Here is a 47,233-nt window from a genome sequence, read left to right as displayed (position 1 = left end):
CAGTAATAGCTCGCAGCTTTTATGGGTGTGATCTTTCCGATAGCCCTTCCGCTATTTAAGAGAAGAACAAGCTGTATTAAAACACCTAACAGAACGTGTGAGGCGTGAACACCTGTAAGCGAATAAAAACCCGTACCATACATATTGGAACTGAAAGTAAAACCTTTCTCCCATAAATGTCTCCACTCTAAAGCGTGGAGAATAAGAAAGGCTGATCCGAGTATCATAGTAGCTATCAGCCACGCTCTGTAACCGCCCAGATAGTTGTGTTCTAAAGACCTTTCAGCCTTGAGTATGGTGAAGCTTGATGCCCAGAGAATCAGGGTCAAAAGAGCTACCAAAAAGGTATCCATTTGGGCCACTCAGAAGCGTGCGTAGCTCTCGCAGTCCAGAAAGCTGTAAAGAGGCTACCGAAGATGATGATTTCTGCAAAAACGAACCAGATGATACCCTGAAAAGCGTTGCCCTCATCCTTTCCCTTAGAAAAGTATTCGTTAGCCCATCCACCTATACCAACAGCTAAAAGAGCCAGACCCAGACCACCGCTCAAAACAGCGAGAAAAGGAAGATGCCAAACGAAGAAAGATATAAAGGCGAGCGAAAAGAAAAAAACTGAGAGACCAGCCGGTAAAGACCACACGCTGGTCTCGTGATGTACTGCTATGTGTGTTCCCTCGTGCGCCATCTCACCAACCTCCTTGGTATTTATGACCTATATGAATGATTTATATCACTTTATTAACCATTTGTCAAGAGTTATCATCTAATAATATTTCTTCATTATCAGGTTTGAAGATTTATAAATCTTAAATACTAAAGTGGAGATCACCTATTTCCTTCGCGGAAGATAACGAATTCAAAGTAATCAAGGAAGGCTCTGTTAAAGTAAATAGAGCCATCTTGGTAGAGTAACAAAACACCTACGTCATTATGCCTTTCAAGAAAGCTACGTCTCTGTTCGTCACTCATAGCGAATACAGCTGTAGCAAAGGCATCCGTTAAGGTACAGTCTGTATAAGCTATCGTTACCTGAATAAGGTGATTGGGTTTTCCTATTATGTGTGATCTGAAATAGTTTCCAGATGTAGAAAGGCACAGATCCTTTCTGTTCACACCTTCCATTAGAACACCTTTTTTGATCGGATCGTAAACGCCTAAGAGCCTTTTTTGTCCCCATACCTTCATATCTCCAGCTATGGATATAAAGCCCTTTGGTGTTTTTAATTTTTCGTAAGCCTTCTGTACAGCGTATCCCTTTCCAATACCACCGAGGTCTATCGCCATACCCTTCTCCATTAAAAAGACTTTGTTCCCTTCTATCTCCACTTTTTTATAATCCACAAGCCTTTTTGCATCTTCTTCTGATAGTTCTTTGTATCGCCTTGCTCTTATAGTAATCGCTCCAACTGTAATGTCAAAAGCACCTTTAGTTAATTGGGAAACGTAGAGAGCCTTCTTTATGACTTCTAACGTTTCAGGAGATACCTCTACGGCTTCTATACCGGCTTTTGTGTTTATCTGCGATACTTCAGAGTTTTCTATATAATCCGAAAGCTTTTCCTCTAAGCTTCTCATATATCTGTATGCTTCGTAATTCTTACCTTCTGGCAGATCAATAAAGGCGTAAGTTCCCATAAGGTAAAACACCTCTTCCTTTGAAAAGGACAGAGAGAGAAAAAGGAGTATTAATATAAGTAGCATGAGGGTAGATTTTAATGTGGGCGTTCTTTTAATGCAAGCCTTTATACTTTTTCTAAATACGTCCTATGCGTTGCAAATTAGCTATATAAACTACCAAGCTTATACCAAAATCCCTTACATGGCGAAGATTGAGGACTTCCCTGAAATACTTCAAGGTCAAGTGGTAAAAACGTGGATACTTGAAGGCACTCTCCCGGTGGAAGATCTTGTGGAAAATACAAATATCAATGCCATTCCTTTGGAAGTCAAACCATCCTTTGGTTGGACACTCAAAAGGACAAACATGAAGATGTATCCAACAGATGAAACTATCCACGGTAGCAACAAAGACATAGACCTGAACCAGTACACCCTTCTTGAACCCTTTACCTTTTTAGCTATCCTTCACATATCAAAAGACAAAAAGTGGCTCTATGTTCAATCCCCATTTATGAGAGGATGGGTAAAAAAGGAAGATGTTTTGATAAAAGAAAGAGATGAACTGTTAAAGATTATGTCCCTTCCTTTTTTGGTGGTAATAAAACCCAAACTCTACATAAAGAGAATTGAGTTTGGACTTGGCTCAAAAATACCTTATGTGGAAAAGGAGGGGAACAATTACGAGGTTTTGCTTCCTGACGGTTCTCATGAGCTTGTCACCTTATCGGAAGGTTTCAGCGATGGTTACCTGTCTTATTCACAAGAGGTGATAAAAAATGTTCTGGAAGGTTTAATTGGAGAACCTTACGATTGGGGAGGAAAATACGGTTATTGGGATTGCTCGGCACTTGTGAAGGATGTTTTTTCCCTTTTCGGTTTGGATCTTCCAAGAAACTCCCAACAGCAAATGCAAGTAGGAATAAAGGTAAAGGGGAGGGTCAGAAGCTACACAGAGTTAAAAGACCTACTTAGAGAGCTTCCTCCCTTTAGAACTCTCATCTTTCTTAAAGGTCATGTGATGATATACGGTGGGATGCAGAACAACGATCCCGTAATTTACCACTCCCTTTATGGTATCGTAAGAGATGACGGAACTTTTTATTTAGCAAAAAGGGTTGAAAAAAACAGGCTGGAAGGGGATATGCTAACAAATATATATAAAAGGGTGATTAGCATAAATGTACTACCTTAAAATATTGTCATGTTCTGTGTGAGTGTTCCGGCAAGTACGAGCAATCTTGGTTGTGGATTTGACACTTTCGGACTTGCTCTGAAGTTGCACAATGATTTTTTCGTGGAAAGGTGGAAGAGTTTTTCAGTACAGATAGAAGGCGAAGGGGATCATCTCCCCAAAGATGAAAACAACCTTTTTATAAGGGCGTATGTGAATGCCTGTAGGTTCTTTGGAAGTTATCCCGAACCTATCAGGGTAGTTCAGAAAAACCATGTACCTACAGCGAGAGGTCTTGGCTCCTCTGCTACAGCTATAATAGGTGGCGTAACAGCCTACGAGGTACTTTTTGGGAGAAAAATCAGTCATGAAGATAAACTGAAAATAGCTCTAAGCTTAGAGCCTCATCCTGATAACCTTACACCGGCGTTGGTGGGGGGATTTGTCATTTCACTTTGGGACGGTGAAAGGATCATATATACTAAGATTGACTTTCCCGATGATATTAAAGTGGTCGTAGCTGTACCGGAGTTTGAACTTTCTACAAGAGAGGCAAGAAAGGTCATAAAAAGGGAAGTGAGTCTATCCGATGCGGTTAACAACATACAAAGAGCGAGTCTTATGGTAGCAGGTTTGTGCAAAGGAAGGTACGATCTCCTAAGAGAAGCCGTCAAAGACAGATTACACCAGCCGTATAGGGCAAGCCTCATACCTGGGTTTTATCACATAATAGAAAGAGCTTACGAAAATGGTGCTTTGGCTGTATTTCTGAGTGGTGCGGGACCATCTATAGCCAGCTTTTCGGTGAATAATTTTGACGCTGTAGGGAAAGCTATGGTGGAGGCTTTCAAGGAAGAAGGTGTAAAAGCGATGTATCTGGTACTTGATGTTGATAAGGAAGGAACTAAGATCCATGAAAGTTCTTACCCTTGATGTAGGAAATACAAGTATAGATGCTTGCCTTTTTGATGGCAAGGATATCACCTTTCTCGGTAAGTTTTCTCATTGGCAGGTAGAAGATTTGAAGAACTCTTACGATGAGATTTATATAGCATCCGTAAAACCTTCTATGAATAGGTTCCTAATGGAAACTTTCAAGAATGCTTGCTTTATACTGAACGAACACATACCTCTGAAAGCAACCTTTGACACTAAGAATGTAGGGATAGACAGACTTTTAAACCTTTACGGCGCTTTAAATTTTTACTCGGAAGATGCCCTTGTCGTAAGCTGTGGTACAGCCTTAGTACTTGACGTACTTGTTAGAGGTGCGTTTGAAGGTGGGTTTATAACTCTGGGTCTTTTGGGAAAGCTTAAATGTCTATCTGAAAAGGCTGAACTTATACCATCGTTGGATCTGAAAAAGGTAGATGTTTTCGTTGGAAGGGACACCCAAAGTGCCATTCTTGGAGGCATACTCAGAGAAGCCAAAAGCTTTATAGTTGTCCTCCTTGATGAACTCAAAAAAACATACTTTAGAGAATTTTCACTAATAATCACGGGAGGTGACGGATGGCTTCTGAGGGATATGGGTGTGTATGATCCACTTCTGATCCACAAGGCTATACTTCGTATCCGTAAGTTTCTCTAAACTGTTTTTCAAAAGCTTTACTATCGCTACACACCACAAAAACCTCCTGTGTGGACGTACCGTTTTTGTAAAGGAGCTTAAACCCTGACGGTGTTGCGTACTTTAAAAATAGACCCTTTGATCCTCTTCCTCCGTTCTGTCTTGCTATCCTTCCCGGTATTATACTTTTGACGCTATCAAAACTTGATATAACTTTAAGATGTTCCTCAAGACCCTCAAGTAGACTGTGTTCAATCTTTATCTTGTTTTTCCTGCGTTTGCTCATATATTTAATTTAAGATGATTTTTCCTGATAGAGTATCAGCGGGAAAAATACTGGGGGAGTATATAAAAGATAAGATAGACAGAAAATTAAATCCTATAGTTCTGGGTATACCGAGGGGTGGTGTAATTGTTGCGAAAGAAGTAGCGAAAGTTCTTGATCTGCCTATGAGTTTGTTGATAGTGAGAAAACTCGGCGTTCCTCAGAATCCCGAACTCGCTTTCGGAGCGATAGATCCAGACGGTGAACTATACATTGATAAAAGAACTGTGGAGTACTTTAAGATCTCACAAGAGGATATAAGGAAGGTCGCTTCTGAAGAGCTTAGCAAAATAAGAGAGAGGCAGAAGCTTTTTCTAAAAGGGGGTGCACCTGACGTAACAGACAGGGAGGTCATAGTAGTTGATGATGGCATAGCAACGGGCTATACGGTAATAGCAGGTGTTAGTTTTGTCAAAAGGAAGGGTGCTGTAAAGGTTATAGTCGCCTCTCCAGTATGTCCCGCTGACACTTTGGGGAAAATAAGGGAATATGCGGACGAAGTTTATTGCTACCACATATCTGAAGAACCAGGTTTTGCGGTGGGTATGTTTTATAAGGATTTTCGTCAGGTAGAGGATAAAGAAGTTGTGGAGCTTTTAAACAATGGAGTTCTTTGAAGTTATAGAAAGAAGGCACTCTGTAAGAAGTTACAGAAAAGATCCAGTTGAAGAAGAAAAAATACATCTAATACTCAAGGCTACGGGTAAAGCACCTTCTGCTGGCGATTTACAGGCTTTTGAAGTAGTGCTTATCAGGGACGAGAGAAAGAAGGCGCAGATAGCGAGATTCGCTCTGAATCAGTGGTTCATAGCTGAGGCTCCCGCAGTTTTTGTATTCTTCGCAAATCCAGATAGAAATGCATGGAAGTATGGTAGAAGGGGTATAGAGCTTTACAGTCTACAGGATGCTACTATAGCCTGTGTCTATGCACAGCTTGCAGCTACTGCATTAGGTTTGGGGACCTGTTGGGTTGGAGCTTTTGACGAAAAAGGGTTAAAACAGCTTCTTGATGTACCAGCTTCATGGAAACCAGTTTCCATACTCACCTTAGGATACCCAGCGGAAGAACCCCTTCCTGCGCCAAAAAGATCGGTTGAAGACTTTCTCCATATTAGATGACCCTACTGTCATTGCCAAAGGGTTTAAGAAATCTATATTATAAAAATTTATGAAGGAGGTAAGGCATGCTGAGTAAGGAAAACATAAAAAAGCTCATGGAGCTTGGCGAAAAAGGATACGTGACTTATGACGAGATCAATGAAACCTTAGGAGAAGAGGTTGTTGATTCGGAAGCCTATGAGGAGATTATGGACTTCCTTCAGGAAAGGGGCGTAAGGATCGTAGAGAATGAGGAGTTGACAGAAGAGTTAGAGCATAGCGACGAATTTACTGTATCAACAGACAACCTCCTTCTTACTGCAAGGGACGGTGATCCAGTGAAACTTTATCTTAGGGAAATGGGAAGGATCCCCCTCCTCAAGAGAGAGGAGGAGATCATGTATGCAAAACAGATAGAGATGGGAAGAAAGATCATGAGGCGGGGACTTTTGAGAACCTCCTTTCTAATTGACAGGGTTCTAAAAGAGTGGGGTAATGTGTGCAACGGAAAGATAAAGGCTACGGATCTTATGGATACTATGGATGAGAGTAAAACTGTGGAAGAATACGAAGAGAGCCATGAACATCTTGAGAGATACTTTATTGATAAAGGACTTGAACTCGCTAAAGCGTACAAAGAAGCTCTCAGTTGGAGGGAACTTTACCTAAGATATGGAACACCCGAATACAAGAGAGAGTATCTTATAAGACACGCAAAGATGAATAGGGTATTAAAAGATATGAAGTTAAAATACTCCAAGTTTGAAAAGATAGCCGACGAACTATTGGCACTTTACAAAAAGTACACAAAGAGACTAAAGGAGTATGAAGCGAGGAAGAAGAGATTGGAAAGTATATATCCAAACGTAGAAGAGCTTATAAAGTTATACGACTACAGGCAAGATCTGCAACTTAGAGCTGAAAGGGCTGGTTATGGATTTGCCAAATTTCAAGTTCTCAGAAGCGAGTATCTGACACTTGAAAAGGAAGTAAAAGAGCTAAGAAAGGAGCTTGGAGTACTCCCAGAAGAACTTGATAGGGTAATGCACATCATAAAAGAGGGAAGAACCAAGGTAACCAAGGCGAAGCAGGTTATGGTCAAGTGTAACCTGAGGCTCGTAGTGTCCATAGCCAAAAAGTATGTCAATAGGGGTCTGCATTTTTTAGATCTCATACAGGAAGGTAACATAGGTCTTATGAAAGCTGTAGACAAGTATGATTACAGGAAAGGATACAAATTCTCTACTTACGCAACGTGGTGGATAAGGCAGGCTATAACTAGGGCTATAGCAGATCAGGCAAGAACCATAAGAATACCTGTTCACATGATAGAAACCATAAACGATATAACAAAAGCACATAAAAAGCTCTTTCAAGAGTTGGGACGTGAGCCATTCCCAGAAGAGATAGCCAAGTACCTGGGCATATCTGTAGATAAAGCGAGGAAAGTCATGAGGACTTCTCAGGAACCCATATCCCTTGAGACACCTATAGGAGATGATGAAGAGACCCACCTTAAAGATTTCATAGAGGACAAAAGCGTCTTATCACCTGAGGAGCAGGTCTCAAGAAAACTCCTCAGAGAACAGCTTATAAAAGTCCTTAGCACGTTAGGGGAAAAGGAAAAGGAGATTCTAATGTACAGGTACGGACTGGTTGACGGTACAGAATACACATTGGAACAGATAGGGAAAATGTTTAACGTAACAAGGGAGAGAATAAGACAGATAGAGACTAAAGCTATAAGAAAACTTAGACACCCGGCGAGAGCCAAATATCTGAAAGATTTTGAGATATGAGATTGAAAAAAGGGGTTATAGGTGTAGAGTTTACCCAAAGTGGAATTTATGTATGTTCGCGTGATGGGAACATCAAACTTGAGAATCTTCAGGAATTAAAAGAGTTCTCCTCAGGTAAAGATTTGGGTATAGCTGTAGGCAGGGACGTACTTCTGGTCAGGAAGTACACCTTTCCAATTGAGGCATTGGACGATATCAAAGAAGCGGTGATGTTGAATATAGAGGAGATCTTTCCATTAAAAGTTCCGCTGAAAGTAACTGTCCTTCCTATAAATACCTCAGGTAAAGAGGTTGAGTGTTTCATATTCGCCATACCTCAGTCCCTGTATGACGAAATCTTGAGCTTTCCCAATCTTAAGTTCCTCGTTCCATCGCCTATCCTCTACAAAAGTTTAGGAGAAGGATCCTTTTACAGAAAGTTGAGTGAAGGACTTTACGAAAAAGTGGTCATAAGAGATGGTAAACTTACGGACAGTATATTATCGGAAGAAGTAAAGGAGAAGGAACTGCGCATCCTTGACGGCGAATACAGTGTTGCGTGTTTGACCTTAGATGTGCTTTTGAAACACGAACCTTTAGAACTTGCTTTTTACGATAAGCGTAAGCTATTTCGTGTAAAGTTGGGAAGGAGATATCTTTACCCTGTAAGCACGGTAGTTGTAATAGTTCTTTTGAGCTTAAGCCTTATGGCTTATGACTATTATCATCTCAAGAGAAGATTGGATAGAGTAAACGAAGAGATAGCGAGACTGCAACCTTTGGCTGACAGATACAGCATAAAGCTTAAAGAGGTTGACACAAAAAGGACGCTGATAAAGCTTCTCAAAGAAAGAAGCTTTATAAAAACCTTCGCTGATTTTGTTCAGCTTCTACCTCCGAAGACTAAGATACTTAGCTTACAATATGATGCTCAAAGCATAACTGCGGAGGGGTACACACTTTCTCTTCCTACACTTACACAAAGCCTTCAGGGTAAATACAGAAATGTTCAGGTGCAAGCGTCTAACTTCCAACCTCCTTACGGTCAGCCTTTTAAAGTAAGAATAGGATTTTAATTACACTTGCTTTCTTACCGTCTTTCTCAGTGGAGAAATTAACTTGACACTTCAGCTTTTAAGCATTATAATTTCTTCCTAAAGATGTTGAGGAATGTTAATGATCTAAATCACTTGACAATTCAATATTTAATAATAATAGTTATTAATAACAAATACTTGTAAAAGGAGGTGATAGCCATGAGGAGAGAGTGGCGCAAGCCCACCCTCAAGAAGGTAAGCGTTGGATCCGAGTACAGCGCTTACTCTATGGTCAAAGTATAACTGAAATCTCCTTTTGCCTGCATACCCTCTTATGGGTATGCGGGTTTATTAAGCAGGCAGGAGGTGTGCTGTGTCTTCAGTTGATGCTTTTGAGGAATTTGTAAACACGCTGAAGGTTGAGGGGGCTAAGAGGTATCACACCAATCATCCTTTTCACAAGCTTATGATAGAAGGGAAGCTAACACCCGGTCAGATAAGAGCTTGGGTGATAAACAGGTTTTACTACCAGAGGATACTTCCTATGAAGGATGCCGCGATCATCTCCAACTGCCCCTTCATTGAGGTAAGACGAGTGTGGATAAAAAGAATAATCAATCATGATGGTGAAAATGGGGGGCTTGAAAAATGGCTGCGTTTGGGTGAAGCTGTAGGTCTAACACGTGAAGACCTTTTTGCTGGAAATGTATTACCCGGTGTAAAACTCGCCTGCGATGCTTATCTGGAGTTTTGTAAAAACAGCTCTTGGCTTGAAGGTGTAGCTTCTTCCCTTACAACTCTTGTTGCACCTGACGCGCACAGAGATAGGCTTGAGTATATGAAAAGGTATTATCCTTGGATAAAACCAGAGGGTTTTGAGTACTTTCAATGGAGGCTGATAGAAGGACCTGAGGATAGCCGTATGGCTCTTAATATACTCAGGGATTATATAAAGACGGATGAAGATAGGGAAAGATGTTTGAAAGCCCTCATTTTTAAAACAACCGTACTTTGGAACATACTTGATGCGCTTTATATGGAATATATAGTGAGGGGGAGGAAAGATTATGAATGAGGTAAAAGAACCTGAGGTACTTGTAGCTGAACTTACATACAGATGTAATATGCATTGCTGGTACTGTTATAATCCACAGGACCTTAGCGAGTATCCTATCCAAAAAGAACTCACCACGGACGAATGGAGAAAGGTCATCAGAAAAGCATCTGATCTGGGTGTAATTCATATTCATATAACCGGTGGGGAGCCTACAATAAGACCGGATTTACCGGACATAGTGGAGGAGGCAAAGAAATGTGGGACTTACGTCAACCTAATAACGAATATTACCCTTTATGACAGAGAATATTGGGAAAAGCTTATAGAAAAAGGGGTGGATCACATACAGGTAAGCTTCCAAGCTCATACAAAAGAACTAAATGACCTCATAGGAGAGTCACATACGTATGAAAAGAAGCTAAAGGTATTATCCTGGCTTAAGGAAACTGGTGTATTCTTGACTATGAATATAGTTCTTCACAAATGGAATATTGACCACATAGAGAATATTATCCAATTCGTTTATGATTTAGGAGTGCCAAGATTTGAGATAGCTATGTTACAATTCGGAGGATGGGATTGGAAAAACAGACTTTCATTAATACCAAATAAGGAAAGTGTTGAGAGAGCTTATAAAGTTGCTCAAGAGTATAAAGAAAAACTCAAGGGACAAATGAGTATAACCATGGTTGCCCTTGATATATACGAAGGAAGACCAAGACCCTGCACTTACGGATGGGGAAACAAATATATAGTTGTGAATCCTATCGGAGAAGTACTCCCATGTCATGGTGCAAAGGTTATAAAAACTTTGACCTTTGAAAATGTGAAGGAAAAAGATCTACGGGATATATGGTATAACTCGGAATCTTTTAACGCCTTTAGGGGGTTTGAGTGGATGAAAGAACCTTGCAAAACGTGTCCAAATAAAGAGAAGGATTTTGGTGGGTGCAGGTGTTTTGCTTACCTATTAACGAATGTGGCTGATGCCACTGATCCGAGCTGCGAACTTTCACCTTACAGATATCTGGTAGATAGGCTTATAGAGGACGCAAAAAAGTATGATGTGTCACCGCTAAGGAGAGGTACGGTCAAATGGTTGAGTTAGAGGTACCTTTTGAGGAATTTGTAAACACTTTAAGGGAGTTAGGTAAAGATAAGTATCACACCAATCATCCTTTTCACAAGCTTATGATAGAAGGGAAGCTAACACCCGGTCAGATAAGAGCTTGGGTGATAAACAGGTTTTACTACCAGAGAATACTTCCTATGAAGGATGCCGCGATCATCTCCAACTGCCCCTTCATTGAGGTAAGACGAGTGTGGATAAAAAGAATAATCAATCATGACAGTTGGGGTATTGAAATGTGGATAAGGCTCGGAGAGGCAATGGGTTTGGAAAGGGAGCAGATCACGCAAGGGTATGTCCTACCCTCCGTGAAGTTCGCTGTAGATACTTATCTTAACTTATGCAAAAGTAGGAGCTGGATATTTGGCGTTGCGACTACACTTACCGAACTTTTTGCCCCTCAGGCTATAGAGGAAAGGATAGTGGCTCTTAAAGACAAATATCCTTGGATAAGATCCGAAGGTTTTGAGTATTTTGAGTGGAGATTGTCGGAAAAGGGAATTAGGGAGGACCTTTCTGGCACATTGGACATACTGAGAAAGTATGCCAATACATTGGAAGCTCGAAGAGAATGCATAAAGGCACTATCTTTTAAGCTTGATCTTTTGTGGTCTTTACTTGATGCCATTTATTATGAGTATGTTTTAAAAAATGATGGTAAAACACCGTATGACTAAAATTTCTTGGGGGAAACATGAGGATTTTGTTCTTAGGCACTGCAGGTGGTGGCGGACTTCCCCAATGGAACTGCAATTGCCCATACTGTAATAAAGCAAGAAGGGAAAGTATTCCAAGAAGGGAAGAATCTTGTATAGCCATATCAGTAGATAGTGATAGTTGGATACTCGTAGATGCACCCCCTGTTATAGGTTCACTGATCGCAAAGTACGGCGTGTTTAGTCCGAGTAATGTGAGAGGGACTTCCCTGAGATCCCTCATACTTACCCATACGGATATAAATCACATGCTGGGTATGTTCACTTTCAGAGGACCTACCACCCATATGGATGCTTATCTTACACTTTATTCAACGAAAACCACGCAGACACTTATAAATGACTACTTCAAAGCAAACAGCATAATAAAGGTAAAATGGTACACTTTGGAACTGAACGTTTGGAATCGTTTAAAGGATATGCAAGGGAAAGAATTAGGTTTAGAAGTGTTTCCCCTTTCCGTACCGGGCAAGCCTCCTACATACCACTGGCAAGAAGAAGAAGGTACAACGGTGGCACTTCTCATAAAGTCTAATGAAGGGAAAAGCGTGCTTTACGCTCCGGTTGTGAGAATCATAACTGAAGAACTTAAAAGGTTTATGGATAAAAGCGATTGTGTTATATTTGACGGAACTTTTTGGGAGGAAGAAGAACTCCTAAAATACGATCCCAAAGGGAAAAGAGCCAAAGAGATAGGGCATATAACGGTAGTGGATAGTCTTGATATCTTGAAAGAATGCAAAGCGAGATACAAGATATACACGCATATAAACAATACGAATCCACTCAACGATCCTGCCTCTCGAGAGTACATGCGAGTTTTGAGTTCAGGTGTAATTGTAGCTTACGACGGTATGGAGCTTTTCATCTAATATGCATAGGGCTGTTACGCTTTTTTTTATAAGCCTATCCTTATATCAAACGAGTAACTGGTTACAGAATACAGCCCTCAACTTTTACGTATACTCAAAAGCTGAATCCACTCTGAAGGTAGGCGTGGTACAGTTTTTACAATACGCACCCCTTATATTCTTACCCTTTTTGGGTGGCACACTCATAGACAGGCTTGATAAATACAGGATGCTCATATTCACACAATTTACGTTGATGATTTTATCTCTTGTTCTTTACCTTATCACGAAAGATGATACAGAAAGTGTACTGTTCAATATACTTTGCGTGGTAATACCTATGGGAATAATGAAGATGCTTGATATCCCGCTGAGGCAAACCATTATGGCGCACCTTGTAAACGATAAGGATAAGCTTAAGAATGCCATATCCTTTTACTCAACTATAGTTAATTTCTCAAGATTTCTTGGTCCTTTTCTGTTTGGTGCAGTGGTAACCTTTTCCAGTGTAGAATTAGGTTTTTTACTGTCAGCAATACTTTTAATTGTGAACGTATTCCTTCTGAGTTTTTTAAAAAAATACGTGCTTAGAAGTAATACTCCCTCCACATACAGCGCTCTCTACACAGCAATTTTCCTTATACAAAACGGGGATCTGAGGAACATTTTTGCACTCGCACTGATAGTAGGTTTATTTGGATGGTTTTTTTACGTACTGCTACCTGAGTACACATATAAAATTTTGAATCTACCACCACACACTTATGGTTACTTAACTTCTCTGGCAGGTGTTGGCTCCGTACTCGGTTCTTTATCACTACTGGTTCTGAAAGATCTGAAAATTTATACCCTCATAAGATTGGGGATACTTTTATACGCTTTTGGAATTTCTCTATGGTTTGCATCCACTCACTTTTACCCTTTACTTGGTTTAGCCACTTTCCTAAATGGTTTTGGCTTGTCCATGTTTTACACATGTGCAAATGCTCAGGTACAAGTATCTTCTCCAATGCAGATGAAAGGAAAGATATTGAGTCTTTACACATCTATCTTCATAGGTTCTCAACCTTTAAGTTTTATGCTTGGAGCGTTGCTGGATAAGTACCTTAATGTGTGGGTAGCACTCCTTTGTGTACTTCTCGTATTTATAATTCTCGCGCTTTTTATCAAGGAATAAAGTCCAGAAGACGATCGTTCTTAAGCTCCATAAGGAGCTGTATAGTATCTTCCTCAATACTCTTAGGATCGCCTACGTAAGAATTTTTTAGCTCTTCAAGAATATCGCCTAACTTTTTAACCCCATCACATCTTCTAAGTATATCCCAAGATACATCATCCAGTTCTATATATCCTTCAGGTATAAGAAGGAGCTTCCTATTTGCAACCTCCTTCAAAATTACACCTTTTTTAAGAACAGGTATTTTCTCGTACTCTGTCATTCCTTTAAAAGTCCTCTAACTTTGTCTTCCCAACCGCTACCTACAAGGGTGGGCTTTCTCAATCTTCTCTTTCTATCCTTTGCCTTCTTAGTATTGTAGTGAGAACCACCTGCACGCCATCTCTTTATCTTGCCCTTAGCGGTTATTTTAAACCTCTTCTTTGCTGATCTGTTACTTTTCATCTTTACCTTAGCCATTATAACTTACCTCCTTATGTCTACTTATTACATTAAAATTATATCACATGATACTCCTCCTTCTTTGGGTAAGTTTGGTTTTCTCTTTGGAGTTCTGTATAAAACCCGTTGAAAACCCTTATAAAGAACCATACTTGAGCTATGCGCTGCGTAGAAATATAGAAAATGCAATTTTAGAAAGTGGGCATAAGGTAGGTTGTGGAAAGGATGCAATCGCCATCGTTCCCATGGTGAAGGATCTTAAGGAGATACCTATAGCTTATACGCCTTATCAGAGGGTGAGCGCTTATAACATCACGCTGACAGTAGCTCTCAAAGATATCAAGGGGGAAAAAGATTTTTCCTTTACAGTACCTTACAGTCTACCGACGGGAGGTCTAGGTGATCTTCCAAGAAGGCAAGCTATAGATAACGCGCTTGGTATAATATATATAGAGCTTATCCAATACTTTAGAAGGGGGTATTGAAATGCTTATAAATGTGGAAAGTACAAAGAGCGTGGAAGATCTCAGAAAAGGGATTGAAGAAACCGCCAAAGCTAAAAATTTCGGCGTGATGGCTGTTCATGAAGTTACAAAGACACTGGAAAGTAAGGGTGTCCCTATAAACTATGAATGTCTGATCATTGAAATTTGCTCACCTAAGCACGCAAGTATAATGCTTCAAAAGAATCCTTATGTTTCAACAGCCATGCCATGTAGGATAGCTATAATTGATCAAGGGCATAAAAGGATTATGAGTACCATCGCTCCCACCACTTTGCTTGAGATGTTTAACATGCCAGAGGCAAAGAACATTGCGGAGGAAGTGGAAAGGCTTATGATGGAAATAATGGAAGAGGTAAAGTGATCTCAGCTTTCTAAGTCTCTTATAAGCTCTTTCTTTACATTTTCCGGAATGTCCGCCATAGCTTTATAATTGGGATGGTTTATCTCCAGTTTTAGAGGTAATGTTTTAAGATCATCCACCTGCTCTTTTGTTAGGTTGAACTTTAAAAAATGTACAACCGCTGCTTTTCCATATTCGTAATCTTCTTTACTTCTCTCATCAGCCACTGCTCTAACTGTGTGTTTGTTACCTATGTGGAGGTACAGATGGTCATGTATACCAACCAGATTAGGCAAGAGCTTTTTTCTCTCCTCTTCATCTGGTATCTCAACAAACATGGTGACCGAAAGCTGGTTCTCTTCAGGTATAAGTTCGTTATAAACTTCTATCTCCTGCATTATGTCTTCATCTTTGACCATCCTCTCAGCCCTGATCATCTCCTGTATTTGAAACCACACCGTTTCTCTGTTTTCAAAAACGAGATGGATGAGATCACCCAAAAAAACCCTTCTGTTCTTTTTCAGCTCTATAATTTCTCTCTTCTTGTCTTCTCTTACCTTCTCATATTCGTAAATGTTGAGTATCTCATCAAAGCTTATCTTCTTCACCTTTCCACCCCCAAAAGAGATAAAACCCGGCAGAGCCGGGCTATTAGGATCAGGCTTTTAGGCTTTCAAGTGCCTTTTGGAATCTACCTGCATGAGACTTCTCTGCCCTTGCGAGAGTCTCAAACCACTCAGCAATATCTTCAAATCCTTCTTCTCTTGCAGTCTTAGCAAATCCCGGATACATCTCCGTATACTCGTATGTCTCTCCAGCTATTGCAGCCTCAAGGTTCTGTTCCATACTCCCTATGGGTTTGCCGGTAGCGGGATCTCCACCTCCATACTTTTCAAGGAACTCAATATGTCCAAAGGCGTGTCCCGTCTCACCTTCTGCTGTTTCCCTAAAGATGTTGGCTATGTCCGGATATCCTTCTATATCCGCTTTTCTGGCAAAGTAAAGGTATCTCCTGTTTGCCTGAGACTCACCAGCAAAGGCATGCTTGAGACACTCAAGCGTTTTTGTACCTGCTAAACTCTTCATGGCTAAACCTCCTTAAAAAGTTTTACTACTATTTATTATATGCAAAGTTTTTGCAACTGTCAAGGGGTAATGCTGGCACAGTTCTTGCATAAAGTATGTAATAATCTTTGGAGGTGTAGAAAAATGATAAAGCAGTATGATGCGATAGTTGTAGGAAGCGGTCCCGGTGGTTTTACATGCGCTCTCGAACTTGCCATGAACGGGCTTAAAGTTGCTCTTGTTGAAGGTGAAAAACTTGGTGGCATGTGTCTCAACAGAGGGTGTATACCTGAGGAAGGACTTTACAGGACAGCAAAGGAAACTCTCTCCCTGAAAAGAAGGTTCTCATAGAAGGTTCAGGGGCGAGTGCCTGTGAGCTTGCTTTCATACTTTCAGTCTTTGGCTGTGAACTACTCCACCTTATATAGCTTCCTGCTTCAACGGAGCTTTTAGCTCCTCCACAGGCTTGAGTTCGGACAGTTCCTGCCTTACTGCTCGTGAGGTGAGCAAGCCCATCTTTTCATAGCGATAATAATTTACACCGAAACTTATTGTTCGTTGAGTTGTGGTAAATTTGTCAAGAAAAAGCAGAACCAGTCTCTAATACATAGAGGCAATGGGGCGCGTCAGGAACGTGGAGAGGGAATAGTTTATTCCTTATTGTAGTTCATCTTTTTACAACTGGTCTTTGCTCAAGAGATAAAGGTGGGCTTTACCGCAGTCTTGTTGTATATGACCCTATACTGAGTGCCAAAGTCAATGTCTGCATCCCTTAGTTTGATGGCAATAGCTTGGTACAGCAAAGATTGCGGACAGTAAAATCATTCCCATTACTTTCCTCATGCTTCACCTCCAAGATTTTCTTTCCTTCTGATGATGCAAGAAGCTTGCCACATTATGCTTTGTTTTAAAAACGAGTTCTGACAGATATTAGTTGAGTTTAAATTTTGAGCATCCTCATTTAGAAAGATTTTGAGTTATATTTTTTTAACATGGTTGATAAAAAACCGGTTCTTGAGTTTTCAGCATCGGTTGTGAAGATATTAACGGAGACTCCAACAACCAAGACCCTCGTCTTTGACATAAGCGGTATAAACTTTGATTTTTATCCCGGGCAGTATGTAATGTTGGAAGTTCCCTACCCTCAAACTGGTGAAGTACTAAAGAGGGCATATTCTATAGCCAACTCGCCACTAAGGAAGAATTACCTTGAGCTTACCATTAAAAGAACACCTAACGGTAAAGCATCTGTGATACTTACAGATCGTGTCAAAGTTGGTGATACCTTCAGAATAAAGGGTCCTTATGGGAAGTTCATCTGGCTTCCCGAGATGTCTGAGAAAGTGGTATTCATAGGGGCTGGTAGCGGTATAGTACCACTCATGTGTATGCTCAGATACATAGTGGATGCTGGGCTTCACCATGTGAAGGCTACACTGCTTTACTCAAACACATCTTACGAGGAGATCATATACAGAGAAGAGCTTGAAAGAATGGAGAGATACTCCAACATAAAAATAGTGCATACACTTACGCGCTCAATACCGGAAGGTTGGAGGGGATACACAGGCAGAATAAATCCAGATATGATCCTTAAAGAGGTTGACGATATGCCTGTGAATCTCTATTACCTCTGTGGTCCACCCAAGTTTGTTGACGATGTTACATCTATGCTTACCGATATGGGGATAGATAAAGAGCGCATAAAAAAGGAAAAGTATGAGTGATTTAAAGTATAAGCATACCATCGCCATAACTGTAAAATCTGTATCTTTCCCTTACAGCAACAGAGTATGCCTCAAGTGTAAACTCCCTACCTGCAAAAGCTGAAACAAGCAGTAACAAAGAAGAGCGTGGCAGATGGAAATTGGTGATCATAGCATCAACCACTTTAAAAGTGTATCCCGGGTATATATAAAGGTCTGTCTTGCCACAGAAGGCTGAGAAAGGTTTAGTTTCTAAGGCTCTCACGACAGTTGTCCCTACGGCGATCACCCTTTTACCTTCCTCCTTTACCATCTTTATAAGATCTACGGTCTCTTGAGGTACTTCCATGTACTCTTCGTCTACCTTATGGGCTTTTATATCGTTTACCTTTATAGGCTTGAAAGTGCCGTAAGAAACATGCAAGGTAATAAAAGCTCTCCTTATTCCGTAATTTTCAAGTTTTTCAAGGAGCTGATCTGAGAAATGCAAAGATGCGGTAGGTGCAGCTACAGATCCCTCCCTTTTTGCAAATACTGTCTGGTAATAAATTCTGTCTATTTCTTCCTCTTGTCTTTCTAAATAAGGTGGTATAGGTATATGTCCGTACATATAAAGAGCTTCAATGGGATTTTTGGCAACAAGCTCCACGAGAAATTTTCCTTCACTTATGTGTTTGAGTATCTTGATGTGGAAGTCTTCCGCTACACTCACAGAAAGTCCTTCTTTTATATTCTTCCCACCTACAAGGGCATGCCACAGGTTTTGACTTATATAGTCCGTCAAAAGCACCTCCACCTTTCCACCTGTAGGCTTCTTACCGTAAAGTCTCGCAGGCAGAACCTTGGTATCATTGAAAACGAGGAGATCACCTTCATTCAGGTAAAGGGGTAAGTTCCAGAAAATATCGTGTTTTATAGTCTTGTCCTTTCTGTTTAGGATCATCAATCTCGCCATATGGCGCTCAGGAAGGGGGTATTTAGCTATGAGTTCTTGAGGAAGATCAAAATCAAAATCTTCTAATCTCATGCCAAATTTATATATTTTATATCCATGCGAGAAGTTTTCTTTGAAAAGGGTATAAAACACACAGCACACGGTCTTAACTTTTACCTGTCTTACTTTGATGACATAGCGAAAGTTCTGCCAAGAGATGAGTTTTGTTTCATTGTAGGCGGATGGATAAGGGATAGGATGATAGGGGAGCCTGTAGGCTACCATATTGATGTTGATCTACTTCTTACTTGTGATCCTGCCAAAGTGGCTAAGGATTTTGCCGAGCTTATAGGTGGTACATATTTTGAATTTGAAAAGAGAGGGTTTTTTATAAAGAGACCCACCGTTGCAACTGTTATACTCAGGCTTGATCCTTATAAATACAGGTTTGATTTTGCACAGATAAAGGGTAGAGATGTTGAGAAAGCTCTTGTTCAAGATCTACTCTCAAGGGATTTTACCGCAAACGCCATGGCTGTGAGTTTGGATGATGTGCTTAGCATTGGATCAAAACAAACTATAATATACGATCCCTCTCATGGTGTAGAAGACTTAGAAAGGGGACTTTTAAGACCCGTATCGCTCAAGAACTTGGAGGAAGATCCTGTTAGAATTCTCAGAGGTTTCAGGTTAGCCGTGGAAAAAAAACTCGATCTTTCTGAAGACTTTTACGATTTTGTGAAGAAAAAAGGAAGTATCATAAAGAAAGCACCAGCAGAGAGGATAACCCTTGAGCTTTTTAAAATACTGAGAAATAACCATAGTGGAAGGGTCATAAGGGATCTTTATGAACATGGACTTTTAGAAATGATTTTTCCAGAAATTGAAAAACTCAGACAAGTAAAAGATCAGGGTGAGCATCACGTGTATCCTCTTGATGAGCATACGCTCAAAGTTGTGGAAAGCATAGATAAAGTTATAGATGAGAGGGAGAGGTATCTTGACGTGGAGCTCCTAAAAAATTTTGGGAGCATGCATGTACACGGTGAGTTTTCGGATGTAGAACTTTTAAAGCTCGCTGCACTCTTTCACGACATTGCCAAACCCCACACCTTTGAGGTAAAAAATGGTAAAGTGACCTTTTACAACCACGATAAACTTGGAAGCGATATAGTAAAGGATATAGGGAAAAGGCTCAAGTGGGGTATTGAAGCAACGAACTTTGTGTCTAAGCTTGTGCAGTATCACCTCAGACCCTTTTACCTTAAGGAAGCTATGAAAAAAGGACAACTCACCGACAAAGGTAAAGCCAAATTCTGGAGGGAGTGTGAGAGCTTCGCACCTCACCTCTTTCTTCACGCTATAGCTGACTCCATAGGTAGCGGAGACAGCGATGAAGAGTTAGATTTCCTTCTTAAAACCCTAAACGAGTTAGAAAGGTACAGAAAAGAAAAGTACAAAAAAATACCCACAAAACCCCTTCTCAATGGAAGAGAAATAATGGATATTTTATGTTTGCCACCAGGACCATTAATAGGCGAGATAAAGAAAGCCTTAGAAGAAGCACAACTTGATGGTACTGTAAAGACAAAAGGGGATGCTGTAGAGTTTATCAAAAACTTCATCTCTCAAGTTCAAAATTGATGGGCATACCGTCATGGTCCCTCACCTCAAAGGTTATACCACACATATCTGTGCCTTTCCCCACCTTACCAAGAACTTGCCACTTTCTTACCCTTTCACCCTTCCTCACAAAGAGTCTTTGAGCTTTCCCATAGACAGCTATGTACCGTCCGGTGTCAACTATAACGAGCCAACCGTAACTTTTTAGTTCATCCCCAGCATAAAGTACCCTTCCTTCCTCTGTAGCTCTGAAAAACTCATCACAGGAAGTTTTGATAAAGTACCCTCTCTTTGTCTTTATAGGCGTTCCTCTCACCGGCATCTTTACAAAGATGCGTGAGGCAGTTGGACTTTCCTTTTCTTCCTCCTTCCGTTTGGGTATCTCTTTGGGTTGATGTGGTATCTCCTTAGGGGTAGATATATCCCTCAATTCTATATGTATGAGTCCGCAGGAGCTAAGGAAGGTAAGGAATAACAGGAAAATAATCTTCATTTTCTATCTGATTATAAGCCTCGGGGATTTCTTCAACAAGGTCAAGTGCCTTTACACTTTCCGTATGCCTTTTCTTTTCAGCTATTTCGCCGGCAAGCCCATGTAAGAATACACCGAGCTTTAGAGCATCCTTGATAGGAATAGCTTTCCCAATAAGCGATGTGAGTATGCCAGAAAGAACGTCTCCGGTTCCTCCCTTTGCCATGGCGGGTGTGCCCCTGAGCGATACAAAGGCTTCACCTTGTGGTGTTGTTACTACCGTTCTTGAGGATTTTAGCACCAAAAAGCAGTTCCACTTTTGGGAAAACTCTTGAGCTGTATCTATGAAATTGTAAATTATGTGTTCCTTTTCCAACTTGCTCAGTCTCTCAAACTCCCCAACATGAGGTGTAAGCACTGCGGGAAGTTCCCTATCTTTCAGAATGCTTAGATCCCCAAGATCCGCAAGGTTATTTATAGCATCGGCATCCAAAAGTAAAGGTTTCCTTATGCCAGCAATGAGCTTTTCTACAAAGGATCTTCCTTCTTCATATCTTCCCATGCCCATTCCTACACCTATTGCGGAAAAGTTTTCCTGCATATTGATTATTGTGTCAGCACTCTTTTCACTGAGTCTTTCTTCACCTTCAAGGGGTATGCTCATTTCCTCGGTTAAAGAAATTTCAAAAATCCAGTTTAAACCCTTAGGCACGCCAACGCTTACAAGCCCTGAACCTGTTCTGGTTGCAGCTTTTGCTGACATAATGAGTGCCCCTGTCTTTCCTACACTTGAGCCTATCAGAAGTATATGCCCCATCTTACCCTTATGCACGTCAGGTTCTCTCTTTTTGAAAGTTACCTTCTCTAAAACTTCCCTTTTTATATCCTTTGCAAGAAACTCCGGCATTCCTATATTGGCTACGTAAACTTTTCCACACCTCTTTGCTGAAGGATAAAGAAGGTGACATACCTTAGGAAACTGAAAAGTTACGGTAATACTCGCCTTCACGCTTGGCTCATATTCCATAGCGCTGTCCGCTGATAGCCCTGATGGTATATCCACGGACAGGACAGGAATGCCCGAAGAGTTCATGAAGTTTATCCATCTGACCACACCATCCCTAACAGGTGGTTTAAAACCGGTACCGAAGATAGCATCTACTATGAGATCGTAATCCTTAGCAGGTTCTCCTTTCAAGGGAAAAAGTCCGAGGCGCTTGAGGATCTCTAAATTTACCGCCGGATCTCCCTTAAGGTCCTCTCCAAGCGTCAAAAGATAATCAACTTTGTATCCCATAAGGTGAAGGTGTCTTACAGCTACGAGACCATCCCCTCCGTTATTTCCCTTACCTATAAAGAAAAGTATCCTTTTTACCCCAGGAAACACTTCCCTTATAACCTGAGCTACCCTAAGTCCGGCATTTTCCATAAGCAGGAGTGATGGAATGCCTATATCCTTTGTGGCTGTACGATCGCACTCGGACATCTCGTGAGCTTTTAGTATTTTCATAGTTATAATTTTAGTTCGTTACCGCACTTTTCCTGTAAGATAGTATTTATGATAGAAAGATACACAAGAGAAGAGATGGGAAAGGTCTGGTCTGAGGTAAATAAGTTTAAAAAGTGGCTTGATGTAGAACTTGCCGTCTGCAACGCCTGGACAAAACTTGGCAAGATTCCACAGGAAGCATTCGGGGAGATAAAAGGCAAAACCCATATTGATGATAAAGTAGTTGAGAAGATCAAAGAGTACGAAAGGATTTATAAACACGACGTTCTTGCCTTTATCTCAGCTATATCTGAGCAGATACCTTCTTACTCTCACTACTTTCATATGGGATTGACATCTTCGGATATCGTGGATACAGCTCTTGCTCTGCAGATGAGAGAAGCTCTTACTATACTGCTTGAAGATATAGATAAAGTACTTGAAGAACTAAAAAGGTTATCCTTCGAATATAAAAACACGATCATGATGGGAAGGACTCACGGTGTACATGCTGAACCAACAACCTTAGGTATAAAGTTCGCTGTGTGGTATGACGAAATGAGGAGAAACAGGGAAAGGCTACTGAGAGCGTATGAAAGCGTATCTTTCGGTAAGCTTTCCGGTGCTGTAGGAACGTACTCTAACCTTGATCCAGCTGTTGAAGAACTTGCTCTCGGAGAATTGGGGCTTAAGGCTGAACCCGCAAGCACTCAGGTAGTTCACCGAGACAGGCATGCGGATGTTATGTATGCGCTTGCCTGCTGTGCCACATCCCTTGAGAAGTTCGCCACTGAAATAAGACACCTGCAAAGGACGGAAGTTCTGGAACTCCAGGAACCCTTTACGGAAGGACAGCGTGGATCTTCAGCTATGCCACACAAGAAAAATCCCATACATTCGGAACGTATATGTGGTCTTGCAAGGGTTGTGAGGGCAAACCTTTTTGTAGCTATTGAAAACATGGTTTTGTGGCACGAAAGGGACATATCCCACTCATCTGCCGAAAGGATCATATTCCCAGATGCTACCATAGCTCTTGATTACATGCTGAACCTTTTCCTGGAGATCCTGAAGGGTCTTGTAGTAAATACGGATAGAATGCTAAAAAATATGGAGCTGTCTCACAAGCTCTACGCTTCTTCCAAAATCCTCGTGAAGCTTATGGACAAAGGACTTGCAAGGGATAAAGCTTACGATATAGTCCAAAGGTGTGCTATGAAAAGCTGGAAAGAGGGGGTATCCTTTGAAGAGGTACTTCTCAAAGATGAAGAGGTAATAAAACTTCTTGATGATAGCCAAATACGTGAAGCCACAGATCCCAAGAGTTTTTTGAAAAACATAGATTACATATACAGAAAAGTGTTCGGTGAGACAGATCCCTAAACCCTTCCTTAAATGGGCCGGTGGAAAATCAAGGTGGGTGCATGAGCTTTGCAAGTTCTTTCCAAGAAGGTTTGAAAGCTACCACGAACCTTTCTTGGGAAGCGGTGCGGTATTCTTCCACCTATTTAAAGAAGGTAAAATAAAGAAGGCATTTCTGTCCGATGCAAACTGTGAACTTATAGACACTTACATAGCGGTAAGGGATCACGTAAAGGAAGTGATAAGCTTGCTCTCAGATATGCCATACAGTAAAGAACTTTTTTACGAGCTGAGAGAAAAGGATGGAAAAAAACTATCGCTCCCGGAAAGGGCATCCAGATTTATATACCTCAACAGGACTTGTTACAACGGTCTTTACAGGGTTAACGCCAAGGGTAAATTTAATGTACCCTTCGGCAGATACAAAAACCCCAAAATCTTTGATGCGGAAAATCTTTTAGCAGTCAGCAAAGCCCTGCAGATTGCTGAAATAAAGTGTGAAGACTTTAGGAGAGTGGTTAAAAGGGTGGAAGGTGAGGATTTGGTTTACTTTGATCCGCCCTACTATCCACTTTCAAAGACTTCCTCGTTCACATCCTATTATACGGGAGGTTTTTCCGAAAAAGATCACACTGATCTGAGAGACATTTGCCTTGAACTTTCTCGCATGGGTGTTTTTACAGTAGTTTCCAACTCTTGTACGGATTTTATCATAAAGCTATACTCCCTATTTTATATAAGAGAAGTTTATGTGAGCAGACCTATAAACTGTATGGGTGATAAGAGAGGCAAGGTGAAAGAGCTCGTCATAACTAACTTTTGATTATAATATAAGGATAGATGCTAATAGCCAAAAGTTTACCGTCGGCTAAGGATGCCCGCATATACATGTCCGTTGAGAGGACTTACCTTGGCTACATAAGGTTCTCCTTATATACGTTGTCTTTTGCAGTTTTCTTAAGGAAGTTAGAGGTATTTGCGGACATAACGCAGAAGATACATGTATCCGTACTTTTGGAACATGTAGCTATTGTTTTGTCCATAGTTGGTACGTTCTTGATCGTTGCAGGTATACTCACCTTTTACTTTGACATAAAATACATAGAAGGAGGTATAGAAGTGTCTTCAAAGGAGGTTACTGATCCGAGAATTTATATGGCTGCAGAAAGAACCTTTTTAGCTTGGATAAGGACTTCCATAGCTCTTATAGTCTTTGGCTTTGTCATTGAGAAATTTGAGTTCTTTTTGGAACAGCTTGAGAGAGTTTTTAACATACACCTGAGAGGTGATCACCGTACCCTTGTAGGTATCGGCGTATTTATAATACTCGTAGGACTATTTACACTCATAATAGGTACAATAAACTTTTACAGGACTATAAGACAGGTGGACGCAGGTTATTACAGAACACACACGTGGCTCTATAAAACCTACGGAGCTATCATATTTTTAGCTTGTCTCGTTCTCACCTTTTATGTGCTGAAGATCATCTGATACCTTCTATCAGGTAGGTTAAAATTATTGCTATCATGAAAGCTTACGATGTGGTAATTGTTGGTGCAGGTGGTGCAGGGCTTCGCACAGCCATAGAGTGTGCGAGGGATACAAACATAAAGGTCGCAGTAGTTTCAAAGGTTTACCCTACACGCTCCCACACAGGTGCTGCACAAGGAGGGGTCAACGCGGCGCTCGGGAATGTTATAAAGGATGATAGTCCACAGATGCACGCTTATGATACCATAAAAGGTTCGGATTTTCTTGCTGATCAGGATGCTGTTTTCTTTATGTGCGAAAATGCTCCGGATGTTATATATGAGCTTGACAGGTGGGGTGTACCTTTTTCAAGGCTTCCCGATGGCAGGATAGCTCAAAGACCATTTGGAGGGGCTTCTTTTCCCAGAACGGTGTATTCTGCGGATAGGACAGGTCACGTCCTGCTACACACCCTTTTTGAACAGGCTCTTTCCAAGGAAAACATAGACTTTTATAATGAATTCTTCCTAATTGATATTTTACACAACGGTCAAAGGGTAAAGGGTGTAAGCCTTTATGATATAAAAAACGGTGAGGTACTAACGCTGGGGGCTAAAGCGGTTGTTATAGCGACGGGAGGTTTTGCGAGGATATACTGGCAGAGAAGCACAAATGCGGTAGGTAATACAGGTGACGGAGTGGCGGTCGCTCTGCGCAACGGAGTACCTCTTAAGGATATAGAGTTCATCCAGTTTCATCCTACCGGGCTTGCCAAAACAGGCATACTTCTATCAGAAGCCTGTAGAGGTGAAGGTGGATACCTTCTGAATAAGCTCGGTGAACGCTTTATGCAACGCTATGCGCCGGAGAAGATGGAGCTTGCACCCAGAGATATGGTCTCAAGAGCTATAGAATACGAAATAAGAGAAGGTAGAGGTGTAGGGGAAGGGACATCCGCGTACGTTTATCTTGACTTGAGACATCTCGGAGAAGAGAAAATAAAAGAGAAACTTCCTCAGGTACGTCAGCTTGCGATAGATTTTGAAGGTGTAGATCCTGTTAGTGACCTTGTTCCTATAAGACCGAGCGCTCACTACTGTATGGGAGGTATACATGTAGAGAACTACATAACATCCTCCACACCTCTTGAAGGACTTTATGCGGTAGGTGAGTCCGCGTGCGTATCTGTACACGGAGCTAACAGACTTGGTGGAAATTCCCTCATAGAACTTTTGGTTTTCGGTAAGTTCTGCGGTATAGCGGTTAGGGAATACGCCAGATATACGGATTACTTACCAGTAACCAAAGGTGAGGAAAAGGCAGGTACAGAATACATACAAAAGCTTATGAAAAGGGAAGGTACTGAAAAGCTTGCTCACATAAGAAGGAGAATGGGAGAGATAACGTGGGAAAAGATGGGTATATTCAGAGATGAAAGATCGCTCCTCTCAGCCTATGAAGAACTTTCCGAACTTATAGAAAGATGGAAAAGGGTGCCTGTGATAGACAAATCAAAGATATTTAACACAAATCTCGTGGAACTCATGGAACTTAGGAACATGTTAGAGATTGCGAGAGCTGTAGCCTATGCTGGGCTTCACAGAAGGGAATCAAGAGGAGGACATTACAGGGAAGACTATCCTGAAAGGGATGATGAGAACTTCCTAAAGCACACCTTGATAAGGCAGGAGGGAGAAAAGCTTACATTAGAGTACATTCCTGTGAAAATCCTCAAATATCAGCCAGCTGAGAGGAAGTACTGATGAAGGTCGGTATCCTCGGAGGTGGTCAACTTGGGTGGATGACTATCCTTGAAGGAAGAAAGCTTGGCTTTGAGTTTTATGTTCTTGACAAGGAAAAAGGCGCACCAGCTTGCAGGGTAGCGGATGCATCCTTTACACCAGACCAGATAAAAGCTTTTGTAAACAGCTGTGACGTGATAACCTACGAATTTGAACACATAGATGAATCCCTTATAGATGCGGTATCTGACATCCTTTTGCCTTCACCCGATGTGCTGAGACTTAAAAAGAGCAGAATAGAGGAAAAAAAGTTCTATAGGAAGATGGGTTATCCTACTGCTGAATTTAGCTTTGCAAAAGCTCAAGATCTTTCCATTGAACTTATCAAATTTGGACTTCCAGCGATTATAAAATCTGAAAAACTCGGCTACGATGGAAAGGGGCAGTACAGAATAGAAGATCCTTCACAAGTAGAAGATGTATTGAAAAATCATCCCAAAGATGAGAAATTCCTTATAGAAAAGTTAATAAATTTCCTCCTTGAGTTTTCGCTCATAGGAGTCAGGGACAAAAAGGGTAAAACAAAGATCTACCCACTTACTATAAATTATCATGATAAGGGAGTGCTTCTTTATAACTACACGGGAAACTTAAAGCTAAAGGAAGCTGAAGATATTCTTCTGTCTCTAATGTCCGATCTAAAAATTGTGGGACTCCTCGCAGTTGAATTCTTTTTGTGCGAAGATGGAAGAATCCTTATAAACGAGATGGCACCAAGACCCCACAACAGCGGGCACTATACCTTAGACGGATGCTACACTTCCCAGTTTGAAAACCTGCTCAGATCCATTACAAATCTCCCTTTGGGTTCCACGGATCTTAAAGTACCTGCAGGTATGATAAACCTTCTTGGAGTGTCCTTAGAAGACATAGATCTGGATAGCGTGTTATCCGTTGAAGGAACGAAACTTTACTGGTATGGAAAGGAAAAGAGAGAAAGGAGGAAGATGGGTCACATAAATGTAGTAGCCAGCACAGAAAGACAACTGCAGGAAAAGATAAGCAGTGTGCTAAACCTTTTAAAAAAGGAAGACCCCCGCAGGGGTCAGATGGCGCACGAGGTGCCACACGAAGGACACTTCTAATGAGTTAATTTATAATAAAAGTAACACAAAATAACTCATATGTCAAGGGAAGGATAGCGATCTTAAATCACTCTGGAGAGGATACCGTTGTAAATGTCCAAGAGCTTACTGAAGGTTTTGTCCCAGGAGAAATTTTCTCTTATGTGCTGGCTCAGTGCCTGCCTAACATTGAAGCTTTGGCAATTGACGGCTCTTACTATAGCTTCGTAAAAGCTCTCCACTTTTAGATCTTTGACCAAGAACTCTTTAAAGGGTTGGGTCTCAAGGTCCATGTCAGGTGCTACAAGAATGCATCCACATGCTTGCGCTTCCAAAAAAGAAAGCCCGTAAGTCTCAGAATAAGACGCCGAAAGGAACAGGTCTGAACTCGCATAAAGCTGAGCCAACCATTCTATATCAGATACATAACCCAGATAGGTGACATTAGGTTGTCTTTTTACGAAATTTTCTACTCTTCTTCTTAAGGGACCATCTCCTGCTATTATAAAGTGGAAGAAGGTAGGGTCTAAAAGGCTGATTATCTCAAGAAGTATGTCTATGTTTTTTTCAGGCGAGAGCCTACCAACATATATGACCTTAAAAGTGTTTTCCTTTACTCCGAGTAGTGTATTTATGTAGGGGTTTCTTTTTGATGGATTGAAGGTTTCTGTGTCAACGCCCAGATTTACGGTAATAACATTCTCAAGGTAATAATTCCTCAAGAACTCTTCCTGTTTCTTTGACGGTGTAATAACTATGTCCGCCTTTGAGAGCTTTTTTATAATTGTATAGTCAATGAGCTTTTTTCTAAACTTTTCAGGTATTGGTATTAAAGAGGCATCCGTTCTTACATCCGCATGATAAAATGCTACAAGCCTGTAGTCTTCAGATAAAAGAGATGTTATAGGAAGGTAAGTACCTTGAAGCTCCACTATGTCAGGTTTTTCAAGCCTTATTATGTCTTTTATACACTTTAAGCTACTGAAAAATCTGTACCCACCGCTCATAGGAATGGGGAAAGAAGGTATCTGGTAAACCTTAGTGGAGTAAATGTAATATTCCTTCCTCTCTTTTCCCGGCAGGATCATCGCGTGTTCTACAGGTTTATCGCTTAGGTATTTTGACTTTTCTAAAAGATACCTTCTTATACCACCACTTTTGGAATGAAAGTAAGGCGTCACATCAATAACTTTCATATACAAGCCTTCCTAAACCTGCTATTGCGTACATATAGTCAAGGTAGGTTTTTTTCATGTCAAGGCTTTTTGCTTTCCTTAAAGCCTCCGCAGACACCATCCTGTATAGCCCCTCATCCGAAAGTAGGAGTTCCACTTTTTTCACATAGTCTTCTTTACTCGTGGCTATAAAGCCATTTAGCCCATCATCCACATGTTCGTGGGAAGCACCTTTTGAGCTAACAACTACAGGAATAGCGCAAGCCATAGCCTCCAAAACTACCTGTGCATAAGTCTCCGTTTCTGAGGGGAATAGAAAGAGATGAGAGCTGGCGTAAGCTTTGGCAAGTTCCTCACCTTTCATGTACCCTACAAAGTGTACGTTCTTTGGCTTTTTCTTTTCAAGTTCCTTTCTGTATGGACCATCTCCGACTACTACAAAGGTTTCTTGAGGAAGACATTTGGCAACGTACAAGAAGGTGTCCAGATTCTTCTCCTTTGCGACCCTTCCCACATAAAGGATAACTTTGCTTACCCTTTTGCCGAGTCTTGCACTCCAAAAGCCCTCCTCCCTTCTGTCGGGTGAGAAAAGCTCAGTATCTATACCCCGCCTAAATAGGGATAGCTTTGAAGGATTTGCACCTTTAATTATTAGAGTTTTTCTGTAGTGTTCCGAAGGAACAAAACATCTGTCTGAGCTGTTAGCGAGAAAAACAAAAATTTTCCAGAGTATGTTTTCCAGATCTTCGTCTTGAGTGTATATTCTTGCATAGGTTGGTAGATCTGTGTGGAAAGCGATGGTTATCCTAAGTCTTAGGATCTTACCTGCAAGAAAAGCCATTATACCCAGTGGACCCGGTGTGGCGATATGAACACCGGTGAACTCTCCTTTTTCCAAAAACTCAACAAGCTGGGTAAAAGAAGGTATCCCCATTTTGATCTCTTCGTAAAAAGGCACAGCAAACTCCACACGAGCTTTAAGGGATGTAAAGTTTTCTTCCTCCAGGGCTTTTTTGGAGCATGTAAAAAAATGAAAGGGAAGATCCTCTTCTGAGGCTAAAGATCTCATTATATTGGCTGTGCGTGCAACCCCATTCACATCCCAATAAGTATCCGTAAAGTAAGCAACTTTTGTATTTCTCCTCAAGCTTATGCCAAACTCTTTTGCTAAAGCTTCTATCTTATTTTCCTCCCTCTTTTGTGCATACTTTACGAAAGCAGGAAAAGCGTAGAAAGGGAGGGAAAGAACCAGCTCCGCAAGTTCGCGAAGGGATCGCTTCTGTTGAAACCTCTTTAGCGTAATGAAAGGAAGACTTTCCATAATTTCTTTGACCAGCTTCGTTCTTTCCACGTTGAAACCTAAGAGGTATCTAAGTCCCAAATCTATGGCTGGATTTTCTTGGTACATAAAAATGTGATCAAGTATGCTATTTATCTCCGCTGGTATATTATAGTGCCTCTTTACGTATTCGTAACCCACCCTTGATATCATGTTAATGAGTCTTTCTTCACCGAGTTTTTCTGTCCCTACATGTGTTTTCCCTTCCAATATACCCTTCAAAAAATCCCTCACGTCTCTTACACCTTCCACCTGCGTCCAAGTCCTCCCTACATCCATTCCTCCGTGATCGTCAGATCCAGCGGTGAAGCTTATATTTTCTCTGCTCCTGAAAGATTTAATCCTGTACCTTTCTTCAAGCTCCCTTATTCTGTCCCATCCGCTATAAAGCTTAGCTATGTTTTCTTCTATGCTCCGTATGTTGGTTCCTCTGGTACCGTTTATCACTTCCCAGCTGTCAAAGAGAAGAGCCATCTTATCTATTAGCCTTCTGGTTATCTTAGTTCCCTGCACCGAGTAAAGAGGGTGAGCGAGAGTGTGCGGTATGCTGTTTTCTTTTAAATATGAAACAAATTCGTATATATTTTGTCTGATCTTCATCAGATCTATATGGTGCTTCTCTTCTATGCCGTAAGCTATCACATGCACCTTCGCCTCTTCATCGGGGAACTCTACAGTGTATTCGCAACTTATGAATACGTCGGGCAGATGAGCTATCTCCAACACGCCTTGTATAGTGTTGTGATCCGTTATGGTCACAAAGGTCATTCCTCTCTCTTTTAACCTTTTGTATAACTCAATAGGTTCCGCATAGCTTTCGGGACAGCCAATTAATCTGGAAAACCAACCACCCGGTAGATTAGAAGCCTTAGAGTGCAAATGCAAGTCCGCTTTTGCTAAGAAGTTCCTCATAACTAACAAGCCTCCTTATCTTTTTTACCTTGCTCAATAAAAATCTCCAAAGCTTCACCTTCTTCCTATCTCTGAGATCCCTTGTATGAATGGCAAGCCTCAAAAGTCTGTATCTTTTGAAAAGCTTAAAGAGAAGGGGTACGAAAGCTTTACTAAAATTGTCAAGGATAGGTCTGTTGCTGAAAGAGATTACTGGAGAAGTGTAAGACATATCCGTGTTAAGGTTCTTTATGTGTCCTCTGTAGGCTATTGCGGAAAAACCTAAAGAGTAAATTACGTCCTCAAGAAAAGGATTACCTATCCATGCAGGTGGTACAAAGACCTCCGTTTTTATACCGAAAGTTTCTAACATTTCCTTAGCTTTATATAGCTTGGTATAGGTACCGTAAAGACAAAGATCAGAAAACTCCCCTTCTCTGTAGGTCCAAAGGATGTCTTTTAAGCTTCCCCCTCTGTGATTAAAGCCGTGAAGGACAATCTCCTGATTTGTTGCCAGCATCGCTTTCACAAATTGAGGATATTTGTAAAGAGGTGCTTCATCCCGGAAGTTAGGAACAATAAGCAAAGAAAACTTTTCAACACCACAAAGAGAAAGAAGATCAAGAGCATAAGATACCTCTTCGTAATAGTAAGGTGTCACATCATGCAACTCTATCAGTGCCAAGTTCATGCTTAAGAGAATAGAGGATCACGGTTAAGTTTTTATTAAGTTTACGTTAAGAAGTTGTTAAGATCAGAGGTTGTCCGGTAGACCTGCATAAGAGGCAAGGAGTTTCCCACTTTTGTCAAAAATGTATGTGGATGGCAGAAAGGTGATGGGAAAGTAATCATTGAATTTTACGGAAGTATCCACAAGGGTAGTAAAGTTTGGTGTTATTCCAAGTTGCTCGTAGCTTTCTATCACATCCCTTGTGTCCATGGCTATAGCGTAAGACACTATTGTGTAATTTGGATATTTCTGCACGAGTTTCCCAAGTTTTTTAAGATCTTTGGTGTGTCCTGCACATGTTCTGCTCCACACGTAAAGAATAGTTTTTTTACCTCTGTAACTGCCAAGTTCAACTTCCCTACCGCTCAGATCCTTAACGCTTATGTTAGGAAGCGTATCTTTTGCAGAGCAAGAAAACAAAAGAAGTATCAGGATCAGAAGTTTTTTCATAACGTCTTTACGAGTATTTTCTCCCTGAAATCCGCAAGAGTTGGCTTTATCCTGACGCTTTCAGGTAAATGTCCTTCAAGCACTTCCATAGTTTTGTAACCGTTCCCAGTTATATAGGCAACCACCACATCTTTGGGCGAGAAATAACCCATTTCTGAAAGTTTTTTGAGGACAGCTATAGTAGTTCCACCTGCGGTTTCTGTGAATATCCCCTCCGTTTCAGCAAGTAGTTTTATACCTTCTATGATCTCTTCATCCGTTGCAGTCTCCCATACACCACCGCTCTCTTTAGTTACCTGAAGGGCATATATACCGTCTGCGGGATTACCTATAGCTATTGATTTGGCTATTGTGTTTGGCTTTACTGGCTTTACAAAATCTCTGCCTTCCCTCCATGCCTGAGCTATGGGAGAACAACCATCGGCTTGCGCTCCGTAAACTTTTGTCTTCACATTCTCTAAAAGACCTACTAATTTTAACTCCTTAAAACCCTTCCATATTTTGGTTATCAAAGATCCGGATGCTGCAGGAGCAACAATGGCATCAGGTGCTTTCCATCCAAGCTGTTCAGCTACCTCAAAGGCGAGAGTCTTTGAACCTTCCGCATAGAAAGGTCTTATGTTTATATTCACAAAAGCCCAGCTTAGCTCGTTGGCTATCTCAGAACACAACCTGTTGACATCATCATAATTACCCTCTACCGCAACAACTGTTGGTTTAAAGACAAGACTGCCAAATATCTTCTGTGACTCTAAGTTTGCTGGAATGAAGACAAAACAGTTAAAACCCGCCTGTGCAGCATGTGCAGCCACCGAGTTGGCGAGATTTCCGGTAGAGGCACATGCGACAGTGTCAAAACCGAACTCCTTAGCTTTTGAGAGGGCAACGGAGACTACCCTATCTTTGAAGGAAAGTGTAGGGTGATTTACGGAATCATCTTTGATGTAAAGGTTTTCAAGACCCAACAACTTTCCTAAATTTTCAGCTTTCTTGAGTGGAGTAAAGCCTGCACTAAGTCCCACGCTTGGCTCTTGTACTGGAAGAAGATCTATGTACCTCCAGAGGCTTTTAGGTCCCTTTTCTATCTTTTCCCTACTTACGTTCTTTTTAATCTCTTCGTAATCATAAACTACCTCAAGGGGTCCAAAGCAAAACTCGCACACGTGAATTGGTTCAACGGGATACTCCTTCCCGCACTCTCTGCACACAAGACCTTTCACCTTTGCCATCTTATACCTCCAAAAGTGAAAGATTAAAATTATAATGTAATCCGAGCAAATGCATAGGGTACTTATAACTGGCATAAGAAGGATAGGCTTTTACATAGCCAAGGATCTGGTTGAGAAAGGCTATAAATTAGCTTTTTTATACAACACATCAAGGGATAAGGCGCTTGAGCTTGAAAAGTTAGGGAGCTTTGGTTTTCAGGCAGATCTTTCAGATCCGAGTATATACCCTAAGATAGTTCAAAGTGTAGTTGAACATCTTGGCGGTATAGATGCTATAGTGCATACGGCAAGTCCTTATTTCCCGACTCCCCTTGAGTATCTAAAAAGGGAAGACCTTTACACTCACTTTATACCTAACGTGGAAGCCTTTTTGATGCTTTGCAAACTCTTTTATCCGCATATACTAAAAAATTCTTCAACGATAAAGGGTAGAATAGTTGCCTTCGGTGATTGGGCTACCAACACTACACCTTACAGACATTACTCAGCTTACTTTATCTCAAAAGGAGCTTTGCACACCGCTGTGAAAGTTATGGCAAAGGAGCTTGCACCTGACGTGCTTGTCAATGCTATAGCTTTGGGTCCTACTCTCAAGCCTGAAGAGTTTTCAGATGATAAATGGCAAAGCTACATAATCAAAACACCTCTCAAAAAGGCTGTATCCTTGAAGGATGTTACGAAGCTTACGGAGTTTTTGCTAAATGTGGAGAGTATGACAGGCGAGATCATAAATTTAGACAGTGGGAGGCACATATCTGGTGAATGTACATAAAGTAGCTGTACTTTTCAGCGGAGGCGTGGAGAGTACAACACTCCTTTATATATACTTGCAAAAGGGACAAATAGTTTATCCTGTGTACGTAAAGATGGGTGAAAGCTGGGAAAGTTTGGAACTTGAAAACGCTATAAAGCTTTGGCATTATACAAAAGATAGGTACGCATCGCTCAGACCTCTGAGAATTCTCAGTATGCAAAAAGGGAAGACGAAAGAGAGGCAACCTAATACTGTGCCTCAGCTCTTTATACCCCTGAGAAATCTGATCCTTATAACCACTTGTGCTTTTTATGCGATCTCAAAGGATATAAAAAGGCTTGCCATCGGAAGTCTTGGACTTTACCCATTTCCCGATAACGATAAAGGATACATAAAGCAGGTGGAAAGACTTATAGAGGTTGGCTCAGGCGATGAGTTTTCTGTTGAACTACCTCTTTTCGGACTTGAAAAAAAAGATATTGTGAAAAACTTTTATAGAAAAGTTCCCTACCATCTTACCCTTTCGTGTGCCATGCCAAAAAAGATCGCAGGTAAAATAGTTCCCTGTGGAAAATGTGTGAAGTGTATGGAAAGAAGAGAGGCTCTAATGGACCTTCTTTAAGTATTCTTGTATCTTTTTCTCCATGAGATCCTTATAATAAAGCTTTTCCTTCTTTAATTTCTCTATTTCCAGTTCAAGCTCGTGAGTCATAGGCTTGTGCCTTTCAAGTCTGTCCACCAACTTGTTAAGCTCATCGTGTTTTTCGTAGTAATGTTTAAACTCCTTGTCCTCTTGAAGGAGTTTCCTTATGACTTCCTCTCTCGTCATAGAACATCCTCCTCTTTTGGCTTTATAAATATTAAACCACACAGTGTGAGAAAATAACCGAGAAAAAGAACGATAATGCTTGCAAAGATTATATAGATGAGAAAAGCAGTTGCAAAAGGCAAACCCGCTATAACAAAAGCCCAGAAGTACCTCTTAGTGGCTGTATAACTCCAATACGCATCTTGAGATGTATCTATAGGGAAGTATCTTTTTCTGATGAAAAGCGAAAAAGGTAAGGAGATCATCCCCACAAAGGTTACAGAAAAACTCGCATAAAGAACCAGTTTTGAAGGGAGTGGAAGCTTAAAAAAAGGATACAAAAGGAGCGATCCTAAAAATACGAGACTCAAAAAAGAAACAAAGGCATAATAAAACTGCTTAGCCCTGCTTCTGTATATGCTTAAAAGCTCTTCGTGTTTCACCTGTCTGTTTCGCCAACTACCGGATCTATACTACCAAGCAGAGCTATAGCATCCGCTATAGTGCCACCCTCTATGAGCTTTGGGAATATGGACAGGTTGTACAAAGCTCCAGAACGTATCCTAAGCCTGTAAGGTTTTGATCCCCCCATTGAGAATATATAAAATCCCAGCTCACCTCTAGGGTTTTCACCACTGGAGTAAACTTCTCCCGGAGGTGCGTTTTCGCCATGTATCACTAACCTAAAAGACTTTACCATATCTTCTAAAGCCATAAAAACATCTTCTTTTGGAGGAATAACCGCAGGATGATCCTTATTGAGGTAAGGTGCGCTTTTTGGCATTTTTTCCAACTTGGCAACACATTGATCCACGATCCTGAGACTTTGAACCATCTCTTCCATACGCACCAGATACCTATCGTAAACGTCCCCCACCTCACCTACAGGCACGTCGAAGTCTACCTCATCGTATGCAGCGTAAGGATCTATCTTTCTTATGTCGTAAGCTACTCCCGAACCTCTTGCAACTGGACCCGTAAGCCCGTAGTTAAATACGTCTTCCTTACTAATCACACCTATATCCTTAGTTCTCCTGAGCCATATGCGGTTTCTCGTTAAAAGCTGGTGATACTCTTTGAGTCTATTGGGAAAGTCCCTTACAAAAGCTTTTATGACGTCGAGGGTGCCTTCCGCAAGATCATAATGTACTCCACCTATTCTCAAAAAGGCTGTTGTAAGTCTAAAACCCGCATTCCCCTCTATAATATCCATTATCTTTTCCCTCTCCCTAAATGCGTATAAAAAGACGGTCAGCGCTCCCAGATCCAACGCACCTGTGCCAAGCCAGAGAAGGTGAGAGTTTATCCTCTGAAGCTCAGCAAATATGGTTCTTATGTATCTTGCCTTTTCTGGAACTTCAACGTTCAAAAGCTTTTCCACTGCGGTAACGTAAGATAGCTCGTTACATATGGCTGATATGTAGTCCATTCTATCCGTATAAGGTAAGAACTGAAAGTAGTAAAGGTTTTCCGCTATCTTCTCCATACCTCTGTGGAGTTGCCCCAGTATAACATCCGATTGGACAACACGCTCACCGTCAAGGTCAAAAAGAAACCATATAGTTCCGTGTGTACCGGGATGTAATGGTCCCCAATTGAGGACGAGCTGAGCCTTCTTTTTGAGTCTCGCCTTTTCTGTCCTTTCAAGATCTTCTAATGTAGCGACTTTGGTGTGCATTACCTCGTAATCGTGACTGGGAGGTTCTACCCTCCCTTCCAAAACCTCGGTCAAAGATGGCAGTTCTACTTCCGGTATGCCACCTAAGGGGAAGTCCTTCCTGAGGGGAAAGTAAGGATAACCCTCCCACATGAACATCCTTCTGAGGTTTTCATGCCCTTCGAAGGTAACACCGAACATATCGTATGCTTCCCTTTCAGCCCATCTGGCACAAGCCCAGAGTTTTTCAAGTGATGGCAAGTTACCGCCTTCAGCCCACGTCTTTACTATAACCCTTTCTTTTTCGTCAGGATTGTACAGTATGTAAACACCCTGAAATCTGTAAGGATGTTCGGGAAAATCTATGCAGGTGAAGTCTATAAAGTGCCTGTAGCCTTCCTTTTCTTTAAGATGTTTGAGAAAGTCCAAAAGTTTACTCTTTGGAACTTCCAGGCGCACACCTTTTTCATCGGCTTGTATGTGCAGATCTTTAAAAACAGTCTTGAGCCTCTCCCTCGTAGCTAAATTCATCCACGGCATATCTCAGACCTCTATCTCCTGTGGTACTAAAAGACCTTGCCTTTTTAGATCTTCTTTAAACTCTCCAAAGGCTCTATCGTATTTGGTAACTCCTTTTTCTTTTATCTTCCTCTGGAGCTGGAGTATACCGTAAAGCAGTCCTTGAGGATGGGGAGGACAGCCCGGAATGTAAACGTCAACGGGTATTATCCTATCCATTCCCTGAAGTGTTGCATAGGTAGGAAAAGGTCCACCAGCGGATGCACATCCTCCCATAGTTATACACCACTTGGGATCAGGCATCTGTTCCCATATGAGCTTAAGCATAGGTGCCACTTTGTTTACCACAGTACCTGCAACTATAAGGACATCAGCTTGCCTTGGGGAAGCTCTGAATATGACACCGAGCCTGTCTAAGTCAAACCTTGAAGCCGCTGTATGCATCATCTCTATGGCACAACACGCAAGTCCTATGGTTACAGGCCAAAGGGCATTCCTTCTTCCCCAATTTAAAAGTTCCTCTACAGTTGTTATTACAAAACCGTTAGAGTTCAAAACAGCCATACCTTACCTCCTCTTTAATTATAAGTTCTTATACTTAGTTTTTACATAACTTTATGATAAGTGTCACATCTGCCATTTGAGAGCACCTTTCCTCCAGGCGTAAATAAGACCTAAAGCGAGAATGAATATGAAAAGTAGAGCCTCAATAAGACCGTATAATCCGATCTCTTTAAACACTACAGCCCAAGGAAAGAGGAAAGCTACCTCTATATCAAAGAGTATGAGCAAAAGCCCGAGAAGGTAGTAGCCTTGTTTGAAAGTTCCACGAGCTTCTACGTCATAAAGGGGAACTCCGCACTCGTAAGGGTAATCTTCCATACTTTCCTTAGCTTTTGGACCGAGTAGATCGTTTAAAAAGGCAAAGGCAAAACCTACAAACAGAGCGATCAAAAAGAAGATAAGTATCCCTATATACTCCATCTCAATCCTCCAAAGAGAGTAATTCCTCTATAAAAAGGTTTGCATTAAAGGGTTGAAGGTCATCTAAACCTTCGCCTACTCCCAAGAGTTTAACCGGGATTCTAAGCTCCTGACATATAGGTATTATTGCTCCTCCTTTGGCTGTGCCGTCAAGCTTTGTGAGTACTATACCTGTTATATCCACAGCCTCCTTAAATACCTTAGCCTGAGCTATAGAGTTTTGCCCGAGGGTTGCATCAAGTACAAGTAATGTTTCCGTTGGCTCATCTGGATAGAACTTCTGTATCACTGACTTTATTTTTCTCAGCTCCCTTATGAGAGGCTCCTTAGTGTGAAGTCTTCCCGCTGTGTCTATCAAAATAAGGTCATAGCTGTTTGCTTTGTTTATGGCGTCAAAAACTACCGATGCGGGATCTGCACCTTCTTCCCTCTTTATTATGTCCGCACCACTCTTTTCTGCCCACACTTCAAGTTGTTCTATAGCGGCAGATCTGAATGTGTCCCCAGCACATAAGAGTACCCTCTTGCCTTCATTGACAAACTTATAAGCCAACTTGCCTATGGTAGTTGTCTTTCCGGAACCATTCACACCTAAAAACAGATAGATTGTTGGTCCTTTATCTTTAAGTTTTATATCTCCTTCACAGTTAGACAGCACAGACAGAAACCTCTCCTTTAGCATGTCCCTTAATCCTTCCGACTCCTTTATATTCCTCTTTATAGCCTCTTTTTTAAGTTCTTCTACTACATTTACAGCGGTTTTTGCACCAACATCAGCCCTTATGAGTGTTTCTTCAAGCTCTTCAAAGAGCGCCTCGTCCACCTTTCTCCCTCTGAAAATTACTCCGAAAAGCGCTTTTTCTTTTGTCTTTTGTAAACCCTTTCTTATTTTTTCAATAAGACTCTCCTTTTTAACTTCCAAAAGTCCAAGTTCCTCTTTTATCTTTCTTATAGAAGACTCCACTTCATCTTTCTTAGTTGGAGGTGCAAGCTTTAAAGCCCTCTCAAAAACATTCAGAGCCTCTTGTTTTTTATCCATTTGGTAAAGGACAATACCTGCCCTTTGTAGGCTTTCAAAGTTTCCGATCTTTAAATACTCTTCCACTGCCTTTTCCTTTTGACCAACCCTTTCATATATGTTTGCCCTCTCCCAAGCCGTGCCTAAACTCCTATCATAGTGTTCTATAAGCTGGTAAGCATAGTAGTATTTATCTTCCTTTAGATACAGGTCATAAAGTATGCGCCTGAGCTCCGGATCTTCCTTGAACTGCTCAAGTATCTGTATAGCCTTATCCTTTTTACCCTTCTCTATGAGTTTAAGTATGGCAGTTTTATCTCCCTTCTCTGCGAGCTTCTCTTCTTCCGATTTTTTCCAAAAGAGTACCATAGGATCAATTATTTTAACACTTCATTTGTCTTCTCCCGCTATCCACTTACTGACTATCTCTATTTCCATATCGGAGAGGTTTCTTCCCCAAGGACATTGTTTGGCGAGTATCATAACAGCATCAGATCTACCTTTATACTCTTTTTTAAGATAAGACAGGGGTTTTTTTGAGCCTTCCTGATGACATCTGAGGCAGTTATTTTCAAAGATCATCTGTCCCTCAGGAACCGCAAAAGCATAACTCAAGAATAAAACTATATACAAAAGGATCATGACTTTCACCTCCTAACTGTTAAATTTATATACTATGCAAGAGGCAAAGGTGTGGGGATTTGAAGATATAGAATCCGCAAGGGAATACCTCGCCAAGTATCTTTTGAACTATATAAATATGGAGCTTGATGCCTTACCTAAAGAGGAATGGGACAAAACTTTAAAAACTTGGGCAAAAATATGCCTCTTTGCCAATGATATGCTTTCCAAAAAAGATGAAGAAAGACAGGAACTTTACAAAAAATACAATTTTGACCTGATGATGGTAGGTATTGCTGAAGATTTGAGACACACCCTTTTGGGCATGTACTCTCTCAGAATTCTTAAAGAGAATGATAAACCGTACAAATTAATACCTGTAGCTGTGGATATGGTGCTACAAAAGAGCGAGATGATAAAAGCTTACGGACTAAAAAAGGAGATATTAGAGTACATAAGGGACTTCTTTCACAAATCTCCTACCAACTGATGCATAAAAGAGTGTAAATTAAATACCTATGAAAATTGCAGTTGGTATGAGCGGGGGTGTAGATAGCAGTGTGTGCGCTCTCCTTTTAAAACGCGCAGGTCACGAAGTTATAGGAGTAACTCTGAGACTTCATACCATAGACGAGAACTGTAGCTTGGAGGACCTAAGAGTGTGCTGTTCTCCAGAAGATGTGAAGGATGCAGTGAGGGTATCTGAAAGGCTTGGAATACCTCACATAACCCTTGATTGGGAGAAATTCTTTAAAGAGAGGGTTATAAACTACTTTGTCAGAGAGTACTCGGAGGGTAAAACTCCCAATCCGTGCGCTCTTTGCAACAGGGAAGTAAAAACTGGTTTTTTGGCAAGATACCTCAGGGAAGTGGCAGGCATAGATAAACTGGCAACTGGTCATTACGCAAAACTGGTAGAGTACAAAGGTAGAAAAATGATAGCGAGATCAAAAGATGAAAGTAGAGATCAGTCTTACTTTTTGGCTTTGGTAAAAAGGGAAGATATTGACCTTCTTGAGTTTCCTCTGGGGGATCTCACCAAGGATGAGGTCAGAAGGATAGCAAAAGAGTTTAATCTTCCAGTAGCTGACAAAAAGGACTCTCAAGAGGTATGCTTTTTAATGGGTAAAAAGCCGGGTGAGTTTGTGAGAGAGAGGGTAGGTACGAAAGAGGGATTCATAGTGCATGCAAATGGTGAAGTTCTCGGGAAGCATACTGGCATTTATAACTTCACCATAGGGCAAAGAAGAGGATTAAAACTGGCTTATCACGAACCTTTATACGTTATTGGGCTTGATGCTAAAAAAAACGAAGTGGTGGTTGGAAAAGAAGATATGCTCTACAAAAAGAGTCTAAAACTTGAGAGCATAAATGTCCATATACCTTTGGAAGACTGGGATGAGGTATACGCGATGGTAAGATACAGAACGAAACCTGTAAAAGTCAAAAGCATAAGGGAAGAAAAAGATGGATATTTTGTGGAGTTTGAGGAAAGTGTAAGAGGTATAACTCCTGGACAAGTGTGCGCTTTTTATGAAGGTGACGTCCTACTTGGGGGAGGCATAATAACAGAGGTATGATAGTTTACGGAAAGAATCCCGTTATTGAAGCTTTAAGATCTGGTAAGGATATAGAGAAAGTGCTTGTCGCTCATGATTCCCATCCACCCCATCAGGTAGTAAAGCTTTGCAAAGAGAGGGGTATAAAGATACAAAAGGTTCCGAGAATAAGGATAGAACAACTCGCAGGTACAAAGAAAACCCAAGGAATTATTGCCTTAATAAGTCCCATAAGTTACGTAGACCCTGGTGAGCTTTTTAAGACAGCAGTAGATAAAAACTCTTTCATTTTAGTGCTTGACCACCTCACCGATCCTCAGAATGTGGGAAATCTTATAAGAACGTGCGAAGTGTTTGGTGGAGTAGGAGTTCTTTTGCCAACTCACAGATCAAGCCCAATAAACGAGGTGGTCATAAAAGCCTCCGCAGGAAGCATCTTTCACCTCAAGTTATCAAGAGTTTCAAGTCTTTCAAAGACGCTTAGGGAGTTTAAAAAGCTCGGAGGTTGGATAGTGGCTGTAGAGCGAGGGGGTAAGGACATAAGGAACGTATCCATACCTTTACCAAGCGCACTGGTTCTTGGATCTGAAGGTGAAGGAATCTCAAAAAGTATTGCAGAGATTTCCGATATAATAGTATCAATACCTATGGTGGGAAAAATAAATTCGCTGAATGTAGGATCTGCAGGTGCTATAGCTATGTGGGAATGCGTGAGGAATAAAGTAAGAATATGAAAAAGTGGCTTATTGCGCTCCTCTTACTTCTTTTAAGTGTTGAAGGGAGTATATCCCTAACTCACAGACACGAAGATGGAAAACAACATTTAGATTGTTCTGTATGCATTCTTCAGCATTCTCTTGTAGATAAACCTTCATATAAACCTGAGCTTAAGGTAAGTCTTGTAAGCTTTACTATAGAAATCTCTTATGAGCCTCAAGAGCCTATACTAAGACCTTCTTTCAGAACTACACTTCAGAGAGCGCCTCCAAAGGTTTAAAAGTCCATACAGACCTTTTTTTCAGCAAAAACCTGAGGAGGTGCTTATTATGAAAGTAGTTTATATCTTTAGCACACCAAACTCCGCCAGCTACATACTCGGTAGGATGATACTACCACAATTAGAGATGGGTATTCATCCCGTCCAAGTGGCAGGCATGTTTTTCTTCCTTGATAACAACTATGTACTTGTAAAGAAAAACCCAATAGGGGAAAGACTTTCTAAGCTCCTAAAAGAGGACAGAATTGGCTTTATTATGGGATGCGACCAGTGTTGTATGGAAAGAAACATAGAAAATGACTTGGTAGAAGGTGCGGTTATAGGGTGCTTTCCAAACCTATACAAGAAGGCTCAGGAACTGGGAGTAGATCAAGTGATAACACTATAAGGAGGTGCGATAATGAAGAAGCTTATACTTTGCCTTGGTATATTTAGCTTTGCCTTTGCGCAAGATGACCTTGAAAGTCTAAAGCGTCAGCTTGAAGAACAAAAAAGGCTCATTCAGGAGCTTGAGAAAAAGATAGAAGCCTTAGAGAAGGCTCAAAAAGGTCAGAAGGAAGAAACACGGCAAGAAACAGAAGCTAAAGAGAAAACAAAGCCTGTACCCGCAGACAGAACCCTCCAGCTAAGGGTAAAATACGACGAAAGACTAAAAGCTTATCAAATCTATCCTTTTAAACAAACCGACTTCTTGCCTGACATATCTTTTATCATGGATACTTCTCTTGTAGGAAGAAACAGAAATGACCAAACGTACAAACAGCTTGAAATTCCGGGATTTTGGCATCCGCACGGCGATAATAGTGAGGAACTTAACAAAAATAGAGGTTTTAACCTTAACTACGGCGAGCTTTACCTGTATGCACCTGTTGATCCTTACTTTGACCTTTATGTTACCATACCCTTTTCGGAAGATAGCTCCCAGATAGAAGAAGCTTATGCGGTTACCAGAGGCTTACCCGGAGGTTTCCAGCTCAAGGTAGGCAAATTTAGAAGCTCCTTTGGAAGGCTAAACTCTCAACATCCCCACGTGTGGGACTTTGCTACCCTCCCATTGCCTTATAAGGTGTTTTTGGGTGATGATGGGCTTGTGGAAAAGGGGATTCAAATTAATTGGCTCGCACCTACGCCTTTTTATTTGCTCTTTGGTCTTGAGGTGCTTCAAGGTGAGAACGAACAGAGCTTTGGGACGAATGGTTTTAGTATAAATACTAAAAAAGATGGCAGTGGTACAAACCTCACTGTAGGAGATGCAAGAAAACCAAACCTTTACGTAGGTTTTATCAAGACTTCCTTTGATATAGGAAACCTCTCTATTCTTACAGGCATATCTTATGCACAAGGTAAAACACGATTAAACCACATTGACACTGACGAACCTCACGCCTTTTCGGGAAGTACTAAGCTTTACGGACTTGATCTCACAGCCAAGTACTTTATTGATTCTTACAGGTACGTATCCTTCCAAAGTGAGTATATCTATAGGGATCAAAAAGGAACAAGATACGCATACGATGATCTGGGTGATTTGGTAACTCCATCAGTGAGTAAAAAACAGGGAGGTTTTTATTCTCAGCTTGTTTGGAGATTCGCTCAAAGATGGAGAGCGGGTATTCAATACAATCTTCTAAACAAAAACGATGTCAAGGTAGATGGAGTAAAGCAGAACTTTCCCGGAAGTCTCCCAGCTTATTATGCTATGCTGGAATTTAATCCCACCGAATTTTCACGCATAAGGCTTCAGGTAGGTCAAAACAGAGCTTTATATTATGAAGGCATGAGAAAGACAGTCAACGAAGTGATTTTACAGTTTAACTTTGCGATAGGAGCTCACGGTGCGCATCCATTTTAAAAACTTTTGGAGGTATTAGCCATGAAAAGACTCGTAGCCCTTCTCCTTTTTTTCTTCTCCTTTTCTTTTGCCAAACCTAATGTGATAGCAACCTACCCCTGGATAGGTGATCTGGTGAGGGAAGTAGGTAAAGATAGGGTAAACCTCTATGTTATAGCCAAAGGTTCTGAGGATCCTCACTTCGTAGTACCAAAACCTTCTCACATAGCAAGAATGAGAAATGCGGATCTACTCATAATGCAAGGCGCAAGCTTAGAGATAGGTTTTCTACCTCCTCTCCTTCAACAATCCAATAATCCCAAAATTCAACCTGGAAGTGAAGGACTCTTAGACCTTTCCCAGTTTGTTAAGATCATAGAAAAGCCTGAAGGAGTCTCAAGAGCTATGGGAGATATCCATCCGGAAGGAAATCCCCATTATCAGCTTGATCCTCACAATATACCCATACTTGCAAGAGCAATAACGGATAAACTTTGCCAGATTGATGAAAAAAACTGCACTTACTATAAGGGAAATCTTGAGAACTTTCTCACGAGATGGGATACCAAATTAAAGGGGTGGGATAGGGATTTTGAAAAGTTGAAAGGCATAAAAGTTATTGAGTACCATAAACTATATGACTATCTGATCCGCAGATATGGAATGGTTCTGGTGGGAACGCTTGAACCTCTTCCGGGAATCCCTCCAACCGCAAAGCATGTAGAAGAGCTTTTGACCAACTCTAAGGATGTCAAATTTATCTTGCAGGATGTTTATCACGAAAGAAGGACAGCCCAGTATGTGGCTCAGAAGCTCAACGCAAAGTTGGTAGTACTTCCACACGATGTAGGAGCTGTGCCAGAGGCGAGAGATATATTTTCGCTCTTTGACGAGATCGTAAGGAGGCTTAACCAATGACTGATGTGCTGATCCACGCTCTACTCTTATCTTTTATACTTTTGGGTATTCACGCATATTTTGGGCTTGAGATAGTAAGAAGGGGTATAATATTTACGGATATAGCTATAGCGCAATTTTCGGCGGTAGGTCTTTCCCTCTCCTTACTACTTTATCAGAAACCTTCTTATGTCCTCTCCCTCCTCTTTGCCCTTTTTTCAAGCTTACTCATAGCCATATCCCAAAGGAAAAAAGAGTATGCGGAAGCTTTCATAGGTCTTATATATGCCTTGGGTTTTTCCTCGGTTGTTTTGATACTCTCCAAATCCACACATGGCACGGAACAGCTTATGGCACTTACAGCATCAGACATTTTATTTGTACCTAAGGAAGATGTATTAAAAACTGGCATTCTTTACGCATTTCTTGGTTTTCTTCTATACCTGAGGAGTAAGCTTCTCAAGGGGCAAGCTGGTGAAGTGGTCTTTTTTGTTCTTTTTTCTTTAACTGTAACGAGTTCAGTAAAGCTCGTCGGTGTGCTTATAGTCTTTTCTATGCTCGTAGCTCCAGCTCTGGTTTCTAAACTTTGCAAAAAAGGACTCATATTCGCTTGGTTATATGGAGCCTCTGTGAATACTGTGGGCATTTTGCTATCCTTTAGATTGGATTTTCCTACAGGCTTTAGCTTAGTTTTTTTACACTCCTTACTTGGTGCTTTCCTCTTTCTTACAAAAGCTATCATAAAGCCTTAGTCCCTCATTGATTATGTGAGGAATATCCTCTCTCTTACTTAGTACCTTACAAGACACCCACGGATGGTGATGATAAGAAGGGGGGAAGTCTTTAACGAAAAGTGCTAAGGTGGGAACCTTGAGAGCTACAGCCATGTGGTAAGGTCCGCTATCTGTAGATATGAAGAGGGAAAGAGATCTTAAAAGTCCCGGAAGCTCCAAAATGTCCGTATGTCCGGCAAGATCAAGAGCTTCGAGGGGATAATCCTTTAAAAACTCTCTGTTTATATCCCTTTCAAAACTTGCTCCAGTAAGGATAAGAAGACTTTTAGTCCGTAGCTGTATTTCCAGCACAACTTCTCTCAAAAGATGTATATTCGGTCTTTTCCAAAGAGCGTCAGGTGTTCCACACCCTATATTAAGCCCTATGAGTACTTTATCGTGGGGAATGCCATATCTTCCGTGAAAATTCCTTCTAAACTCCACAGCTTCCTGTGTCTCTTCAAGCTCTATAGGGATACCGTTCCTTTCAATACCGAGAGCTTTAAGCACCGCAAAGTACCTATCCGTATAATCAGCACCTTTGAGCACCTTAGCAGAAGGTGGGGACGCTACACTGTAAAAGTATTTTCTCATAGGTATTTCTCCTACACCTACAGACTTTATACCGTACTTTAACCGTGCGTACGCGCAGAGAAAAGAACTTTTAAGCCCATGAGGTTCAAAATCTATAATCAATTCAGGGTTCACCTTCATAACTATCTCATCAAACTCTCTAAAGAAATCTAACAAACTTTTTAAACTCTTCAGCCTTTTGTCTATCACATGAAAGGAAGAAAGTAGATGATGCCTTGATATGAGCTTTTCAGAAACAGCTCCTTTATCCTTGGTAAGAAAGAGTAAGTGAAGTTCAGCATCAGGAAACCTATTTTTTAAGGCTCTCCAACTTGCGCTCCCTCTGAGAAGGTCACCTATACCTGCAGAGTGACCCATAAGCATAAGAATGCGCTTCATTAAAATGGTATTATAACTTTATACGCCCTACAAGAAATGCATAGTCCATAAGAGTATCCCTTTGCATAGACAGATATCCCATTTATAGACATCTATCTATGCATCGGGTTTAGGACTGTGCCTGAAAACCCCCTGAAATAAGGATTTCCAGACAGTAAGCCCAGTGCCTTACTCCTGAGGCACTCATACCGCTCATCAGACAGGTTCTTCAAAGACCTATCCA

Annotated in this window: 56 protein-coding genes; 32 read left to right on the top strand and 24 right to left on the bottom strand. The window is 41.0% G+C overall.

Features of this window, described 5'->3' with window-relative positions:
- The 3 genes from ABWK04_00675 to ABWK04_00665 form a co-directional block, all read right to left on the bottom strand.
- Positions 1-353, bottom strand: a 353-nt coding sequence (locus ABWK04_00675; protein ID MEZ0360398.1) for a cytochrome c oxidase subunit 3, incomplete at its 3' end; no start/stop codon positions are given.
- The gene (locus ABWK04_00670; protein MEZ0360397.1) at positions 335-685 is read right to left on the bottom strand and encodes a hypothetical protein; all 351 of its coding nucleotides are present in this window, start codon (positions 683-685) and stop codon (positions 335-337) included. The genes ABWK04_00675 and ABWK04_00670, both read right to left, overlap by 19 nt.
- Positions 686-825: 140 nt before the next feature.
- On the bottom strand, positions 826-1,701 hold the full coding sequence (locus ABWK04_00665; GenBank protein MEZ0360396.1) for an FAD:protein FMN transferase: 876 nt from the start codon (positions 1,699-1,701) through the stop codon (positions 826-828).
- Here ABWK04_00665 and ABWK04_00660 point away from each other — a divergent pair.
- Genes ABWK04_00660 through ABWK04_00650 form a run of 3 tightly spaced genes read left to right on the top strand, consistent with a single transcriptional unit; the run spans position 1,700 to position 4,382 of the window.
- Positions 1,700-2,812, top strand: coding sequence for an SH3 domain-containing protein (locus ABWK04_00660; GenBank protein ID MEZ0360395.1), 1,113 nt, complete (start codon positions 1,700-1,702; stop codon positions 2,810-2,812). The two genes, ABWK04_00665 and ABWK04_00660, sit on opposite strands and share 2 nt — an antisense overlap.
- A 9-nt stretch (positions 2,813-2,821) precedes the next feature.
- Positions 2,822-3,724: a homoserine kinase gene (gene thrB / locus ABWK04_00655; GenBank protein ID MEZ0360394.1), complete on the top strand. Its 903-nt coding sequence runs from the start codon at positions 2,822-2,824 to the stop codon at positions 3,722-3,724.
- Positions 3,705-4,382, top strand: a complete 678-nt coding sequence (locus tag ABWK04_00650; protein ID MEZ0360393.1) for a type III pantothenate kinase — start codon at positions 3,705-3,707, stop codon at positions 4,380-4,382. Before thrB ends, ABWK04_00650 begins: the two co-directional genes overlap by 20 nt.
- Here the strand turns inward: ABWK04_00650 and ABWK04_00645 are convergent.
- Entirely contained in the window at positions 4,354-4,647 is a 294-nt protein-coding gene (locus tag ABWK04_00645) for a DUF2103 domain-containing protein (GenBank protein ID MEZ0360392.1), read from the bottom strand. The two genes, ABWK04_00650 and ABWK04_00645, sit on opposite strands and share 29 nt — an antisense overlap.
- A gap of 14 nt (positions 4,648-4,661) precedes the next feature.
- Between ABWK04_00645 and ABWK04_00640 the strand changes: the two genes are divergently transcribed.
- From ABWK04_00640 to ABWK04_00600, 9 genes are all read left to right on the top strand, one after another.
- A complete protein-coding gene (locus ABWK04_00640) occupies positions 4,662-5,303 on the top strand; it encodes a phosphoribosyltransferase family protein (GenBank protein ID MEZ0360391.1) in 642 nt (213 codons plus the stop codon).
- Positions 5,290-5,805 (top strand): nitroreductase family protein, encoded by a 516-nt coding sequence (locus ABWK04_00635; protein MEZ0360390.1) that lies wholly within the window; start codon positions 5,290-5,292, stop codon positions 5,803-5,805. The genes ABWK04_00640 and ABWK04_00635 overlap by 14 nt, the downstream gene beginning before the upstream one ends.
- A gap of 65 nt (positions 5,806-5,870) precedes the next feature.
- Positions 5,871-7,583: an RNA polymerase sigma factor RpoD gene (gene rpoD / locus ABWK04_00630; GenBank protein MEZ0360389.1), complete on the top strand. Its 1,713-nt coding sequence runs from the start codon at positions 5,871-5,873 to the stop codon at positions 7,581-7,583.
- Complete coding sequence (locus ABWK04_00625; protein ID MEZ0360388.1) at positions 7,580-8,638, top strand: hypothetical protein; 1,059 nt, start codon at positions 7,580-7,582, stop codon at positions 8,636-8,638. Before rpoD ends, ABWK04_00625 begins: the two co-directional genes overlap by 4 nt.
- A gap of 334 nt (positions 8,639-8,972) precedes the next feature.
- Positions 8,973-9,674: a pyrroloquinoline-quinone synthase PqqC gene (pqqC, locus tag ABWK04_00620; protein ID MEZ0360387.1), complete on the top strand. Its 702-nt coding sequence runs from the start codon at positions 8,973-8,975 to the stop codon at positions 9,672-9,674.
- Positions 9,667-10,764 carry a pyrroloquinoline quinone biosynthesis protein PqqE gene (pqqE, locus tag ABWK04_00615; protein MEZ0360386.1) on the top strand — a complete coding sequence of 366 codons (1,098 nt, stop codon included), beginning with the start codon at positions 9,667-9,669 and terminating at the stop codon, positions 10,762-10,764. The genes pqqC (ABWK04_00620) and pqqE overlap by 8 nt, the downstream gene beginning before the upstream one ends.
- The gene (gene pqqC / locus ABWK04_00610; protein MEZ0360385.1) at positions 10,752-11,462 is read left to right on the top strand and encodes a pyrroloquinoline-quinone synthase PqqC; all 711 of its coding nucleotides are present in this window, start codon (positions 10,752-10,754) and stop codon (positions 11,460-11,462) included. The genes pqqE and pqqC (ABWK04_00610) overlap by 13 nt, the downstream gene beginning before the upstream one ends.
- A 17-nt stretch (positions 11,463-11,479) precedes the next feature.
- Positions 11,480-12,373, top strand: coding sequence for an MBL fold metallo-hydrolase (locus tag ABWK04_00605; GenBank protein ID MEZ0360384.1), 894 nt, complete (start codon positions 11,480-11,482; stop codon positions 12,371-12,373).
- A gap of 1 nt (position 12,374) precedes the next feature.
- Entirely contained in the window at positions 12,375-13,529 is a 1,155-nt protein-coding gene (locus tag ABWK04_00600; protein ID MEZ0360383.1) for an MFS transporter, read from the top strand.
- On the opposite strand, the gene ABWK04_00595 is transcribed toward ABWK04_00600, so the two are convergent.
- Together ABWK04_00595 and rpmI are read right to left on the bottom strand one after the other, a co-directional pair.
- Positions 13,519-13,791, bottom strand: coding sequence for a PqqD family peptide modification chaperone (locus ABWK04_00595; GenBank protein MEZ0360382.1), 273 nt, complete (start codon positions 13,789-13,791; stop codon positions 13,519-13,521). The two genes, ABWK04_00600 and ABWK04_00595, sit on opposite strands and share 11 nt — an antisense overlap.
- A complete protein-coding gene (gene rpmI / locus ABWK04_00590; GenBank protein MEZ0360381.1) occupies positions 13,788-13,988 on the bottom strand; it encodes a 50S ribosomal protein L35 in 201 nt (66 codons plus the stop codon). Before rpmI ends, ABWK04_00595 begins: the two co-directional genes overlap by 4 nt.
- 47 nt (positions 13,989-14,035) lie before the next feature.
- On the opposite strand from rpmI, the gene ABWK04_00585 reads away from it, so the two are divergent.
- The gene (locus ABWK04_00585; protein MEZ0360380.1) at positions 14,036-14,455 is read left to right on the top strand and encodes a hypothetical protein; all 420 of its coding nucleotides are present in this window, start codon (positions 14,036-14,038) and stop codon (positions 14,453-14,455) included.
- 1 nt (position 14,456) lies between these two features.
- On the top strand, positions 14,457-14,837 hold the full coding sequence (locus ABWK04_00580; GenBank protein MEZ0360379.1) for a DUF302 domain-containing protein: 381 nt from the start codon (positions 14,457-14,459) through the stop codon (positions 14,835-14,837).
- A gap of 2 nt (positions 14,838-14,839) precedes the next feature.
- On the opposite strand, the gene ABWK04_00575 is transcribed toward ABWK04_00580, so the two are convergent.
- Complete coding sequence (locus tag ABWK04_00575; protein ID MEZ0360378.1) at positions 14,840-15,424, bottom strand: DUF3501 family protein; 585 nt, start codon at positions 15,422-15,424, stop codon at positions 14,840-14,842.
- Positions 15,425-15,473: 49 nt separating this feature from the next.
- Positions 15,474-15,902, bottom strand: a complete 429-nt coding sequence (locus tag ABWK04_00570; protein MEZ0360377.1) for a rubrerythrin family protein — start codon at positions 15,900-15,902, stop codon at positions 15,474-15,476.
- Positions 15,903-16,025: 123 nt separating this feature from the next.
- On the opposite strand from ABWK04_00570, the gene ABWK04_00565 reads away from it, so the two are divergent.
- Both ABWK04_00565 and ABWK04_00560 read left to right on the top strand, forming a co-directional pair.
- Positions 16,026-16,232, top strand: a complete 207-nt coding sequence (locus ABWK04_00565; protein ID MEZ0360376.1) for an FAD-dependent oxidoreductase — start codon at positions 16,026-16,028, stop codon at positions 16,230-16,232.
- 641 nt (positions 16,233-16,873) lie between these two features.
- Positions 16,874-17,608, top strand: a complete 735-nt coding sequence (locus ABWK04_00560) for a ferredoxin reductase (GenBank protein MEZ0360375.1) — start codon at positions 16,874-16,876, stop codon at positions 17,606-17,608.
- A gap of 1 nt (position 17,609) precedes the next feature.
- Here the strand turns inward: ABWK04_00560 and queA are convergent, their stop codons facing one another.
- On the bottom strand, positions 17,610-18,614 hold the full coding sequence (gene queA / locus ABWK04_00555) for a tRNA preQ1(34) S-adenosylmethionine ribosyltransferase-isomerase QueA (protein ID MEZ0360374.1): 1,005 nt from the start codon (positions 18,612-18,614) through the stop codon (positions 17,610-17,612).
- 24 nt (positions 18,615-18,638) lie between these two features.
- On the opposite strand from queA, the gene ABWK04_00550 reads away from it, so the two are divergent.
- A complete protein-coding gene (locus ABWK04_00550) occupies positions 18,639-20,165 on the top strand; it encodes an HD domain-containing protein (GenBank protein ID MEZ0360373.1) in 1,527 nt (508 codons plus the stop codon).
- Here ABWK04_00550 and ABWK04_00545 read toward each other — a convergent pair.
- Both ABWK04_00545 and ABWK04_00540 read right to left on the bottom strand, forming a co-directional pair.
- The gene (locus ABWK04_00545) at positions 20,143-20,637 is read right to left on the bottom strand and encodes a M23 family metallopeptidase (protein ID MEZ0360372.1); all 495 of its coding nucleotides are present in this window, start codon (positions 20,635-20,637) and stop codon (positions 20,143-20,145) included. The genes ABWK04_00550 and ABWK04_00545 overlap by 23 nt on opposite strands.
- The gene (locus ABWK04_00540; protein ID MEZ0360371.1) at positions 20,600-22,126 is read right to left on the bottom strand and encodes an NAD(P)H-hydrate dehydratase; all 1,527 of its coding nucleotides are present in this window, start codon (positions 22,124-22,126) and stop codon (positions 20,600-20,602) included. Before ABWK04_00540 ends, ABWK04_00545 begins: the two co-directional genes overlap by 38 nt.
- Positions 22,127-22,174: 48 nt before the next feature.
- Between ABWK04_00540 and purB the strand changes: the two genes are divergently transcribed.
- The 5 genes from purB to ABWK04_00515 are packed head-to-tail and all read left to right on the top strand — an operon-like array spanning position 22,175 to position 27,827.
- Positions 22,175-23,488, top strand: coding sequence for an adenylosuccinate lyase (gene purB, locus ABWK04_00535; protein ID MEZ0360370.1), 1,314 nt, complete (start codon positions 22,175-22,177; stop codon positions 23,486-23,488).
- Positions 23,472-24,290 (top strand): DNA adenine methylase, encoded by an 819-nt coding sequence (locus ABWK04_00530; GenBank protein ID MEZ0360369.1) that lies wholly within the window; start codon positions 23,472-23,474, stop codon positions 24,288-24,290. Before purB ends, ABWK04_00530 begins: the two co-directional genes overlap by 17 nt.
- 17 nt (positions 24,291-24,307) lie before the next feature.
- The gene (locus ABWK04_00525) at positions 24,308-24,961 is read left to right on the top strand and encodes a DUF202 domain-containing protein (protein ID MEZ0360368.1); all 654 of its coding nucleotides are present in this window, start codon (positions 24,308-24,310) and stop codon (positions 24,959-24,961) included.
- Between the two features lie 35 nt (positions 24,962-24,996).
- Positions 24,997-26,703: an FAD-dependent oxidoreductase gene (locus tag ABWK04_00520; protein MEZ0360367.1), complete on the top strand. Its 1,707-nt coding sequence runs from the start codon at positions 24,997-24,999 to the stop codon at positions 26,701-26,703.
- Entirely contained in the window at positions 26,703-27,827 is a 1,125-nt protein-coding gene (locus ABWK04_00515) for a 5-(carboxyamino)imidazole ribonucleotide synthase (GenBank protein ID MEZ0360366.1), read from the top strand. Before ABWK04_00520 ends, ABWK04_00515 begins: the two co-directional genes overlap by 1 nt.
- A 62-nt stretch (positions 27,828-27,889) precedes the next feature.
- On the opposite strand, the gene ABWK04_00510 is transcribed toward ABWK04_00515, so the two are convergent.
- The 5 genes from ABWK04_00510 to thrC form a co-directional block, all read right to left on the bottom strand.
- Positions 27,890-29,002, bottom strand: a complete 1,113-nt coding sequence (locus ABWK04_00510; GenBank protein ID MEZ0360365.1) for a glycosyltransferase — start codon at positions 29,000-29,002, stop codon at positions 27,890-27,892.
- Complete coding sequence (locus ABWK04_00505) at positions 28,989-31,232, bottom strand: glycosyltransferase (GenBank protein ID MEZ0360364.1); 2,244 nt, start codon at positions 31,230-31,232, stop codon at positions 28,989-28,991. The genes ABWK04_00510 and ABWK04_00505 overlap by 14 nt, the downstream gene beginning before the upstream one ends.
- Positions 31,189-31,902, bottom strand: coding sequence for a polysaccharide deacetylase family protein (locus tag ABWK04_00500; GenBank protein ID MEZ0360363.1), 714 nt, complete (start codon positions 31,900-31,902; stop codon positions 31,189-31,191). Before ABWK04_00500 ends, ABWK04_00505 begins: the two co-directional genes overlap by 44 nt.
- A 63-nt stretch (positions 31,903-31,965) precedes the next feature.
- The gene (locus tag ABWK04_00495) at positions 31,966-32,391 is read right to left on the bottom strand and encodes a TlpA disulfide reductase family protein (protein ID MEZ0360362.1); all 426 of its coding nucleotides are present in this window, start codon (positions 32,389-32,391) and stop codon (positions 31,966-31,968) included.
- Positions 32,388-33,620: a threonine synthase gene (gene thrC / locus ABWK04_00490; protein MEZ0360361.1), complete on the bottom strand. Its 1,233-nt coding sequence runs from the start codon at positions 33,618-33,620 to the stop codon at positions 32,388-32,390. The genes ABWK04_00495 and thrC overlap by 4 nt, the downstream gene beginning before the upstream one ends.
- A 49-nt stretch (positions 33,621-33,669) precedes the next feature.
- Between thrC and ABWK04_00485 the strand changes: the two genes are divergently transcribed.
- Both ABWK04_00485 and ABWK04_00480 read left to right on the top strand, forming a co-directional pair.
- Positions 33,670-34,392 carry an SDR family oxidoreductase gene (locus ABWK04_00485; protein ID MEZ0360360.1) on the top strand — a complete coding sequence of 241 codons (723 nt, stop codon included), beginning with the start codon at positions 33,670-33,672 and terminating at the stop codon, positions 34,390-34,392.
- Positions 34,379-34,996, top strand: a complete 618-nt coding sequence (locus tag ABWK04_00480; protein ID MEZ0360359.1) for a 7-cyano-7-deazaguanine synthase — start codon at positions 34,379-34,381, stop codon at positions 34,994-34,996. Before ABWK04_00485 ends, ABWK04_00480 begins: the two co-directional genes overlap by 14 nt.
- Here the strand turns inward: ABWK04_00480 and ABWK04_00475 are convergent.
- From ABWK04_00475 to ABWK04_00445, 7 genes are all read right to left on the bottom strand, one after another.
- Positions 34,979-35,203, bottom strand: a complete 225-nt coding sequence (locus tag ABWK04_00475; protein ID MEZ0360358.1) for a DUF465 domain-containing protein — start codon at positions 35,201-35,203, stop codon at positions 34,979-34,981. The genes ABWK04_00480 and ABWK04_00475 overlap by 18 nt on opposite strands.
- The gene (locus ABWK04_00470) at positions 35,200-35,625 is read right to left on the bottom strand and encodes a hypothetical protein (protein ID MEZ0360357.1); all 426 of its coding nucleotides are present in this window, start codon (positions 35,623-35,625) and stop codon (positions 35,200-35,202) included. Before ABWK04_00470 ends, ABWK04_00475 begins: the two co-directional genes overlap by 4 nt.
- Positions 35,622-37,379, bottom strand: coding sequence for an NADH dehydrogenase (quinone) subunit D (gene nuoD / locus ABWK04_00465; protein ID MEZ0360356.1), 1,758 nt, complete (start codon positions 37,377-37,379; stop codon positions 35,622-35,624). The genes ABWK04_00470 and nuoD overlap by 4 nt, the downstream gene beginning before the upstream one ends.
- A 3-nt stretch (positions 37,380-37,382) precedes the next feature.
- The gene (locus ABWK04_00460) at positions 37,383-37,922 is read right to left on the bottom strand and encodes an NADH-quinone oxidoreductase subunit B family protein (GenBank protein MEZ0360355.1); all 540 of its coding nucleotides are present in this window, start codon (positions 37,920-37,922) and stop codon (positions 37,383-37,385) included.
- A gap of 63 nt (positions 37,923-37,985) precedes the next feature.
- Positions 37,986-38,342 (bottom strand): NADH-quinone oxidoreductase subunit A, encoded by a 357-nt coding sequence (locus ABWK04_00455; protein MEZ0360354.1) that lies wholly within the window; start codon positions 38,340-38,342, stop codon positions 37,986-37,988.
- Between the two features lies 1 nt (position 38,343).
- Positions 38,344-39,729, bottom strand: a complete 1,386-nt coding sequence (gene ftsY, locus ABWK04_00450; GenBank protein ID MEZ0360353.1) for a signal recognition particle-docking protein FtsY — start codon at positions 39,727-39,729, stop codon at positions 38,344-38,346.
- A gap of 21 nt (positions 39,730-39,750) precedes the next feature.
- A complete protein-coding gene (locus tag ABWK04_00445; protein MEZ0360352.1) occupies positions 39,751-40,002 on the bottom strand; it encodes a cytochrome c in 252 nt (83 codons plus the stop codon).
- Between the two features lie 34 nt (positions 40,003-40,036).
- On the opposite strand from ABWK04_00445, the gene ABWK04_00440 reads away from it, so the two are divergent.
- From ABWK04_00440 to ABWK04_00405, 8 genes are read left to right on the top strand one after another with little or no spacing between them, the layout of a single operon-like run.
- Positions 40,037-40,471 carry a hypothetical protein gene (locus ABWK04_00440; GenBank protein MEZ0360351.1) on the top strand — a complete coding sequence of 145 codons (435 nt, stop codon included), beginning with the start codon at positions 40,037-40,039 and terminating at the stop codon, positions 40,469-40,471.
- 28 nt (positions 40,472-40,499) lie between these two features.
- Entirely contained in the window at positions 40,500-41,561 is a 1,062-nt protein-coding gene (gene mnmA / locus ABWK04_00435; protein MEZ0360350.1) for a tRNA 2-thiouridine(34) synthase MnmA, read from the top strand.
- The gene (gene rlmB / locus ABWK04_00430) at positions 41,558-42,274 is read left to right on the top strand and encodes a 23S rRNA (guanosine(2251)-2'-O)-methyltransferase RlmB (GenBank protein ID MEZ0360349.1); all 717 of its coding nucleotides are present in this window, start codon (positions 41,558-41,560) and stop codon (positions 42,272-42,274) included. Before mnmA ends, rlmB begins: the two co-directional genes overlap by 4 nt.
- On the top strand, positions 42,271-42,537 hold the full coding sequence (locus ABWK04_00425; GenBank protein MEZ0360348.1) for a hypothetical protein: 267 nt from the start codon (positions 42,271-42,273) through the stop codon (positions 42,535-42,537). The genes rlmB and ABWK04_00425 overlap by 4 nt, the downstream gene beginning before the upstream one ends.
- A 49-nt stretch (positions 42,538-42,586) precedes the next feature.
- The gene (locus ABWK04_00420; protein ID MEZ0360347.1) at positions 42,587-42,925 is read left to right on the top strand and encodes a sulfur reduction protein DsrE; all 339 of its coding nucleotides are present in this window, start codon (positions 42,587-42,589) and stop codon (positions 42,923-42,925) included.
- A 12-nt stretch (positions 42,926-42,937) separates the two neighbouring features.
- Entirely contained in the window at positions 42,938-44,389 is a 1,452-nt protein-coding gene (locus tag ABWK04_00415; GenBank protein ID MEZ0360346.1) for a hypothetical protein, read from the top strand.
- A gap of 21 nt (positions 44,390-44,410) precedes the next feature.
- Positions 44,411-45,286 (top strand): zinc ABC transporter substrate-binding protein, encoded by an 876-nt coding sequence (locus tag ABWK04_00410; protein MEZ0360345.1) that lies wholly within the window; start codon positions 44,411-44,413, stop codon positions 45,284-45,286.
- Positions 45,283-46,017 (top strand): metal ABC transporter permease, encoded by a 735-nt coding sequence (locus tag ABWK04_00405; protein MEZ0360344.1) that lies wholly within the window; start codon positions 45,283-45,285, stop codon positions 46,015-46,017. Before ABWK04_00410 ends, ABWK04_00405 begins: the two co-directional genes overlap by 4 nt.
- Here the strand turns inward: ABWK04_00405 and ABWK04_00400 are convergent.
- Positions 45,970-47,010, bottom strand: coding sequence for a glycosyltransferase family 9 protein (locus tag ABWK04_00400; GenBank protein MEZ0360343.1), 1,041 nt, complete (start codon positions 47,008-47,010; stop codon positions 45,970-45,972). The two genes, ABWK04_00405 and ABWK04_00400, sit on opposite strands and share 48 nt — an antisense overlap.
- Positions 47,011-47,233 lie beyond the last annotated feature (223 nt).

Source organism: Hydrogenobacter sp. (assembly GCA_041287335.1).
Classification (GTDB): Bacteria; Aquificota; Aquificia; order Aquificales; family Aquificaceae; genus Hydrogenobacter.
Note: the sequence above shows the minus strand (reverse complement) of the source record. Positions and strands in the feature narration are given on the sequence as shown.

Coding starts and splice junctions, on each gene's coding strand:
- ABWK04_00475 (MEZ0360358.1), bottom strand. CDS start 35,203: ATGACGAGAGAGGAAGTCATAAGGAAACTCCTTCAAGAGGACAAGGAG.
- ABWK04_00445 (MEZ0360352.1), bottom strand. CDS start 40,002: ATGATCCTTTTGTATATAGTTTTATTCTTGAGTTATGCTTTTGCGGTT.
- ABWK04_00560 (MEZ0360375.1), top strand. CDS start 16,874: ATGGTTGATAAAAAACCGGTTCTTGAGTTTTCAGCATCGGTTGTGAAG.
- pqqE (MEZ0360386.1), top strand. CDS start 9,667: ATGAATGAGGTAAAAGAACCTGAGGTACTTGTAGCTGAACTTACATAC.
- ABWK04_00640 (MEZ0360391.1), top strand. CDS start 4,662: ATGATTTTTCCTGATAGAGTATCAGCGGGAAAAATACTGGGGGAGTAT.
- ABWK04_00520 (MEZ0360367.1), top strand. CDS start 24,997: ATGAAAGCTTACGATGTGGTAATTGTTGGTGCAGGTGGTGCAGGGCTT.
- ABWK04_00500 (MEZ0360363.1), bottom strand. CDS start 31,902: ATGAACTTGGCACTGATAGAGTTGCATGATGTGACACCTTACTATTAC.
- ABWK04_00440 (MEZ0360351.1), top strand. CDS start 40,037: ATGCAAGAGGCAAAGGTGTGGGGATTTGAAGATATAGAATCCGCAAGG.
- ABWK04_00485 (MEZ0360360.1), top strand. CDS start 33,670: ATGCATAGGGTACTTATAACTGGCATAAGAAGGATAGGCTTTTACATA.
- ABWK04_00410 (MEZ0360345.1), top strand. CDS start 44,411: ATGAAAAGACTCGTAGCCCTTCTCCTTTTTTTCTTCTCCTTTTCTTTT.
- purB (MEZ0360370.1), top strand. CDS start 22,175: ATGATAGAAAGATACACAAGAGAAGAGATGGGAAAGGTCTGGTCTGAG.
- ABWK04_00585 (MEZ0360380.1), top strand. CDS start 14,036: ATGATACTCCTCCTTCTTTGGGTAAGTTTGGTTTTCTCTTTGGAGTTC.
- ABWK04_00505 (MEZ0360364.1), bottom strand. CDS start 31,232: ATGAGGAACTTCTTAGCAAAAGCGGACTTGCATTTGCACTCTAAGGCT.
- ABWK04_00455 (MEZ0360354.1), bottom strand. CDS start 38,342: ATGGAGTATATAGGGATACTTATCTTCTTTTTGATCGCTCTGTTTGTA.
- ABWK04_00580 (MEZ0360379.1), top strand. CDS start 14,457: ATGCTTATAAATGTGGAAAGTACAAAGAGCGTGGAAGATCTCAGAAAA.
- ABWK04_00400 (MEZ0360343.1), bottom strand. CDS start 47,010: ATGAAGCGCATTCTTATGCTTATGGGTCACTCTGCAGGTATAGGTGAC.
- ABWK04_00515 (MEZ0360366.1), top strand. CDS start 26,703: ATGAAGGTCGGTATCCTCGGAGGTGGTCAACTTGGGTGGATGACTATC.
- rpoD (MEZ0360389.1), top strand. CDS start 5,871: ATGCTGAGTAAGGAAAACATAAAAAAGCTCATGGAGCTTGGCGAAAAA.
- thrC (MEZ0360361.1), bottom strand. CDS start 33,620: ATGGCAAAGGTGAAAGGTCTTGTGTGCAGAGAGTGCGGGAAGGAGTAT.
- ABWK04_00565 (MEZ0360376.1), top strand. CDS start 16,026: ATGATAAAGCAGTATGATGCGATAGTTGTAGGAAGCGGTCCCGGTGGT.
- rpmI (MEZ0360381.1), bottom strand. CDS start 13,988: ATGGCTAAGGTAAAGATGAAAAGTAACAGATCAGCAAAGAAGAGGTTT.
- ABWK04_00460 (MEZ0360355.1), bottom strand. CDS start 37,922: ATGGCTGTTTTGAACTCTAACGGTTTTGTAATAACAACTGTAGAGGAA.
- ABWK04_00570 (MEZ0360377.1), bottom strand. CDS start 15,902: ATGAAGAGTTTAGCAGGTACAAAAACGCTTGAGTGTCTCAAGCATGCC.
- nuoD (MEZ0360356.1), bottom strand. CDS start 37,379: ATGCCGTGGATGAATTTAGCTACGAGGGAGAGGCTCAAGACTGTTTTT.
- ABWK04_00660 (MEZ0360395.1), top strand. CDS start 1,700: ATGAGGGTAGATTTTAATGTGGGCGTTCTTTTAATGCAAGCCTTTATA.
- ABWK04_00415 (MEZ0360346.1), top strand. CDS start 42,938: ATGAAGAAGCTTATACTTTGCCTTGGTATATTTAGCTTTGCCTTTGCG.
- ABWK04_00405 (MEZ0360344.1), top strand. CDS start 45,283: ATGACTGATGTGCTGATCCACGCTCTACTCTTATCTTTTATACTTTTG.
- ABWK04_00605 (MEZ0360384.1), top strand. CDS start 11,480: ATGAGGATTTTGTTCTTAGGCACTGCAGGTGGTGGCGGACTTCCCCAA.
- ABWK04_00510 (MEZ0360365.1), bottom strand. CDS start 29,002: ATGAAAGTTATTGATGTGACGCCTTACTTTCATTCCAAAAGTGGTGGT.
- pqqC (MEZ0360385.1), top strand. CDS start 10,752: ATGGTTGAGTTAGAGGTACCTTTTGAGGAATTTGTAAACACTTTAAGG.
- ABWK04_00540 (MEZ0360371.1), bottom strand. CDS start 22,126: ATGAAAATACTAAAAGCTCACGAGATGTCCGAGTGCGATCGTACAGCC.
- queA (MEZ0360374.1), bottom strand. CDS start 18,614: ATGAGATTAGAAGATTTTGATTTTGATCTTCCTCAAGAACTCATAGCT.
- ABWK04_00425 (MEZ0360348.1), top strand. CDS start 42,271: ATGAAAAAGTGGCTTATTGCGCTCCTCTTACTTCTTTTAAGTGTTGAA.
- ftsY (MEZ0360353.1), bottom strand. CDS start 39,729: ATGGTACTCTTTTGGAAAAAATCGGAAGAAGAGAAGCTCGCAGAGAAG.
- ABWK04_00495 (MEZ0360362.1), bottom strand. CDS start 32,391: ATGAAAAAACTTCTGATCCTGATACTTCTTTTGTTTTCTTGCTCTGCA.
- rlmB (MEZ0360349.1), top strand. CDS start 41,558: ATGATAGTTTACGGAAAGAATCCCGTTATTGAAGCTTTAAGATCTGGT.
- ABWK04_00600 (MEZ0360383.1), top strand. CDS start 12,375: ATGCATAGGGCTGTTACGCTTTTTTTTATAAGCCTATCCTTATATCAA.
- ABWK04_00595 (MEZ0360382.1), bottom strand. CDS start 13,791: ATGACAGAGTACGAGAAAATACCTGTTCTTAAAAAAGGTGTAATTTTG.
- ABWK04_00635 (MEZ0360390.1), top strand. CDS start 5,290: ATGGAGTTCTTTGAAGTTATAGAAAGAAGGCACTCTGTAAGAAGTTAC.
- ABWK04_00670 (MEZ0360397.1), bottom strand. CDS start 685: ATGGCGCACGAGGGAACACACATAGCAGTACATCACGAGACCAGCGTG.
- ABWK04_00650 (MEZ0360393.1), top strand. CDS start 3,705: ATGAAAGTTCTTACCCTTGATGTAGGAAATACAAGTATAGATGCTTGC.
- ABWK04_00550 (MEZ0360373.1), top strand. CDS start 18,639: ATGCGAGAAGTTTTCTTTGAAAAGGGTATAAAACACACAGCACACGGT.
- ABWK04_00525 (MEZ0360368.1), top strand. CDS start 24,308: ATGCTAATAGCCAAAAGTTTACCGTCGGCTAAGGATGCCCGCATATAC.
- ABWK04_00625 (MEZ0360388.1), top strand. CDS start 7,580: ATGAGATTGAAAAAAGGGGTTATAGGTGTAGAGTTTACCCAAAGTGGA.
- ABWK04_00645 (MEZ0360392.1), bottom strand. CDS start 4,647: ATGAGCAAACGCAGGAAAAACAAGATAAAGATTGAACACAGTCTACTT.
- thrB (MEZ0360394.1), top strand. CDS start 2,822: ATGTTCTGTGTGAGTGTTCCGGCAAGTACGAGCAATCTTGGTTGTGGA.
- mnmA (MEZ0360350.1), top strand. CDS start 40,500: ATGAAAATTGCAGTTGGTATGAGCGGGGGTGTAGATAGCAGTGTGTGC.
- ABWK04_00545 (MEZ0360372.1), bottom strand. CDS start 20,637: ATGAAGATTATTTTCCTGTTATTCCTTACCTTCCTTAGCTCCTGCGGA.
- ABWK04_00665 (MEZ0360396.1), bottom strand. CDS start 1,701: ATGCTACTTATATTAATACTCCTTTTTCTCTCTCTGTCCTTTTCAAAG.
- ABWK04_00420 (MEZ0360347.1), top strand. CDS start 42,587: ATGAAAGTAGTTTATATCTTTAGCACACCAAACTCCGCCAGCTACATA.